Here is a 56,625-nt window from a genome sequence, read left to right as displayed (position 1 = left end):
AGCTACCTGGCCGTCGATAACCGCTTCGTCGCCGTGACGGTCTATACCGTCGGCATGGCGCTGCTGACCATGGTAATGGGCAACGCTTTTGCCGCTTTCCCCATTATTACCGCTGGCGTCGGCATTCCCATTCTGGTGCTGCAACATCACGGCGATCCCGCCATTATGGCGGCGATCGGCATGTTTTCAGGCTACTGCGGCACGCTGATGACGCCAATGGCGGCCAACTTCAATATCGTGCCCGCCGCGCTGCTGGAGCTGCCGGATCGCAACGCGGTGATCAAGGCTCAGGTACCAACCGGTGTGCTACTGTTAATCGTTAACGTGTTCCTGCTCTATTTCTTAATGTTCCGATGAGGTCGGTATGAAGACAGTATTGGTGACGGCATTTGAACCTTTCGGCGGCGAAAGTCTTAACCCTTCCTGGGAGGCGGTACACGCGCTTGACGGCAAAACGCTCGGCGGCGCCCGTATTGTGGCGCGACAGCTGCCGGTCGTCTTCAGCGATGTGCTGGGGGTGCTTTACGCCGCGATGGATGAGGTACAGCCCGATTTGATCCTGTCGGTCGGACAGGCGGGCGGGCGCAGCGATATTACTCTGGAGCGCATCGGCATTAACGTCGATGACGCGCGCATTCCCGATAACGCAGGGCAGCAGCCAGTGGACGAGCCGATTGTGGCGGACGGACCGGCGGGCTATTTCTCCACGCTGCCGATCAAGGCGATTGTTGCGGCGCTGCGCGAGGTGGGCATTCCCGCGTCGGTTTCGCAAACTGCCGGAACCTTTACCTGCAATCGCGTGATGTACGGTCTGCTGCACCGACTGCATACTCAGGGCAACCGCGTGCGCGGCGGCTTTGTGCATATTCCCTATCTGCCGGAGCAGGCGGCGCGGCATCCAGGCGCGCCCAGCATGGCGCGGGATAACGTTATGCAGGCGCTGGAGATCGCTATTCGCGTCTCGCTGGAGACGGAAACCGACCTGAAAGTCGTCGGCGGCGCAACGCACTAAGAGGACGAACATGCCAGAAGGACCGGAGATCCGCCGCGCGGCGGATCAGCTAGAAGAAGCGATTGTCGGCAAGCCATTGACGGAGGTCTGGTTTGCCTTTCCTGAACTCAAGACTTACGAGCCTGCGCTGCTGGGCGAACAGGTCAACGCCATCGAGACGCGCGGCAAAGCGCTGCTGACGCACTTTTCCAACGGCCTGACGCTTTACAGCCATAATCAGCTGTATGGCGTCTGGCGCGTAGTAGAGAGCGGCCAAGTGCCAGAAACGAAACGCCAGCTGCGCGTGCGGCTGGCGGTCGCCGATCGCGCCATTCTGCTTTACAGCGCTTCCGATATTGAGCTGCTTAATGCCGAGTCGCTGGCGGCGCATCCGTTTCTCAATCGCGTCGGGCCAGATGTGCTCGATCCGCAGCTTGATGTGGCGACGGTGCGTGAAAGGCTGCTGTCGCCGCGCTTTCGCCGTCGTCAGTTTAGTGGGCTGCTGCTCGATCAGGCGTTTCTGGCGGGTCTGGGCAACTATCTGCGGGTGGAGATCCTCTGGCAGGCGGGCCTGCTGGCGCAGCATCGCGCGCAGGAGCTAACGGATGAGCAGCTTGATACGCTCAGCGAGGCGCTGCTGGCGATACCGCGTCACTCTTACCGTATGCGCGGCACAATGAAGAAGTATCATCACGGCGCGGCGTTTCGCTTTGAAGTGTTCCATCGTCAGGGGAAGAAATGTCGTCGCTGCGGTGAGATTATTCAGAAGGGGACGCTCTCTTCGCGGCCTTTTTACTGGTGTCCCGGTTGCCAACACTAAGCGAAAAATGAGCAGTACAGGTGGCGCGATAGTTCGGGAAGCGGGTGACTGGGCTCGAAGAGCAAAGCGTCCCGCGCCAGGGAAGTCGCGGGCCGAGCGAGCAGGGATGCGAAAAGCGACTTTGCGATCGAGCCCAGTTACCCGCGTTGGCACAGAGCCAAAAAGCAAAAGCGGAGATTTCTCTCCGCTTTTTATACTGCCTTAATCTTCTTTTTTCAGCGCAGAGGTAAATTCGCGCTCGGTATAGCCGGTATAGAGCTGACGTGGACGGGCAATTTTCATGCCTTCGTCGTGCATCTCTTTCCAGTGCGCAATCCAGCCGACGGTACGCGCCATGGCGAAGATCACAGTAAACATTGATGACGGAATGCCCATCGCTTTCAGAATAATGCCAGAGTAGAAGTCGACGTTCGGGTAGAGTTTGCGCTCGATAAAGTAAGGGTCGTTCAGCGCAATATGCTCCAGCTCCATCGCCACTTCCAGCAGGTCATCCTTCATGCCCAGTTCGTTCAGTACTTCATGGCAGGTTTCGCGCATAACGGTCGCGCGCGGATCGTAGTTTTTGTACACGCGGTGACCGAAGCCCATCAGGCGGAAAGAGTCGTTTTTATCTTTCGCGCGGCGCACAAATTCCGGAATATGCTCAACGGTGCTGATCTCTTCCAGCATGCGCAGCGTGGCTTCATTCGCGCCGCCGTGTGCCGGTCCCCACAGCGAGGCGATGCCTGCCGCGATACAGGCGAACGGGTTAGCGCCGGAAGAGCCAGCGGTACGCACAGTAGAGGTAGAGGCGTTCTGCTCATGGTCAGCATGCAGGATCAGAATACGGTCCATGGCGCGCTCCAGCACCGGATTCACCTTGTACTCTTCGCAAGGCGTAGCGAACATCATATGCAGGAAGTTACCCGCGTAGGAGAGATCGTTGCGCGGATAAACAAAAGGCTGGCCGATAGAATATTTGTAGCACATTGCCGCCATGGTCGGCATTTTGGAGAGCAGACGGAACGCGGCGATTTCACGGTGACGCTCGTTATTCACATCCAGCGAATCGTGGTAGAAGGCTGCCAGCGCGCCGGTGACGCCGCACATTACCGCCATCGGGTGAGAGTCGCGACGGAAGCCGTGGAACAGACGGGTAATCTGCTCATGGATCATGGTGTGGCGGGTCACGGTCTCGCGGAATTCTTCAAACTGCTGCTGCGTTGGCGCTTCGCCGTTCAGCAGGATATAGCACACTTCCAGATAGTTGGAGTGGGTCGCTAGCTGATCGATAGGGAAGCCACGATGCAGCAGGATACCTTCATCGCCGTCGATAAAGGTGATTTTGGATTCGCAGGACGCTGTAGAAGTGAAACCCGGATCGAAGGTGAAAAGGCCGTTTGAACCCAGAGCGCGGACATCAACCACATCCTGGCCCAGCGTGCCTTTCAGTACGTCCAGCTCAAGTACCGATTCATCTTGTAGGGTTAGCGTCACTTTTTTATCTGTCATTTTCGTCTCCATAGCGCCTTATGTAAGTATGGATCTTAGACACCTGAAAAGCGGTCATGTTGCGGTCGCCATTAACTTCACAATAACACTCTGCGGTAACAACGCGGGTGCAGGGTACAGAGTGAGAGGCGTGTCCCGACAGGGAACGAGGCAGTCATGAAAATCTGCATATCGCGGTTGTTAAAGATCCGGTCTGGACATAACTTCCTGGTAATCAACAACCTGTTGTTTTAGGGTGCTCACAATCAGAATGTTACATAACTTGTGCTTAGGGGAAAGTGTATCCCCATAACTTTTGTGCATCACTGGGGTTTGATGCCCTAGTTTGTAACTGAATTGTTGAACTTTTGTCAAATCAGATAATTAAATTTGTATTAAATGTGAAATTCGTGAGTCAGATCACTGTTTCACTCAAATGTACCCAAAGAGATTGTAGGGTAATTGTAATAAGAATGTGATCGTCCTATACTGCCGCCAGGTCTCCGGAAACCCCCTGACACCAGGAGCCACCCAGCGTTTCTACCGCGTCAATTAACACTGGATGTTGCTGATTTGGTGACGGTTAAAGTCTGAACACACCTGTGATTCGACTCCGCCTCAGGGACCGGAGGAAGCAAAATAAAAAAGAGCTGTGTGGGCAAAACCGTGAAAAAACAAAGACCTGTCAACTTGGATCTCTCGACGATCCGGTTTCCCGTTACTGCAATATCGTCCATTCTCCACCGCGTTTCCGGCGTCATTACCTTTGTGGCTCTCGGTATCCTGCTCTGGTTGCTGGGCACTTCTCTCTCTTCCCCGGAAGGTTTCCAGCACGCTGCCGCCATTATGGATAGCTTCTTCGTGAAGTTTATTATCTGGGGCATTCTTACGGCGCTGGCATTCCACACGGTGGGCGGGATTCGTCATATGTTGATGGATTTTGGTTACCTGGCTGAGACGCTGGCTATTGGCCGTCAATCTGCCTGGGTTTCCTTTGGCATTACTGTCGTGCTTTCAATTTTGGCTGGAGTTCTCGTATGGTAAGCAATGCATCCGCGTTGGGCCGTAGCGGCATTCAAGACTGGCTGCTGCTGCGCGCTTCGGCAATCCTCATTACGCTCTATATCATTTACCTTGTCGGCTTTATCGCCCTGACCGATACGCTGACTTATGACGTCTGGCGCGGTTTCTTCGCCTCGTCATTCACTAAAGTCTTCACCCTGCTGACGCTGTTCTCCATTCTGATCCACGGCTGGATTGGAATGTGGCAAGTGCTGACTGATTACGTCAAGCATCTGGCCGTCCGTCTGATTCTGCAAATGGCGATCGTGGTCGCGCTGCTGTGGTATGCAATCTATGGAACTGTTGTGGTGTGGGGTGTGTAAATGAATTTGCCAGTCAGAGAATTTGATGCCGTGGTGATCGGCGCAGGCGGCGCAGGTATGCGTGCCGCACTGCAAATCTCCCAGTCGGGCCAGACCTGCGCCCTGTTATCAAAAGTTTTTCCTACCCGTTCCCACACCGTGTCTGCGCAGGGCGGTATTACCGTTGCGCTCGGCAATACCCATGAAGATAACTGGGAATGGCACATGTATGACACCGTTAAAGGTTCCGACTATATCGGCGACCAGGACGCGATCGAATATATGTGTAAAACCGGCCCGGAAGCGATTCTGGAGCTGGAGCATATGGGCCTGCCGTTCTCCCGTCTGGAGGATGGTCGCGTCTATCAGCGTCCGTTCGGCGGCCAGTCGAAAAATTTCGGCGGCGAACAGGCTGCGCGTACCGCGGCGGCGGCGGACCGTACCGGCCACGCCCTGCTGCATACGCTCTATCAGCAGAATCTGAAGAACAAAACCACCATCTTCTCCGAATGGTATGCGCTCGATCTGGTAAAAAACCAGGATGGCGCCATCGTCGGCTGTACGGCGATCTGCATTGAAACTGGCGAAACCGTCTACTTCAAAGCGAAAGCGACTATTCTGGCGACCGGCGGCGCAGGCCGTATCTACCAGTCAACCACCAACGCGCATATCAATACCGGTGACGGCGTCGGCATGGCGCTGCGCGCAGGCGTGCCGGTGCAGGATATGGAGATGTGGCAGTTCCACCCGACCGGCATCGCTGGCGCGGGCGTACTGGTGACCGAAGGCTGCCGCGGCGAAGGCGGCTACCTGCTGAACAAACACGGCGAGCGCTTTATGGAGCGTTATGCCCCGAACGCCAAAGATCTGGCAGGCCGCGATGTGGTTGCCCGTTCTATGATGATCGAAATCCGCGAAGGACGCGGCTGCGACGGCCCGTGGGGCCCGCATATCAAGCTGAAGCTCGATCACCTGGGCGCAGACGTGCTGGAATCGCGTCTGCCGGGCATTCTGGAGCTGTCGCGCACCTTCGCGCATGCCGATCCGGTTAAAGAGCCGATTCCGGTTATCCCGACCTGCCACTATATGATGGGCGGCATTCCGACCAAAGTTACCGGCCAGGCGCTGCGCGTTAATGCGCAGGGCGAAGATGAAGTCATTCCTGGCCTGTTCGCCGTCGGTGAAATCGCCTGCGTATCGGTTCACGGCGCCAACCGTCTCGGGGGCAACTCGCTGCTGGACCTGGTGGTGTTCGGCCGCGCGGCCGGCGTACACCTGATGGAGTGCATTGAACAGCAGGGGCCGCTGCGCGACGCCACGACGGAAGAGATCGACGCCGCTATGGCGCGCTTCAACCGCTGGGAAAACAATACCACTGGCGAAGATCCGGTCGAAATCCGTAAAGCGCTGCAGCGCTGCATGCAGAACAACTTCTCAGTATTCCGTGAAGGCGATGCGATGAAGCAGGGTCTGGAAGAGCTGAAACAGATTCGCGAACGTCTGAAATCAGCCCGTCTGGATGACCGTTCACCGGACTTCAATACCCAGCGTATTGAGTGCCTGGAGCTGGATAACCTGATGGAAACGGCTTACGCCACGGCGGTTGCGGCGAACTTCCGCACCGAGAGCCGCGGCGCGCACAGTCGATTCGACTACCCGGATCGCGATGATGAAAACTGGTTGTGCCACAGTCTCTACGTCCCCGAAACCGAAAGCATGACGCGCCGCGAGGTGAACATGCAGCCGAAACTGCGCGCGGCCTTCCCGCCGAAAGTGCGTACATACTAATTGCGGAGACGATCATGAGACTCGAGTTTTCTATTTATCGCTACAATCCTGAGGTCGACGCTGCGCCGCGCATGCAGGATTACACTCTGGAATCGGAAGACGGGCGCGACATGATGCTGCTGGACGCGCTCATCCGTCTGAAAGAGAAAGATCCGACGCTGGCGTTTCGTCGCTCCTGCCGTGAAGGCGTGTGCGGCTCCGACGGCCTCAATATGAACGGTAAAAATGGCCTGGCGTGCATCACGCCGGTCTCGGCGCTGGGCAACGGCAAGCAGAAGATTGTGATCCGTCCGCTGCCGGGCCTGCCGGTTATCCGCGACCTGGTTGTGGATATGGGGCAATTCTATGCGCAATATGAGAAGATTAAGCCTTACCTCTTGAATAATGGAGAGAATCCGCCGGCGCGCGAGCATCTGCAGACGCCTGCCGAGCGTGAGCATCTGGATGGTCTGTATGAGTGTATTCTCTGCGCCTGCTGCTCAACCTCCTGTCCGTCGTTCTGGTGGAACCCGGATAAGTTCGTTGGTCCTGCTGGTCTGCTCGCCGCGTATCGCTTCCTGATCGACAGCCGCGACACGGAAACCAATGCGCGCCTGGACAATCTGAGCGACGCTTTCAGCGTTTTCCGCTGTCACAGCATCATGAACTGTGTGAGCGTGTGTCCGAAAGGGCTTAACCCGACGCGCGCCATCGGCCATATCAAGTCGATGCTGCTGCAACGGAATGCATAAAACCTTATCCGTCCGGGAACCTCAGGTTCCCGGCGTTTTACGGAAGCCTTGCTAAGCGCGGCGGCGCCACGCTTAGCAAGGTTCCCTTACGGGCAGGGCGCGTGTGAGCGCACAGGCTCGTATCGCTGAACTCACTACGGCAAACCGCGAAAGCGGCAACAAATGAAACCTCAAAAAAGCATAGTAATGCTTAAGGGATCACAATGCAGAACAGCGCGATGAAGCCCTGGCTGGACTCCTCCTGGCTGGCCGGCGCGAACCAGTCTTACATAGAGCAACTCTATGAGGATTTCCTGACCGATCCGGACTCTGTCGATGCAGTGTGGCGCACGATGTTCCAACAGCTGCCGGGCACCGGCGTGAAACCTGAACAGTTTCACTCCACCACGCGCGAATACTTTCGTCGCCTGGCGAAAGATGCATCTCGTTACACCTCCACCGTTTCCGATCCGGCCGCCAATTCAAAGCAGGTTAAAGTCCTGCAGCTGATTAACGCCTTCCGTTTCCGCGGCCATCAGCATGCGAATCTCGACCCGCTTGGCCTGTGGAAGCAGGATCGCGTCGCTGACCTCGATCCCGCCTTTCACGATCTGACCGAGGCCGATTTTCAGGAAAGCTTTAACGTAGGCTCTTTCGCCATCGGCAAAGAGACCATGAAGCTGGCCGATCTCTATGAAGCGCTGCAGCAGACCTATTGCGGCTCCATCGGTGCAGAGTACATGCACATCAACAACACCGAAGAGAAGCGCTGGATCCAGCAGCGCCTGGAATCGGTGGCGGGCCGCGCTGCCTTTAGCAGCGAAGAGAAAAAAGGTTTCCTGAAAGAGCTGACCGCGGCAGAAGGGCTGGAAAAATACCTCGGCGCGAAATTCCCGGGCGCGAAACGCTTCTCGCTGGAAGGCGGCGATGCGCTTATCCCGATGCTGCGCGAAATGATCCGCCATGCGGGCAAGAGCGGCACGCGTGAAGTCGTGCTGGGCATGGCGCACCGCGGTCGTCTTAACGTGTTGATCAACGTGCTGGGCAAAAAGCCGCAGGATCTCTTCGACGAGTTCGCTGGCAAGCATAAAGATCACCTCGGCACCGGCGACGTAAAATACCATATGGGCTTCTCGTCAGACGTGGAGACCGAAGGCGGTCTGGTGCATCTGGCGCTGGCGTTCAACCCGTCGCATCTGGAAATCGTCAGCCCGGTAGTCATGGGTTCGGTGCGCGCGCGTCTGGATCGTCTCGATTCGCCGGGCAGCAACCAGGTATTGCCGATCACTATCCACGGCGACGCCGCGGTTATCGGCCAGGGCGTGGTGCAGGAAACCCTGAACATGTCTCAGGCGCGCGGCTACGAAGTCGGCGGCACCGTTCGTATCGTTATCAACAACCAGGTGGGCTTCACCACCTCCAACCCGCGCGACGCGCGCTCGACGCCATACTGTACCGATATCGGTAAGATGGTGCTGGCGCCGATTTTCCACGTCAACGCGGACGATCCGGAAGCGGTGGCGTTTGTGACTCGCCTGGCGCTCGATTATCGCAATACCTTCAAGCGCGACGTCTTTATCGACCTGGTTTGCTACCGCCGTCACGGCCATAACGAAGCCGACGAGCCGAGTGCAACCCAGCCGCTGATGTATCAGAAAATCAAAAAGCATCCGACGCCGCGTAAGCTCTACGCCGATCGTCTGGAAGCGGAAGGCTCCGCCAGCCCGGAAGACGCGACCGAGATGGTGAATCTTTATCGCGATGCGCTGGACGCGGGCGAGTGCGTGGTAGCCGAATGGCGCCCAATGAGCCTGCACTCCTTTACCTGGTCGCCGTATCTCAACCATGAGTGGGATGAAAGCTACCCGTCAACCGTCGAACCGAAACGTCTGCAGGAGCTGGCGCGTCGTATCAGCCAGATCCCGGAAGCGGTCGAGGTGCAGGCGCGCGTGGCGAAAATTTACAATGACCGTAAAGAGATGGCCGAAGGCAACAAGCCTTTCGACTGGGGCGGCGCGGAGAACCTGGCCTACGCCACGCTGGTGGATGAGGGCATTCCGGTGCGCCTTTCCGGCGAAGATTCCGGCCGCGGCACCTTCTTCCATCGCCATGCGGTGATCCATAACCAGTCCAACGGCTCCACTTACACGCCGCTGCACCATATCCATAATGGACAGGGGCAGTTCAAGGTGTGGGACTCCGTCCTGTCGGAAGAGGCGGTGCTGGCGTTCGAATATGGCTACGCCACCGCTGAGCCGCGCACCCTGACGATCTGGGAAGCGCAGTTCGGCGACTTCGCCAACGGTGCGCAGGTGGTAATCGACCAGTTCATCAGCTCCGGCGAGCAGAAATGGGGCCGTATGTGCGGTCTGGTCATGCTGCTGCCACACGGCTACGAAGGCCAGGGCCCGGAACACTCTTCAGCGCGTCTGGAGCGTTATCTGCAGCTCTGCGCAGAGCAGAACATGCAGGTGTGCGTGCCGTCTACCCCGGCGCAGGTCTACCATATGCTGCGTCGCCAGGCGCTGCGCGGTATGCGCCGTCCGCTGATCGTTATGTCGCCGAAATCGCTGCTGCGTCATCCGCTGGCGGTCTCTACGCTGGACGAACTGGCTAACGGCAGCTTCCAGCCCGCAATTGGCGAAATCGACGCGCTCGATCCGCAGCAGGTGAAACGCGTGGTGCTCTGTTCAGGCAAGGTTTACTACGATCTGCTTGAACAGCGCCGTAAAAACGAGCAGACCGATGTCGCCATCGTGCGTATCGAGCAGCTCTATCCGTTCCCGCATAAAGCGGTGCAGGATGCGTTAAAAGATTATGCCCATGTGCAAGATTTCGTCTGGTGTCAGGAAGAGCCGCTGAATCAGGGCGCATGGTATTGCAGCCAGCATCACTTCCGCGAAGTGGTTCCGTTCGGCGCTTCGCTGCGCTATGCGGGCCGTCCGGCTTCCGCTTCACCGGCTGTGGGCTATATGTCCGTACATCAACAACAGCAGCAAGACCTGGTTAATGACGCGCTGAACCTTGGTTAATTTAAAAGGAAAGATAATGAGTAGCGTAGATATTCTCGTTCCCGACCTGCCTGAATCCGTTGCCGATGCCACCGTGGCAACCTGGCACAAAAAACCAGGCGATGCGGTAAGCCGCGACGAAGTGCTGGTAGAGATCGAAACTGACAAAGTGGTACTGGAAGTGCCGGCCCAGGCTGACGGCGTGCTGGAAGCCGTACTGGAAGATGAAGGCGCGACCGTCACCTCGCGCCAGATCCTGGGTCGCCTGAAAGAAGGCAACAGCGCAGGCAAAGAGACCAGCGCTAAAGCGGACACCAACGAGTCAACTCCGGCGCAGCGTCAGACGGCGTCGCTGGAAGAAGAGAGCAACGATACGCTGAGCCCGGCGATCCGTCGTCTGATTGCCGAGCACAACCTGGACGCATCGCAGATTAAAGGCACCGGTGTAGGCGGTCGTATCACTCGCGAAGATGTGGAAAAACATCTGGCGAAGAAACCGGAAGCGGCTAAAGCTGCTCCTGCCGCCGCTGAGGCTGCGCCGCAGACCGCTGTCGCTAACCGCAGCGAAAAACGCGTGCCGATGACGCGCCTGCGCAAGCGTGTGGCCGAGCGTCTGCTGGAAGCGAAAAACAGCACCGCCATGCTGACCACCTTCAACGAAGTGAACATGAAGCCGATTATGGATCTGCGTAAGCAGTACGGCGAATCCTTCGAGAAGCGTCACGGCGTGCGTCTGGGCTTTATGTCCTTCTATCTGAAGGCGGTAGTGGAAGCGCTGAAGCGTTTCCCGGAAGTTAACGCTTCAATCGACGGCGAAGACGTGGTTTACCACAACTACTTCGACGTCAGCATCGCAGTCTCCACGCCGCGCGGCCTGGTGACGCCGGTGCTGAAAGATGTTGACGCGCTGAGCATGGCGGACATCGAGAAGAAAATTAAAGAGCTGGCAGTGAAAGGCCGCGACGGCAAGCTGACGGTTGAAGAGCTGACCGGCGGTAACTTCACCATCACCAACGGCGGCGTCTTCGGCTCACTGATGTCGACGCCGATCATCAACCCGCCGCAGAGCGCCATCCTGGGCATGCATGCCATCAAGGATCGTCCGATGGCGGTGAATGGTCAGGTTGTGGTGCTGCCGATGATGTATCTGGCGCTCTCATACGATCACCGTCTGATCGACGGCCGCGAATCAGTCGGCTATCTGGTGGCGGTGAAAGAGCTGCTGGAAGATCCGGCGCGTCTGCTGCTGGACGTCTGATTTTCGCCGGGCGCGCCGGTTGAACGCGCGCCCAACTTTATTACTCTTTTCAGACCTGAATGGATAGAACATCATGAACTTACACGAATACCAGGCGAAACAGCTGTTTGCACGGTATGGTATGCCGGCACCAACGGGCTACGCCTGTACTACGCCACGCGAAGCGGAAGAAGCGGCCTCTAAAATTGGTGCAGGCCCGTGGGTAGTTAAATGTCAGGTTCATGCCGGCGGACGCGGTAAAGCGGGCGGCGTGAAAGTGGTCAACAGCAAGGAAGATATCCGTACTTTCGCTGAAAACTGGCTGGGCAAACGCCTGGTGACCTATCAGACTGACGCAGAAGGCCAGCCGGTAAACCAGATCCTGGTTGAAGCGGCGACCGATATCGATCAGGAACTCTATCTGGGCGCGGTAGTCGATCGCGCTACCCGTCGCGTGGTCTTTATGGCCTCGACCGAAGGCGGCGTTGAGATTGAGAAAGTAGCGGAAGAAACGCCGCACCTGATCCACAAAATGGCGCTCGATCCGCTGACCGGTCCGCAGCCTTATCAGGGCCGCGAGCTGGCGTTCAAACTGGGCCTGACCGGCAAGCAGGTCAGCCAGTTCACTAAAATCTTTATGGGCCTGGCTACCATGTTCCTGGAGCGCGACCTGGCGCTGGTTGAGATCAACCCGCTGGTGATCACTAAGCAGGGCGATCTGGTCTGCCTCGACGGCAAACTGGGCGTGGACGGCAATGCGCTGTTCCGTCAGCCGGAGCTGCGCGAAATGCGCGATCCGAGCCAGGAAGATCCGCGCGAAGCGCACGCAACGCAGTGGGAACTGAACTACGTCGCGCTGGAAGGCAACATCGGCTGTATGGTTAACGGCGCAGGTCTGGCGATGGGCACCATGGACATCGTGAAGCACCACGGCGGCCAGCCGGCTAACTTCCTTGACGTGGGCGGCGGCGCGACCAAAGAGCGCGTAACTGAAGCCTTTAAAATTATCCTCTCCGACGACGCGGTAAAAGCGGTCTTCGTTAACATCTTCGGCGGCATCGTGCGCTGCGACCTGATCGCTGACGGCATCATCGGCGCCGTCGCTGAAGTAGGCGTCAACGTACCGGTTGTGGTACGTCTGGAAGGAAACAACGCCGAGCTGGGCGCGCAGAAACTGGCGGACAGCGGACTGAACATCATTGCAGCAACCAGCCTGACTGACGCGGCACAGCGCGTTGTTGCGGCTGCGGAGGGGAAATAATGTCTATTCTGATCGACAAAAACACTAAAGTGATTTGCCAGGGTTTCACTGGCGGTCAGGGGACTTTCCACTCTGAGCAGGCGCTGGCTTATGGCACGCAGCTGGTCGGCGGCGTAACGCCGGGCAAAGGCGGCACCACGCATCTGGGTCTGCCGGTGTTCAACACCGTACGTGAAGCGGTAGAAGCGACCGGCGCGACTGCAACGGTAATCTATGTTCCCGCGCCGTTCTGTAAAGACGGCATCCTGGAAGCGATCGACGCAGGCATCAAGCTGATCATTACCATTACCGAAGGCATCCCGACGCTGGATATGCTGACGGTGAAAATGAAGCTGGACGAAGCGGGTGTGCGCATGATCGGACCAAACTGTCCGGGCGTGATCACCCCAGGCGAATGCAAAATCGGCATCATGCCGGGCCACATTCACCAGCCAGGCCGCGTCGGCATCGTGTCGCGTTCCGGTACCCTGACCTATGAAGCGGTGAAGCAGACCACAGACATCGGCTACGGCCAGTCTACCTGTGTCGGCATCGGCGGCGACCCGATCCCAGGCTCTAACTTCATCGACATCCTGAAAATGTTCCAGGATGACCCGCAGACCGAAGCGATCGTTATGATCGGCGAGATCGGCGGCAGCGCGGAAGAAGAGGCGGCGGCGTTTATTAAAGAACACGTCACCAAGCCGGTTGTCGGCTATATCGCAGGCGTGACCGCGCCGAAAGGCAAACGTATGGGCCACGCAGGCGCCATCATTGCCGGTGGCAAAGGTACGGCGGACGAGAAGTTCGCTGCGCTGGAAGCGGCAGGCGTGAAAACCGTTCGCAGCCTGGCGGATATCGGCGACGCGGTAAAAGCGGTGCTGCCAGCGAAATAAGCGGGCTATGCATCAGCAATCAGGCCACCCTTCGGGGTGGCTTTTTTTTGCCGGAAAAAAACAGCGCGGCGGAACGTTCTTTACAGAGTGGTTCAAAAGAGGCTGATGGGGTGGGAAAAAGGAGTGTCTTTTAGGGAGTGGGGTTAAAAAGTAAAATTAAAAGTAATGCTTTTCTAAATTATGCCATTTCTCTGTGACAACTAATTAACATTAATCTTCAGACTACATATCTGGAAATTAAAAGCGTTAATCCAGATCAAAACTTCTCTATATTTAACAAACTTTACCGCTGGCAAAGCGTAAGCCAACCGGTTTTAATTGCGCTGCATCAATTCAGTCATTTCCAGAAACATCCAGGAGATTGCGCCAGACATCAATTAATGGATGGCGGCAGTTGTTCTCTCGCCTGCCCGGAACGGACTGACGATGCTTTTAGGGGAAGTTTCACTACCGTTACTCGCTCACGTCGGGCCGCGGTTCACTGTGAGCCGTCGGTAACAAAAAAACTGGAATCAATAATCAGTCGTTCCTGAATCTTATTCTCTGCGTCTATACCTGCTGTTCGCCGTTGTTATTCGCAGAATAAGGTCATGCGAGGAGCAAGGAGTCATTATGTTAGATATCGTCGAGCTGTCGCGTTTACAGTTTGCCTTAACGGCGATGTACCATTTCCTGTTTGTCCCGTTAACGCTCGGTATGGCGTTTTTGCTGGCAATTATGGAAACGGTTTACGTCCTCAGCGGTAAACAAATCTATAAAGATATGACCAAATTCTGGGGCAAGTTATTTGGAATTAACTTTGCGCTGGGCGTGGCCACCGGCCTGACCATGGAGTTTCAGTTCGGAACCAACTGGTCTTATTACTCTCACTACGTCGGCGACATTTTCGGTGCGCCGCTCGCCATCGAAGGGTTAATGGCGTTCTTCCTGGAATCCACCTTTGTCGGCCTGTTTTTCTTCGGCTGGGATCGTCTGGGTAAAACTCAGCATCTGGCGGTCACCTGGCTGGTGGCGTTGGGATCTAACCTCTCGGCGCTCTGGATCCTGGTGGCGAACGGCTGGATGCAGAATCCCATCGCCTCTGAATTCAACTATGAAACCATGCGCATGGAGATGCTGAGCTTCTCCGACCTGGTGCTTAACCCGGTAGCGCAGGTGAAATTCGTGCATACCGTCGCGGCGGGCTACACCACCGGCGCCATTTTTATCCTCGGCATCAGCGCCTGGTATCTGCTTAAAGGACGCGATGTCGCCTTCGCGAAACGCTCTTTCGCTATCGCCGCCAGCTTCGGCATGGCTGCGGTGCTCTCGGTAATTGTGCTGGGCGATGAGTCGGGCTACGAAATGGGCGACGTGCAGAAAACCAAGCTCGCCGCCATTGAGGCAGAATGGGAAACCCAGCCTGCACCAGCGGCCTTTACGCTGTTCGGCCTGCCAAATCAGGAAAAACATGAAAACGCCGATGCGGTGCAAATCCCCTGGCTGCTCGGCCTGATTGCGACGCGATCTATCGATACGCCGGTAACCGGCCTGAAAGATTTGATGGCGCAGCATGAGGTGCGTATCCGCAACGGCATGAAAGCCTATGCGCTGCTGAATCAGCTGCGCAGCGGCAGCGAAGATCCGGCGGTGCGCGAAGCGTTTAACCAGAGCAAACAGGATCTGGGCTACGGCATGCTGCTGAAACGCTACACGCCGAACGTGGCGGATGCGACTGAAGCGCAGATCCAGCAGGCGGTCAAAGATTCTATTCCGCGCGTAGCGCCGCTCTATTTCGCCTTCCGCATTATGGTGCTGGCGGGCGTGCTGCTGCTGGGCATCATCACCTTCTCGTTCTGGAGCGTGATCCGCAACCGTATCGGCAAGCATCGCTGGCTGCTGAAGGCGGCGCTGTACGGCATTCCGCTGCCGTGGATCGCGGTGGAGGCGGGCTGGTTTGTCGCCGAATATGGCCGTCAACCCTGGGCGATCGGCGAAGTGCTGCCGACCTCGGTGGCCAACTCCTCACTGACCGTAGGCGATTTGCTCTTTTCCATGCTGCTGATTTGCGGTCTCTATACGCTGTTCCTCGTGGCGGAAATGTATCTGATGTTTAAATTCGCACGCCTCGGTCCGAGCAGCCTGAAAACCGGACGATATCACCATGAGCAGGTCCCGACGGCGGCTGAGCCGGTACGCGGTTAAGGAGAGCAACCATGTTTGATTATGAAGTTCTGCGCTTTGTCTGGTGGCTGCTGGTCGGCATCTTGCTGGTGGGCTTCGCCGTGGCAGACGGTTTTGATATGGGCGTCGGCATGCTGACGCGCCTGATGGGACGCGACGATACCGAACGCCGCATTATGGTCAACAGCATCGCGCCGCACTGGGATGGTAACCAGGTCTGGCTGATCACCGCAGGCGGCGCGCTGTTCGCTGCCTGGCCGATGGTCTATGCCGCCGCCTTCTCTGGTTTCTACGTGGCGATGATTCTGGTGCTGGCGTCCCTCTTTTTTCGTCCGGTAGGTTTCGATTATCGTTCTAAAATTGAAGATATGCGCTGGCGCGGCATGTGGGACTGGGGCATCTTTCTTGGCAGCTTCGTTCCGCCGCTGGTGATTGGCGTGGCGTTCGGCAATCTGTTGCAGGGCGTGCCGTTCCATGCGGATGAATATTTACGCCTCGACTACACCGGCAACTTTTTCCAGCTGCTCAATCCGTTCGGGCTGCTGGCGGGCGTAATCAGCGTAGCGATGATTCTGACGCAGGGCGCGACCTATTTGCAGATGCGCACCACCGGCGAACTGCATCTGCGTTCGCGCGCCGTGTCACAGGTCGCCGCGCTGGTGATGATGGTCTGCTTCGTGCTGGCGGGCGTCTGGGTGAAATATGGCATCGATGGTTATGTCATCACCAGCGCTATCGATCACCACGCGGCGTCGAACCCGCTGGGAAAAACCGTTGTACGCGAGGCGGGCGCCTGGCTGGCGAACTTTAACGATATGCCGGCGCTGTGGCTCTTTCCGCTGCTCGGCGTGGTGCTGCCGTTGCTGACGGTGATGTTCTCGCGCAGCGAGAAGGGCGGCTGGGCGTTTGTCAGCTCATCGCTGACGCTGGCGTGCGTCATTATGACCGCAGGTATCGCGCTGTTTCCGTTTGTCATGCCGTCGAGCATCGAACCCGGCATGAGCCTGACGATGTGGGATTCCACCTCGAGCCAGCGCACGCTGACGGTTATGACCGTTGCCGCCATCATCTTCGTGCCCATTATTCTGGCCTATACCAGCTGGTGCTACTACAAGATGTACGGGCGTATCACGAAAGAACATATTGAGCGCAATACGCACTCTCTCTACTGATTAAGGAGACGACGCATGTGGTATTTTGCCTGGATTCTCGGCACCCTGCTGGCCTGCGCTTTTGGCGTGATCACCGCGCTGGCGCTTGAGCATGTTGAAGAGAGCGCCGCACAGGACGAGCGTGCCTGATGCGCAAGCTGATTCGGACGGCATATCGTCTGATGAACAAAGGGCCCCTGCGGGCCCTTTCGCTCATTCTGGCGCTGATTGTGGCGGGCTGTTTGTTCTGGGATCCCTCGCGCTATGCTGCGAGCACCAGCACCCTGTCGGTATGGCAAGGCATTCTGGTGATCTGGGCGGTATGCGCCGGCGTGATCCACGGCGTAGGCTTTCACCCGCGCCGCACGCGCTGGCAGGCGCTCTTCTCGCCGCCGGTGGCCCTGATCGTCCTGCTGCTGGCTCTCTACTGGTTCTGGCGCTAACGCGTAACAGCCGCCGCTGGCTGTGGAGTATTGTCAGCGGCAGGTCAAGAAATCTACTGAAAATCCTTCCGTTTGTTTCCGTCCGATAATTATTTTCTCCTGGCTCTGGCATCCCATTCCCAACCCCAAATCTCTTGCGTATAGTAGCAACGTTTAAAAACGAGACCGGGATGTAGAGTGAGTACAACGCTGTTTCGCTGGCCGGTTCGGGTCTATTACGAAGATACCGACGCCGGTGGCGTGGTTTACCATGCCAGCTATATCGCTTTTTATGAACGAGCACGTACCGAGATGTTGCGTCAGCACCATTTCAATCAGCAAACTCTGCTGGAAGAGCAGGTTGCTTTTGTGGTGCGGCGCATAACGGTGGACTATGTTTCGGCGGCACGTCTTGATGACCTTCTGGAAATCCAGAGCGAAGTCACCGCGATGACGCGCGCGACCATGACATTTTCCCAGCGTATCGTGAATGCAGAAGGCAAAGTCCTGAATGAAGCAGAAGTCCTGATTGCCTGCATTAACCCACATCTTATGAAGCCGATTGCGCTTCCCAAGTCTATTGTCGCGGAGTTCAAGCAGTGACTGACATGAACATTCTTGATTTGTTCCTGAAGGCGAGCCTTCTGGTCAAACTTATCATGTTGATTTTGATCGGCTTTTCCATTGCCTCCTGGGCCATCATTATTCAGCGCACCCGTATTTTGAATGCGGCGGGACGCGAGGCGGAAGCGTTCGAAGACAAATTCTGGTCTGGCATTGAGCTTTCCCGTCTCTACCAGGAGAGCCAGGGACGTCGCGAAGAGCTGAGCGGTTCAGAACAGATTTTCTACGCCGGCTTCAAAGAGTTCGCCCGTCTGCATCGAGCTAACAGCCACGCGCCTGAAGCGGTGGTCGAAGGCGCCAGCCGCGCCATGCGCATCTCAATGAACCGCGAGCTGGAAACTCTGGAGAACCATATTCCTTTCCTCGGTACCGTCGGCTCTATCAGCCCCTATATCGGCCTGTTCGGCACCGTCTGGGGCATCATGCACGCCTTTATCGCGCTGGGCGCAGTAAAACAGGCGACGCTGCAGATGGTTGCGCCAGGCATCGCCGAAGCGCTGATCGCTACCGCGATCGGTCTGTTCGCCGCGATCCCGGCAGTCATGGCCTATAACCGACTGAACCAGCGCGTCAATAAGCTGGAGCAGGGCTACGACAACTTTATGGAAGAGTTCACGGCCATCCTACACCGTCAGGCTTTCTCCAGCGATAACGCTAAGTAAGCGGAGGTAACTCATGGCCAGAGTACGTGGTCGCGGCCGCCGCGACCTGAAATCGGAAATCAATATCGTTCCGCTGCTCGACGTCCTGCTGGTGCTGCTGCTGATCTTTATGGCGACAGCGCCGATTATCACCCAGAGCGTAGAAGTGGATCTGCCGGACGCCACTGATTCGAAAACGGTCTCCAGCGACGATAATCCGCCGGTGATTGTAGAAGTTTCGGGCGTTGGCCAGTACAGCCTGGTGGTGGATCACGATCGTATGGAGCAGCTGCCGCCGGAACAGGTGGTAAGCGAGGCGCAGCGTCGCATTGAGGCGAATCCAAAAACCGTCTTTTTAATTGGCGGCGCAAAGGATGTGCCTTACGACGAAATTATTAAAGCGCTTAACCTGCTGCATCAGGCAGGCGTTAAATCTGTCGGTTTGATGACGCAGCCGATTTAAAGTCGAACCGTTTTTTGGGAACCGAGTGTGTCGAAGGCAACCGAGCAAAACGAGAAGTTAAAGCGCGCGATAATTATATCGGTAGCTCTGCACGTCGTGCTGATCGCGCTGCTGGTCTGGAGCTCGTTCAACGAGAATATTGAGGCGAGCGGCGGTGGCGGCGGCAGCGATATCGACGCGGTAATGGTCGATCCCGGCGCTGTAGTGGAACAGTACAATCGTCAGCAGAACCAGAAAAGCGACAGCCAGCGCGCCGAGCAGCAGCGTCAGAAGCAGGCGCAGCAGCAGGCTGAAGAGCTGCAGCAGAAGCAGGCCGCCGAACAGCAACGCCTGAAGGAGCTGGAAAAAGAGCGTCTTCAGGCGCAGGAAGCGGCCAAAGAGCAGGCTGAGCAGCAGAAACAGGCGGAAGCGGCTGCTAAAGCGGCGCAGGAGCAGCAGAAAGCAGCTGAAGCGGCCGCCGCGCAAGCCAAAGCTGATGCGAAAGCTGAAGCGCAGGCGCAGGCGAAAGCCGCCGCTGAAGCGAAGCAGAAAGCAGAAGAGCAGGCGAAACAGGCTGCCGCCGACGCGAAGAAAAAGGCGGAAGAGCAGGCGAAAGCCGCAGCCGCGGCCGCCGCGAAAGAGAAAGCGGTTGCGGACGCCAAAGCGGCTGCCGACGCGAAGGCGAAATCTGAGGCGCAGGCGAAAGCAAAAGCGGCGGCGGATGCCAAAGCGAAAGCCGCGCAGGAAGCGAAAGAAAAAGCCGAGGCGGCGAAAGAGAAGGCCGCTGAGGAAGCGAAAGAGAAAGCCGAAGCGGCGAAAGAGAAGGCCGCTCAGGAAGCGAAAGAGAAAGCTGAAGCGGCGAAAGAGAAGGCCGCGCAGGAAGCCAAAGAAAAAGCGGAAGCTGCGAAAGAGAAAGCAGCAGCCGAGGCGAAGGCCAAAGCGGAAGCAGCGGCTAAAGCGAAAGCCGATGCGAAGAAAAAAGCAGCGGCGGAAGCGGCGAAAAACAGCAGCGACGTCGACGATCTGCTTGGCGGCCTTACCTCCGGCAAAAATGCACCGAAGAGCGGCAACGCCAGCGGCGGCGCGCCGGCAGGACAGGGCAACCAGAAAAAATCGGGCGCGTCCGGTGCGGATATCAGCAACTATGCGGGCCAGATCCAGGCAGCGATCCAGAGTAAGTTTTACGATTGGGAAAACTACAAGGGTCGTACCTGTACGCTGCGCATCAAGCTGGCGCCGGATGGTTTGCTGATTGACGCCAAAGCGGAAGGGGGCGATCCCGCGCTCTGTCAGGCGGCGTTAGCGGCCGCGCGTCAGGCGCGTATTCCTAAACCGCCGACGCAGGACGTTTATCAGGTCTTTAAGAACGCGCCGCTGGATTTCAAGCCGCAATAATGCAGTATCTTACGTCAGCTTGATCTATGGTTAAGCCGTAAACAAACAGAAGTCATGTTTTTCAGGAACTGTGCCAGTTATCGTGGACTGAGGTTCAGATAAGGGAGATAAGATGAAGCAAGCTCTTCGTGTCACGTTAGGCTTTTTTATACTGTTGTGGGCGGCCATGCTGCATGCAGAAGTCCGCATCGAAATTACACAGGGCGTCAACACGGCCCGTCCAATTGGCGTTGTGCCTTTTAAATGGGCAGGTTCCGGCGCGGCGCCGGAAGATGTCGGCGGCATCGTCGGCGCTGACCTGCGCAACAGCGGCAAGTTTAATCCGCTGGATGTCTCTCGTCTGCCGCAGCAGCCGACCAGCGCCCAGGAAGTTCAGCCTGCGGCATGGACCGCGCTGGGCATCGACGCGGTAGTCGTCGGTCAGGTTCAGTCGAACCCGGACGGCAGCTATCAGGTCTCTTACCAGCTGGTCGATACCGCCGGTTCGCCGGGCAATGTTATCGCCCAGAACTCCTTCAAGGTCACGAAACAGTGGCTGCGCTATGCGGCACACACTGCCAGCGACGAAGTGTTTGAAAAGCTGACGGGCATCAAGGGCGCGTTTCGCACCCGTATCGCCTACGTCGTGCAGACCAACGGCGGCCAGTTCCCGTATGAGCTGCGCGTAGCGGATTACGATGGTTACAACCAGTTTGTGGTGCATCGCTCGCCGCAGCCGCTGATGTCGCCTGCATGGTCGCCGGACGGTTCCAAAGTTGCTTACGTTACCTTTGAAAGCGGCAAATCGGCGCTGGTGGTGCAGACGCTCTCTAACGGCGCTATCCGTCAGGTCGCTTCTTATCCGCGTCACAACGGCGCGCCGGCGTTCTCTCCGGACGGCTCCAAACTGGCGTTCGCCCTGTCGAAAACCGGCAGTCTTAACCTTTACGTAATGGATTTGGGCTCTGGCCAGACGCGTCAGGTAACCGACGGACGCTATAACAGCACCGAACCGACCTGGTTCCCGGACAGCCAGACGCTGGCCTATACCTCGGACCAGGCTGGCGCGCCGCAAATCTACAAAATTGGCATCAACGGTGGCACGCCGCAGCGTATTACCTGGGAAGGAGCACAGAACCAGGATGCGGACGTCTCAACCGATGGTAAGTCTATGGTGATGATCAGCACCAGCGGTGGTGCGCAGCACGTCGCCAAACAAGATCTGGAAACGGGTGCCGTCCAAACGTTGACGAACACGTTCCTGGATGAAACGCCAAGCCTGGCACCGAACGGCACGATGGTAATCTATAGCTCTACTCAGGGGATGGGTTCCGTGTTGCAGTTGGTCTCAACCGATGGGCGTTTCAAAGCGCGTCTTCCGGCAACCGATGGACAGGTTAAATTCCCTGCCTGGTCGCCGTATCTGTGATATCCGCTTCTGCGGGTTAAGCAAACATCTAACAATAATGGGATTTTGAAATGCAACTGAACAAAGTGCTGAAAGGGTTGATGCTGGCTCTGCCGGTTCTGGCTGTAGCCGCTTGTAGCTCACACAAAAACAACAATAACGACCAGACTGGCATGGGCGCTGATGGCGCTTACGGCAACGGTTCTGGCATGAACGGCAGCGGCAACATGTCTTCTGACGAGCAGGCGCGTCTGCAGATGCAGCAGCTGCAGCAGAACAACATCGTTTACTTCGGTCTGGATAAATATGACGTGCAGTCTGATTACGCTCAGATGCTGGACCAGCACGCAGCCTTCCTGCGCGGCAACCCGTCATATAAAGTGACCATCGAAGGTCACGCGGATGAGCGCGGTACGCCGGAATACAACATCGCACTGGGCGAGCGTCGTGCTAACGCCGTGAAGATGTACCTGCAGGGCAAAGGCGTGTCAGCTGACCAGATGTCTATCGTCTCTTACGGTAAAGAGAAACCGGCTGTTCTGGGTCATGACGAAGCGGCTTACTCTAAAAACCGTCGTGCCGTTCTGGTCTACTAAGAGAATCACATGATTAGTAACTTCAGACTTCATCTGTTGGGTCTGTCGTTACTGGTTGGCGTAGCGGCCCCCTGGGCCGCTAATGCCCAGGCGTCAATCAGTAGCGTCGGCTCTGGCTCGGTCGAAGACCGTGTCACCAATCTTGAACGAATTTCCAATGCCCAGGCTCAGCTTCTGCAGCAACTGCAGCAGCAGATGAGCGATAACCAAAGCGATATCGATTCTCTGCGCGGGCAAATCCAGCAAAACAGCTACCAGCTTAATCAGGTCATCGAGCGGCAAAAGCAGCTCTATCAGCAGATCGACAGCCTGAGCAGCAGCGGCGCGAATAATGGGGCGCAAAGCGGCGCTGCCGCACCGGCGGCAGGCGCTGATGCAGATGCGGGTGCGGCGGCCAGTGCGGGCGCAGGCGCCGCAGCGGCCTCATCAGGCGCGCCGGTGCAGAGCGGCGACGCTAACAGCGACTATAACGCTGCGGTAGCGCTGATTCTGGAAAAGAAACATTATGACCAGGCGATCGCGGCGCTGCAGGCGTGGGTGAAGCGCTATCCTGATTCAACCTACCAGCCGAACGCCAATTACTGGCTGGGTCAGTTGAATTACAACAAAGGTAAAAAAGACGACGCGGCTTATTATTACGCCACCGTGGTGAAAAATTACCCGAAGTCGCCGAAAGCCTCTGAAGCGTTGCTAAAGGTTGGCGTCATCATGCAGGAGAAAAACGACACGGCGAAAGCCAAAGCGGTTTACCAGCAGGTGATCAAACTTTACCCCAATACCGATTCAGCAAAGCAGGCGCAAAAACGTCTCGACGGGCTGTAATTTGTGCAGCCAGCACCGGATTTTGCCTGATTTCTGGTCTGGCAGCATGAAAGGTAAGCAGTTGACGCCGCTGGTGGAAAATAAGGGTTGCGCTACCTCGGTAAATCAGTAATATATGCCGCCGTTGCCGGGACAGATTGCAAATGTGTCTGGCAAGCCTGAAGATGGGTCGTTAGCTCAGTCGGTAGAGCAGTTGACTTTTAATCAATTGGTCGCAGGTTCGAATCCTGCACGACCCACCATCTTCTCAGCGAACAGGTTCTTTTCTCTGTTGCTGAGAAACTTCAGCATCGCTTCACAACCTAAAGATGGGTCGTTAGCTCAGTCGGTAGAGCAGTTGACTTTTAATCAATTGGTCGCAGGTTCGAATCCTGCACGACCCACCATCTTTTCGCAGGCTTCATGTTTGCGGGTTGTAAGCCCCAAGCGGGTCGTTAGCTCAGTCGGTAGAGCAGTTGACTTTTAATCAATTGGTCGCAGGTTCGAATCCTGCACGACCCACCAATTCAGAGAAAAGCGCCCAACGGGCGCTTTTTTCGTTTCTGCGCACACAAGGTTAACGTGCAGGATGAGAAACTGCGCAGGTTCGACTGAATCGCCGGAGCGATTCAGGCTGATGCGAAGCATCACCCGCAGGGCGAGGCCCCGGACGGGCCGAGGCAAATCCTGCACGACCCACCAATTCAGGAAAAAGCGCCTTATAGGCGCTTTTTTCGTTTCTGCGCACCTGAGCTTAACGTGCAGGATGAGAGCCTGCGCAGGGCAAATTCTGTTTCTGCATCCTCTTCCCCGTTACGACGTCTTCTTCGTCTTCGCAGCCGTAAGGCTCTCCCAGATATGCATCACCGCATAGCTGCGCCACGGACGCCACTGTTGGGAGCGCGCCTCCGCCTCGGACGGCTTCAGGCCGCCAAGATTATTGCGGATGGCAATATCCTCTTTGGGGAAAGCGTCCGGCCAGCGCAGCGCGCGCATGGCAATATAGTGCGCTGTCCAGGGGCCAATGCCCGGCAGCGCCACCAGCTGCTTCATTACCGTCTCGGGCGACTGAGTGGCGTTAAAACGCAGCGTTCCTGATGCGCACGCCTGCGCGAAGGCGATAATGGCGCGTGAGCGCGCGCTGACGATACCCAGCGGTGCAACATCGTCTACCGTCAGGCTGGCAATGCGCTCTGGCTGGGCTGTGTAACGTGTCAGATCGGGGAAGGGCGTCTCGCAGGGTTCGCCAAAAGCGGCGGCAAAGCGGCTGCTGACGGTGGTAGCGGCCTTAACCGTCACCTGCTGGCCGATGATAGCGCGCACGCCAAGCTCAAACGCGTCGAATGCGCCCGGCACGCGTAAGCCGGGATGCGCCAGCAGGCTGGGCGCCAGCAGCGCATCCTGAGCCAGACAGGCGGCGATTATCTGCGGCTGGGCGTTGAGGTCAAAAAGATCGCGCAGTCTTCGAAGCAGCAGCGGCAACACCGGCGTCAGCGAAGTGGAAAAGGTGACCTGCAGCGCGCTCTTTTCAGGTAAATGCGACACGCTGACCCAGCCGCGACAGCGGCCCAGCGCCACGGTTCGCCGGTAGGTGCCATCCTGCACCGCCTCGACCTCTTTCATGACGTGCGTCTGCAAAAAGGCCAGCATCGCCTCCCAGTCATAGGGCGGGCGATACACCAGGCGCAGCGTGGCGCTGTCGCCCGGCTGCGCGCGCGTCGCGGCGCTGATGCCTTTTCGCAGCGCGCTCGGCGTCATGCGATAGCGCGCCTGAAACACGTCGTTAAAGCGACGCAGGCTGCTGAAACCACTGGCGTAGGCCACTTCCGTCACCGGCAGCTGCGTCTCCGTCAGCAGCTGCTTCGCCAGCAGCATACGGCGCGTCTGCTTCAGCTCCAGCGGCGATACGCCAAGTTCCTGCTGCACGATACGGCGCAGCTGACGCAGGCTAACGCCAAACTCGGCGGCGATCGCCTCCAGCCCCTCGCGCTCCTCCAGCATGCCCTCTTCAATACGCTGAATCAGCCGATCCGCCACGCGGTGAGGCTGGTCAACCGGCGCATTGCCCGGCGCGAGTTCGGGCCGACAGCGCAAACAGGGGCGAAAATGGGCCTTCTCCGCCGCTTCAGCGCTGGCGAAAAACAGGCAGTTCTTCTGCTGCGGCGCTTTAACCGGACAGATGGGGCGGCAGTAAATGCCGGTCGACGTGACGCCAACGAAAAAAACGCCGTCGAAACGGGTATCGCGTGAGGTTAACGCCTGATAAGCAATCTCAGAATCGAACATGATGACTCCTGCAAATAAACAGAGCCTATACCCGGTTTCTGATGCAGACTCGCTGTTTTCGGACAGCAAAGCAGTTTAGCCTGATGACCGAAAACGGCCAGCGCGCCATGGATAAAATGCGACAATAGAGACTGTCTCAAACCGGGAGAACGGCATCATGTATCACTTCAAACTTGTCTCCACGCCGGTGGGCGAACTGAAACTGGTGGCGAGCGAGCGCGGGCTTGCAGCCATCCTGTGGAAAAACGACGACCCGCATGGCTCGCGCTTTCTGCCGCAAACGCGCGATGAGGCGCATCCAGTCCTTATTGAAGCCGAGCGTCAGCTGCGGGAATATTTTGCCGGCGAACGCCGCTGCTTTACGCTGCCGCTCGACTTCGTCGGCACCGAGTTTCAGAAAAAAGTGTGGAACGCGCTGGTGGCGATCCCCTTTGGGGAAACGCGCAGCTACAGCGAAATCGCCCGCCAGATCGGCCACCCGCAGGCGGTGCGCGCGGTGGGGGCGGCGAACGGCAGAAATCCTCTCTCCATCGTCGCGCCCTGTCATCGCGTTATCGGCGCCAACGGCAAACTCACCGGCTTTGCCGGTGGGCTGGAGGTCAAAGCCTTTCTGCTGGATCTGGAAATGCCGCAAAAGGCGGGCGTGCTGCCGCTGTTCACAGAGGAGCCGCGCTAAGCTTCCGCTTAAAAAAGAGCACGACACCGCTGAGCGTTTCCGCTATCGTGTTTAGCATATAAAACACGATGGCGGGATGAGCGCTCATATCCGCCGTTTTAAATGATTTTCGTTCATTTGATAAAACGAGAGCGGTGTGATGAGTGCTTTATTCGATACAGAAAACGCAGCCTGGCCCTTTCCGGCGAAACCCGCGCGGCTCAGTGCTCATGAAAAAGAATTTTACCTCAGAAAAATCAAGCGGCTGTTAAAAGAACGCAATGCGGTGATAGTGGCTCACTACTACACCGATCCGGAAATCCAGGCGCTGGCGGAAGAGACCGGCGGCTGCGTAGCGGACTCGCTGGAGATGGCGCGCTTCGGCAGCACCCATCCCGCCTCAACGCTGCTGGTGGCGGGCGTGCGTTTTATGGGCGAAACCGCCAAAATCCTCAGCCCGGAAAAAACGGTGCTGATGCCGACGCTGCAGGCGGAATGTTCCCTCGATCTCGGCTGCCCTATTGAAGAGTTCACCGCTTTTTGCGACGCCCATCCCGACCGTACCGTGGTGGTCTACGCCAACACCTCGGCGGCGGTCAAAGCGCGCGCTGACTGGGTTGTGACCTCCAGCATTGCGGTTGAGCTGATCGACCATCTCGACAGCCTGGGCGAAAAGATCATCTGGGCGCCGGATCGCCATCTCGGCCGCTACGTTACGCAAAAAACCGGCGCGGACGTGCTCTGCTGGCAGGGCGCCTGCATTGTGCATGACGAATTCAAAACCCAGGCGCTGCTGCGCATGAAAGCGCTCTATCCCGACGCGGCGGTGCTGGTGCATCCGGAATCGCCGCAGGCGGTGGTCGATCTGGCCGACGCGGTCGGCTCGACCAGCCAGCTGATTCAGGCGGCGCAGCGGCTGCCGCATCCGCAAATGATCGTGGCGACCGATCGCGGCATCTTCTACAAAATGCAGCAGGCGGTGCCGGAAAAAACGCTGCTGGAAGCACCTACCGCAGGCGAGGGCGCCACCTGCCGCAGCTGCGCGCACTGCCCCTGGATGGCGATGAACGGCCTAAAAGCGATTGCCGAAGGGCTGGAGCAGGGCGGCGCGCAGCATGAAATAGAGGTTGATGCCGCGCTGCGCGAGGCGGCATTATTGCCGCTCGACCGCATGCTATCCTTTGCTGCGGAACTCAAACTTAAGGTAAAAGGGAACGCCTGAGGAACAGATGATGGATTTTTTCAGTACAAGCAATATCCTGGTTCATATTCCGCTCGGCGCGGGCGGCTACGATCTTTCCTGGATTGAAGCCATCGGCACGCTGGCGGGACTGCTCTGCATCTGGCTCGCCAGCCTGGAGAAAGTCATCAACTATCCGTTCGGCCTGATCAACGTCACGCTGTTCGCCGCAATCTTCTTTCAGATTCAGCTCTACGCCAGCCTGCTGCTGCAGCTTTTCTTCTTCGTCGCGAATGTTTATGGCTGGTACGCATGGAGCCGGCAAACCGACGATCGCCAGGCTGCGCTGAAAATCCGCTGGCTGCCGCTGCCGAAAGCGCTGGGCTGGGGAGCGGTCTGCGTTATCGCCATTGCGCTGATGACGCGCTATATCGATCCGGTCTTCGCCTTCCTGAGCCAGATCGCCGTATCGCTGATGAACGCGCTTGGCCTGCAGGTCACGATGCCGACGCTGCAGCCCGATGCCTTTCCGTTCTGGGATGCCAGCATGATGGTGCTCTCCATCGTGGCGATGATCCTGATGACGCGCAAATATGTCGAAAACTGGCTGCTGTGGGTGGTTATCGACATTATCAGCGTAATGATTTTCGCGCGTCAGGGCGTCTACGCCATGGCGCTGGAGTATGTGATCCTGACGCTGATTGCGGTTAACGGTTCGCGCATGTGGATAGCGAGCGCGCGCCAGCATGGCTCGCGCGCGCTGGCGCGTCAGTGAGAATGCGCATGTTCGCCGTGATGATGGTGATGCTCCGGCGCTGAGCCACCGCTAAAGCCAAGATCGCAGTCGGGCGTGGCGCAAGGCTGATACTCCATCTGCACCGTAGCGTGTTCAATTTGATACTTCTGGTGCAGATAGTGATGGATACGCTGCAGCAGCGCATCGTGATCGTAAGGCGGGATCACATGCACGTGCAGCGTTACCACGGGTTTCTCGCCCACCTGCCAGACGTGTACATGGTGCACGTTGCGCACTTCGGGAATATTCAGCGTTAAATCGCGCGTCAGCTTTTCCGCATCGATCACTTCCGGCGCGCCCTCCAGCAGTTCGTGCAGGCTTTCGCGCAGCAGCGCCCAGGCGCTGCGCAGCACCAGTAGCGACACCAGCAGCGACAGAATCGGATCGATGGGCGTCCAGCCGGTATAAAGAATAATCAACGCCGCTACAATCGCGCCGACCGAGCCAAGTAGATCGCCCATTACGTGCAGGGCAGCGGCGCGCACATTAAGGTTCTTCTCCTCGCTGCCATGATGCAGCAGCCAGAAAGAGAGCATATTCGCCAGCAGGCCTGCAACGGCGATGCCGAGCATCAGGCCGCCAGTCACCGGCTGCGGCTCATAAAAGCGACGCAGCGCCTCCCAGACGATAAGCGCGGTGATCACCAGCAGGGCGATTGCGTTAACGAACGCCGCCAGCGTGGTAAGACGCAGCAGGCCAAAGGTGTGACGGGCGTTGGGTTTGCGCTGGGCGAAATGCACCGCCAGCAGCGCCATCAGCAGCGCAGCGGCGTCGGTAAGCATATGACCGGCATCGGCCAGCAGCGCCAGCGAGTCGGAGATCCATCCGCCAACCGCCTCCGCCACCATAAAGAGTGCCGTGACGGCGAAGGCGGCCGCGAGGCGTTTACGATTGCCTGCCGGCGCGCTATGAGAATGATTATGAGCCATAAGAGTCCAGTTTTTTCAGTAGCCTGTTGGTGAGTAATAGTAGCAAATCCCAGTCGTCCGGCGCGTCCTGCTGCTGTTTAGCGCAATCGGCAAGCTGCTGACAGAGCCCGGCGCCCTCTTGCATACCGATCAGCAGCCAGCTTCCCTTCATGCGATGCGCCGCTTCCGCCAGCTGGGTCCAGTCGTTTGCCGCGCGCGCCGCCGTAATGCGCGCCACATCGTTGTTCAACGCGTCGCGCAGGGTCTGGCTGAGACGCGCCAGAAATTTCTCGTTCTGCTGCGCCAGCTGGCGCAGATTATCATCCAGCGCCGCCAGCGGGTCCCGATCGAAATGCGCCAGCAGCGTGGCGAGATCGCTGAGCTGCACCGGCTTGATCAGCACACGTTCGTTCTCCTGCAGCGGCAGGCTGAGCAGCTGCGCATCGGCGGAGCAGAGCACCCGCATCGGCCGCGTCTGACGCTGGCGGTCGCGGCGACGCAGCAGCCGCAGCAGCAGCTGGCCGTCCGGGCGCGGCATCATCTGGTCGATAAACAGCAGATCGTAGGGCTGAGCGGCGTCGGCGCGCAGCAGGGCGCGCCCCTCGGCGAAACAGTCCGCTTCAACCGCGAACCGCGCCAGCTGCTGCTGCAACACCAGCAGATTCGCCGGATGATCGTCGACGATGGCGACGCGCAGCGCGGCGTAGCGGGGCAGAATGGTGCTCTCCTGCGGCACGACCTCGCAGCGCTGCAGCGGCAGCGTCACCGTCACGTCAGTGCCTCTGCCGGGCTGCGAGCGCAGCGCGATGTCGCCGCCCATGCGCTGCACAATCTCCCGGCAGATAAACAACCCCAGCCCGCTGCCCTGCACCGATACCTTTTTGCCGGACGGTGCCTGATACCAGGGATCGAACAGCTTCGCCTGCTCCTCGGGCGGAATGCCGCTGCCGCTGTCGCGCAGGGTAAATACCAGCCGTTCGTCGGCGGCAAGCGACAGGCGTATCTCGCCCTGGGTGGTAAATTTCAGCGCATTGGTCATCAGGTTGTTGATCACCTGCTGGAGCCGATCCGCATCGATCATCACGCAATCCGGCAGCGGCGTCAGTGCCTCTACGCTCAGCGTCGGGCCGCCCGCACGCATCAGCGGATGATAAAAGCGCTGCTGCTGCGCCAGCCATTCGCCCAGCGCCAGCGGACGCGGTGCAAGGGCAAAGCTGTTGCTCTCAATACGCGCGTGATCCTGCAGATCGTTCAGCAGCGTCAGCAGCGAACGGGCGCTGCTGTAGACCAGCGCCAGGTTCGCGGAGCGCGCTTTTTCCAGCTCCAGCAGCCCCAGAATCGCCTGCATCGGCGTGCGTAACTCATGGCTGACGGTGGCAAGAAACTGGCTTTTCATCGCGTTGGCGCGCTCGGCCTGTTGACGCTGTAGCCGTTCGCGACGCTGCTGCCAGTAACGGCGCGCCAGCAGCAGCAGCAAAATGAGGATAGCCGCGCCCGCTGCGGCGAGCACCAGCCGCGGCAGCGCGCGCATCGCCATCACATTGCCCGGCTGCGGCGGCGTCAGCCAGCCGTCGCGCATCTGACGCTGCGTGTCGACGGGAATTTGCTGCAGCGCGCGGTTGATCAGCGGACGCAGCAGCGGCTGGTCAGCGGTTACGCCCAGCGCGATCGGCCAGGCGATATCGCTGGCGGCGAAGGCGAGATGTAGCCGATCGCCGTAGCGTCCGGCGATGCGCCAGCGCGCCGATAATACGTTATCGGCCAGCGCATCGATCTGCCCATTCGCCAGCGCGTCGTACAGGCTGGCGCGATCGGTAAAGACCTGCGGCGTCACGTCCGGCGGCAACAGCTGCGTCGCCACGTCGTCGCGCAACAGGCCGATGCGTTTGCCCGACAGATCGTGCCAGCGGCTAAAGCTGGCGTCGCGCCGGCTGTAAATGCCCCATAGGGCGCGCCAGACCGGCAGCGTGGCGTTTTGCGTCGCTTCGCCGTTGAGCGGCTGCGTCAGCCGCAGCATCACCTGACGCTGCGCCAGCAGTTCATCAGCCTGTTGCGGGCCTGCGACCCAGCGCGGCGCGAAGCGAACGCCGCTGCTCTGCGCGATAGCGTTCAGCAGATCGACGCTGTAGCCACGGGCCGCGCCGTTGCTGTCACGGTAGCTCCAGGGCGCGTTATCGCTCTCCGCCGCGTAGTAGATCACCGGATGCGCGCGCAGCCACGCGCGCTCCGCCGCGCTCAGCATCAGGGTTTGCGTATCCTGATAGCGCGGCAGCGGCGCGCCCCAGCGCGACTGCAGATTGGTCACCAGCTCGGCAGGCAGCTGGCGCAGGCTCTGATTCAGCCAGTCGATCAGTCCGGCATCGCGGGCGAAAGCGCGTAGCGTCAGCTGGCCGACATCCAGCTGCGAGGCGATCTGATAGATCTCGCCCTGCTGCAGCTGACTGAGCAGAAAACTGGCGCTGATCTCATCCGCCACCACATAGTCGTTCTGCTGATTCAGCAGCGTGGAGAGCGCCTGGAGATCGTTGCTGTAGGTGCGCCAGCGATGCTTTTCCGCAACCGCCGCGGGCAGCTGCGCCAGCGTCACGCCGCTAATAGCGAGTTGCGCGTTCTGGCTATTGAACATCACGGCGCGCGCGTTGCGCTGGCTGCGATAGATACGCAGCGGGCTGCTGAACCAGCTTTCGCTGTGCAGTACGCCCGCCGGCAGCGGGTTCGGCAGCGCGCCCAGCGCAAAATCGATCTGGCCGCTCTGCAGCGCCGCCATCAGCTGCGCGCGATCGGCGAACAGCTTTAGCGTGAAGCGGGCGCCGGTGAGCTGGTGCAGCGCGGCCAGCGCGTCGGCGTCAAGTCCGTAAAGCTCGTCGCCGACGCGCATCGTCCAGGGCGCGTTACTCTCCTCCAGCAGCCCGACGCGCAGCGTTTTTCCCTGCATCGTATCGGCGCCGCTGACAGGCATCATCATCGGCAGATCCAGGCTGCTGACCGGCCGTACTTCTGCCCAGGTTAGGGTAGCGGCCAGAGAGAGCAGTAGCAGCAGCCATCTCACTGCTGTGCTTTCCACAGGTCGGCCAGCTCCACCACTGAGCGCGCGCCGGTTTTTTCCAGAATATTTTTTTTATGGGTGCTGACGGTTTTATTGCTGATATGCAGCTGTTCGGCGATTTGCAGATTAGAGAGGCCGCTCGCCAGCAGCGCCAGCACCTGCTGTTCTTTACTGGTAAGCGGCAGGGCAGGTGCGTCAGCGGCGGGCGGGAAAGCGAGCTGGCCGCCCAGCACCGCGAGAATAGCGCTCAGCAGCTGTTCCATACGCTGGCTTTTGACGATATAGCCCGCCGCGCCCAGCGCCTGCGCGCTGCGCAAATAGTGACTGCTCTGTTGAGCCGAGTAGATCAACACGGGGATATGCGGGAAGTGGATCTTCAGACGACGCAGAATTTCCAGCCCGTCGCCGTCCGGCAGCCCGATATCCAGCACGATAATGTCGGTGGGCTGCGTCAGCAGCTGGCGCGCCTGCTGTTCGCTGGCGGCGGAGCGTAAAAGGATGGGAAAGGGCGCTCGTTCAAGCGCGGCTTCCAGCGCTACTTCAACCAGCGGATGGTCATCTATCAACAACAGCGAGGCCATGAACATTTCCTGACAGGATTCATTGCCCCAGCATAGCGGAAGTTAGCGTAGAGAAAAATAATGGAGAGCCGAAGCTCTCCAGAATATATTACTGCGTGGTGCCGTCGGTTTTACGGTCGACTTTACCGCCGCCCTCTTTGGTCTGAACCTTGCTGTTAATATCCGGGCACTTGCCATCTTTACACTGGCTGTTTTGATCCATTTCGTTAGCAGACATATTGCTGCCGCTCGTGCTGCCGCCATTAGCCGCAGGATTAGTATTGGTGTCAGTGTTATTAATCTTGCTGTTATCAACATTATTCGGCGGCAGATTCTGTTTTGCGCCGCCTGCTGCCGCGCCTGCTTCAGCCGCCTGGTTAGCGGTGCCGTTATTGTCGGCCATTGCCGCGCCGCTGCCTAATGTCATTGCCGCCGTCAGAAAAATCATTGCAAATTTATTCATCATTATGCTCCTGTAATCAATGAAAGCTGCTGTTTGAAACCCGATGCTGCAGTTTGACGCAAAGATGTTCCGGCGAAATTTAATTTCACCCAAAGGTCGTCCGGAAGGCATAAATAATGTAAGCGAACCATTCCTCAGTGCTTACAATTAAAAGCCTAGTTGAGAACCCTATAAATGCAAATTTCACTCGTGCATTTAAGATGCGTCCTGAATTTACACTCCGGGCGCAACGGGATAAATTGGACGGGTTGTGCCCGACGCGCGTTGGGCCAGAAATAAATGGAATGATTAATGAATTACCAGAACGATGATTTACGCATTCGGGATATCAAAGAGCTGCTGCCTCCCGTTGCGCTGCTGGAAAAGTTTCCCGCAACCGATAATGCCGCTCGCACCGTTGCCAGCGCCCGCGACGCTATCCATCAGATTTTGCAGGGCCAGGACGATCGTCTGCTGGTGGTGATCGGCCCCTGTTCGATTCACGATCCGCAGGCGGCGAAAGAGTACGCCTCGCGTCTGCTGAAGCTGCGTGACGAGCTGAAAGGCGAGCTGGAAGTGGTGATGCGCGTCTATTTTGAAAAACCGCGCACCACCGTGGGCTGGAAAGGGCTAATTAACGATCCCTATATGGACGGCAGCTTTCAGCTGAACGACGGCCTGCGTCTGGCGCGCCAGCTGCTGCTGGAAATTAATGACAGCGGACTGCCGGCGGCGGGCGAGTTTCTCGATATGATTACGCCGCAGTACGTGGCGGACCTGATGAGCTGGGGCGCCATCGGCGCACGCACTACCGAGTCGCAGGTGCATCGCGAACTCGCGTCGGGGCTCTCCTGTCCGGTTGGCTTTAAAAACGGCACCGACGGCACCATCAAAGTGGCTATCGACGCGATTAACGCTGCCGGTTCGCCGCACTGTTTCCTTTCTGTGACCAAATACGGCCACTCGGCGATTGTGGAAACCAGCGGTAATGCGGACTGCCATATCATTCTGCGCGGCGGCAAAGAGCCGAACTACAGCGCGCAGCACGTCAGCGCGGTAAAAGCCGGGCTGGAGAAGGCCGGTCTGCCTCAGCAGGTGATGATCGACTTCAGCCACGCCAACAGCAGCAAGCAGTATCAGAAGCAGATGGAAGTGGCCGATGACGTAGCGGCGCAAATTTCAGGCGGCGAGCATGGCATTATCGGCGTGATGATTGAAAGCCATCTGGTCGAAGGCAATCAGAGCCTGGAGAGCGGCGAGCCGCTGGTCTATGGCAAGAGCGTTACCGACGCCTGTATCGGCTGGAATGACACGGATAAAGTGCTGCGCCAGCTGGCGGCGGCCGTTAAGCAGCGCCGCGGCTGATTAACGCCGACTGAGATGCCGTTTATGCCAGCATCCGAGCGGCAGCAATAAAAAAGGCCAGACATCTGTCTGGCCTTTTTGCATTCAGCTCACGCTTACTTTGCTTTACCCTGGTTAGCGACGGCTGCAGCTTTCGCTGCGATCTCGTCGGCATCGCCCAGATAGTAGTGTTTGATCGCTTTGAAATTCTCGTCGAACTCATAAACCAGCGGAACGCCGGTCGGGATGTTCAGCTCAAGGATCTCATCTTCGCTCATATTGTCGAGGTATTTCACCAGCGCGCGCAGCGAGTTACCATGCGCAGCGATGATCACTTTCTCACCGCTCTTGATGCGCGGCAGAATGCTCTCGTTCCAGTAAGGAATAACGCGATCGATGGTCAGCGCCAGGCTCTCAGTAGTCGGCAGCTGCTCAGCGCTCAGTTTCGCATAGCGCGGGTCATGGCCAGGGAAACGTTCGTCGCTGCGATCCAGCTCCGGCGGCGTAACCGCGAAGCCGCGACGCCACTGTTTAACCTGGTCGTCACCATATTTGGCAGCCGTTTCCGCTTTGTCCAGACCCTGCAGCGCGCCATAGTGGCGCTCGTTCAGACGCCAGGATTTCTCAACCGGCAGCCAGGCCTGATCCAGCTCATCAAGAACGTTCCACAGAGTGTGAATGGCGCGTTTCAGCACGGAGGTGTAAGCAAAATCGAAGACGAAACCTTCTTTTTTCAGCAGCTGACCGGCTGCTTTGGCTTCGGTGCGACCTTTATCAGAAAGGTCCACGTCATACCATCCGGTAAAGCGGTTTTCCTGGTTCCACTGACTTTCGCCGTGGCGGACCAGAACCAGCTTAGTTACGGCCATAGTTAACTCCTTAACTCTTTGATGTTTCTACGATAATGGAAACCTTGCTGCAACCAACCCGACGCGCGCGCCCGGCGGCACATGGATAGCGCCATACCATAGCGGAAAACGGCGCAGGGCGTAAGCCTGTCGGCGACGCACTGCGCGTTTTTCATCCGGCGGCTCAGCGCGGCGTAAAGCGGTAGCGCGTCACGGACTCCCAGCGCTCGCCCGGCTGCAGCCAGCATGAGGGCTGGGGCCACTCAGGATGATTCGGCGAATCGGGTAAAAATTCGCTCTCAAGCGCAATACCCTGGAAAGCAGTATAGCTTTCCTGCTCACGCGCGCGCGTTCCCGCCAGATAGTTGCCGGTATAGAACTGCAGCGCGGGCGCGGCGGTCATCACGGTCAGCTGCAATTCGCCGTCGGCGGACCAGAGCTGCGCGGCAGGCTGGCTGACGTCGCCAGCGCTGTCGAGCAAAAAGGCGTGATCGTAGCCTTTAACCGCCTGCTGATCCGCATCGGCGAGGAAATCCTGCGCCACGATCTTCGCCTCGCGAAAATCGAAGCTGGTGCCTGTCACCGCTTTCAGCGGCGCGTTGGGAATCCCGGCGCTGTCGACAGGCAGATAATGTTCGGCCAGCAGTTGTAAGCGATGCTGGCGCGCGTCGCCATGATGCGCGTCAAGATTAAAGTAGGCATGGTTCGTCAGGTTGACCGGGCAGGGCTTATCGACTTCGGCCTGATAGCTGATCGACAGACAATTGTCGTCATCCAGCTCATAGCGCACCTGCGCCAGCAGATTGCCCGGAAAACCCTGATCGCCGTCCGGCGAGTCAAGCCGGTAAACCACGCTGTTTTCGCTCTGGCTGACGATCTGCCAGCGGCGCTTGTCGAAACCCTGCTGCCCGCCGTGTAGCTGATGCTCGCCCTGATTCGCCGACAGCTGAATATGATGCTGCGTCAGCGTCGCGTTGGCGATGCGGTTGGCATAGCGCCCGATAGTCGCGCCGAGATAGGCGTCCTGATGCAGATAGTCGGAAGGCGTGGCGCAGCCGAGCAGGGTTTCACGCACGCTGCCGTCGCGCATCGGCACGCGCGCCGATAGCCAGGTCGCGCCCCAGTCCATAAACGTCGCCACCATGCCGTTGGCGTTGCGTAAAACGGTAATGCGCCACGGCTGGCCGTCTGGCGCGTGTGAATTGACGTCGCTTAACATTGGCCGGCTCCTTCTGAGGCGGTGCAGACGTAGAACGTCTCTTTGATGCCGGTTTTCGCTTCGTACTGCTCCGCGACCGCCGATTTCACCTGATCGACCAGATCGAACGGCATCAGGGCCACAACGCAGCCGCCGAAGCCGCCGCCGGTCATACGCACGCCGCCGCGCTCGCCGATCTCCGCCTTGACGATCTCGACCAGCGTATCGATCGGCGGAACGGTGATCTCAAAATCATCGCGCATAGAGGCGTGAGATTCCGCCATCAGCTCGCCCATGCGTTTCAGGTCGCCTCTGCTCAGCGCGTCGGCGGCCTCCAGCGTACGGGCATTTTCGGTCAGAACGTGACGCACGCGTTTTGCTACCTGCGGATCCAGCTCGTGCTCTACCGCTTTGAACTGTTCAATATCTACGTCGCGCAGCGCAGGCTGGGCAAAGAAGCGCGCGCCGGTTTCGCACTGCTCGCGGCGCGTATTGTATTCGCTGCCGACCAGATTGCGGCGGAAGTTAGAGTTGATGATCACCACCGCGATATCTTTCGGCATAGAGACCGGACGCGTGCCGAGCGTGCGGCAGTCGAGCAGCATGGCATGGTCTTTCTTGCCCAGCGCGGAGATCAGCTGGTCCATAATGCCGCAGTTGCAGCCGACGAACTGGTTCTCCGCTTCCTGACCGTTGACGGCGATAGCCGCGCCGTCGAGCTTCAGGTGATAAAGCTGCTGAAATACGGTGCCGACCGCCACTTCCAGCGACGCTGACGAACTCAGGCCAGCGCCCTGCGGGACGTCGCCGCTGATCACCATATCAACGCCGCCGAAGCTGGGGTCGCGCTTCTGCAGATGTTTCACCACGCCGCGCACGTAATTAGCCCACATCGGCTCTTTCACGCTCATAATCGGCGCGTCGAGCGAGAAGCTGTCCTGCTGATTATCGTAATCCACTGCGACGACGCGCACCTGACGATCGTCGCGCTTCGCGCAGGCAATTACCGTCTGATAGTCGATGGCGCACGGCAGCACGAAGCCGTCGTTGTAGTCAGTGTGTTCGCCAATCAGGTTAACGCGGCCCGGCGCCTGGATCGTGTGGGTCGGCGCATAGCCAAAGGTGTCGGTGAAAATCTGCTGCGTGGTGCTTTTTAAGCTCATTGTTTTGCCTCGCGGAAATGAATATCGCTAACGGCGCGCAGGCGTTCCGCCGCCTGTTCCGCCGTTAAATCGCGTTGGGTTTCAGCCAGCATTTCGTAGCCGACCATAAATTTGCGAACCGTAGCCGAGCGCAGCAGCGGCGGGTAAAAGTGCGCGTGCAGCTGCCAGTGATCGTTCTCTTCGCCGTTGAACGGCGCGCCGTGCCAGCCCATGGAGTAGGGGAAAGAGCACTGGAACAGGTTGTCGTAGCGGCTGGTCAGCTGCTTGAGCGCCTTCGCCAGATCTGCGCTCTGCTCAGGCGAGAGATCGTTCAGGCGTTTAACCTGCGCTTTCTTCGGCAGCAGCAGCGTCTCGAACGGCCAGGCCGCCCACCAGGGCACCACCGCCAGCCAGTGTTCGGTTTCGACTACGGTGCGGCTTCCGTCGCTGAGTTCGCGCGCGGCGTAGTCCACCAGCATCGGCGAGCGGTGCGCGGCGTAATAGGCGCGCTGATTAGTGTCTTCGCGCTGCGCTTCGTTGGGTAAAAAGCTGTTGGCCCACACCTGCCCATGTGGATGAGGATTGGAGCAGCCCATCGCCGCGCCTTTGTTTTCAAAAACCTGCACCCAGGGATAGCGCTGGCCGAGATCGGCGGTCTGCTCCTGCCAGGTTTTTATCACCTCTTCCAGCGCGGGCAGCGACATCTCCGGCAGCGTTTTGCTGTGGTCCGGCGAAAAGCAGATCACCCGGCTGGTGCCGCGTGCGCTTTCGCAGCGCATCAGCACGTCGCTGCTTTCCGGCGCCTCTGGCGTATCGGTCATCAGCGCGGCGAAGTCGTTAGTGAAGACGTAAGTGCCTTTATAGTCAGGGTTCTTGTCGCCGGTGACGCGCGTATTGCCCGCGCAGAGGAAGCAGTCCGGATCGTGCGCCGGGAGCCTCTCTTGCGATGGGGTTTCCTGCGCGCCTTGCCAGGGACGTTTGGCACGGTGTGGCGAAACGAGGATCCACTGATCGATCAGCGGATTGTAACGGCGATGCGGATGATCGACCGGGTTAAATTTTTCCATGTTGAGTCCTGGTTAACGTCAAAAAGCCAGACAGGCATTGTTAAAAAATAGCACATCAGCGCCCGGTAAAGCGTGATCAAGTCTGGATAAATGGAATCGTTTACACAAGCTGAAAATTCTTATTCAAAGCCTTTTGCAGCGGGACAGGCAGGTTAAAAAGGCTAAGCAATGGTAGCGGTTACATAAGACGGGTCAGGGAAAATAAGCGGACGCCGCCGGGCGGCGTCGCGCTGATTAACGCAGGCTCTCCTGCTGGTAGGTGTAGCCCTCTGCGGCAGGGATAAAGCTCAGGCGGTGGGTAATGCAGCGTGGGGCGTCTTCGGCATGGTGCGAAACGAACAGCAGCTGCGTACGGCCTTCGCCAATCAGAATATCGACGAAACGGCGCACCAGCTGGCGGTTAATAGGATCCAGCCCCTGAAGCGGCTCATCAAGGATCAGCAGCGCCGGATGCTTCACCAGCGCGCGCGCGATCAGCACCAGCCGCTGCTGACCCCAGGAGAGGCTGTGGAACGGCGCGTCGGCCAGCGCGTTGTCCATGCCGAGCAGCGCCAGCCACTGCCGCGCCAGCGCCTTTTGCCTTTCCGATACCGCCTGATAGAGGCCGATCGAATCGAAAAAGCCGGAGAGGATTACGGTGCGCACGTTCACGCTGACGCGATAGTCGAGATGCAGGCTGCTGCTGACGTAGCCGATATGCTGTTTGATATCCCAGATGGTTTCGCCGCTGCCGCGCCTGATGCCGAACAGCGTGAGATCGTTACTGTAGCCCTGGGGATGATCGCCGGTGACCAGGCTCAGCAGCGTTGATTTGCCCGCGCCGTTAGGTCCGACGATCTGCCAGTGCTCACCGGCGTTAACCTGCCAGCTCAGCCCGTTAATTACCGCTTTATCATTGTAAGAGACCACGCCGTTGCGCAGTATGACGCGCGGCGCATCCGCTGCCAGCTGCGGAAGCTGGTCGGGGGCGTCCGGCTCAGGCAGGGCCATGCCCTCCAGCTGTTCGCTGTGCGCCAGCTGCGCCACCAGCGCCTCCGCCAGGATCGCATCGCGCGCGCCGACGTGGGTAAGGGTGCACTCCGCCAGCACGCCTACCTGCTGAATAAAATCGGGAATATCGTCAAAACGGTTGAGCACCAGCACCAGCGCGACATCGGGCTGCTGCAGGTTCGCCAGCGTCTCCGTCAGGCTGGCGCGCGAGGCGACATCAAGGCCGTCAAAAGGCTCGTCGAGGATCAGCAGATCGGGCTGTTTCATCAGCGCCTGACAGAGCAGGACTTTGCGCGTTTCGCCGGTGGAAAGATATTTAAAGCGCCGGTCGAGCAGATAGCTAATCCTGAACCGTTCCGCCAGCGCCTGCGCGCGCGCGTTATCTTTTATCTCGTCCTGAATAATCTCCAGCGCGGTGCGGCCGGTATCATCTTCGCCTTCGCTCAGCAGATCGGTGTTGTTGCGCTGCCATTCATCGGTGACCAGCTTTTGCAGCTGCTCCAGCGACAGACGCGTCGGACGCGCAAACTGGCTGATAAAGTCGCCTTTTTCCGGTGTCAGCTCGCCCGCCAGCGCGCGCGCCAGCGACGATTTGCCGCTGCCGTTGGCGCCGACGAAGGCCCAGCTCTGGCCGCCTGCCAGCCGCAAATCGTTAAGGTTGAGTAATCGGGTGTCGCTAAGACGAAACGTGCCTTGCGAAATTTGCAATGAAGCCATGATTTATCCCATTTTATGCACTGTATTACCGAGTTGTAACCACAGCTGCCGGGGAAGTCAAATCATGGCGCATCGATCAGAGCAGCGTAGCGATAATCGCGTGTTCGGCATTAAAACTCGCCGTCACGCTCTCGCCGGGCTGCAGGTTCTGCTGCTGCACCTGGTGATTAGGCAGCGTCGCGCAGAGGGTTTCGCCGCTCGGCAGCGTCATCAGCACTTCGCTCATCTGCTCGCCTGGCTCAATCTGACTCACCTGCGCGCTGAGCTGATTATCCGCCTGCGACGCCTCACGGCTGACCTGAATCCACGGCGCTTTAATCAGCACCAGCACCTCTTTGCCCGCTTCGAGCTGCAAGCGCTCGACGCTGCGCTGGGTCAGCGCGACGTTAAGCTGGGTTGCGCCGTCCGCCAGCCGCACCTGAAGGTGCTGCACCACATGCTGTTCGTCATGGGCCACCACGGTGCCGAACAGCTGGTTGCGGGCGCTGGTCTGCAACGAAAAGCGTGCGATGGTCGCCAGCAGGCTGTCGAGCGGTACCGAGTCGTTTTGCAGAGCGTCGAACGCCTTTTGCTGAATCTGCTCCAGCAGCTGAAACAGCTGAATAAGACGCTCGCCGTAGCGCGTCAGCTGCGCGCCGCCGCCGCCTTTGCCGCCGGTGGCGCGATCCACCAGGGTTTCGTCAGCCAGCTGGTTCATCTCGTTGATCGCATCCCAGGCGCTTTTATAGCTAATGCCCGCCAGCTTCGCGCCCTGGCTGATAGAGCCGGTTTCGCGGATGCGTTTCAGTAATGTCATCCGGCGCGGATCGGCAAACAGCTTCTGCTGCAGCCGGATGGTAAGGGAAAGTTCAGCCTGCATAGGGGCGTCTCCAGAAGATATGAATGCAACGATCATAGCGGTGTCGGGCGTAAAAAGTAAAAGCACGAAAAGGGCAGTGCGTTTTTTTCCTCAGACGTTACAATCACTTTTTTGCTTTGCTGAGTGAGACTTCCATGCTGGAACTGATTAAAAGCCTTGCTGTGGCGGTGATTATGGTGCCGGTGGTAATGGCGATTATGCTGGGCCTGATTTATGGTCTGGGCGAGGTGTTTAACGTCATCTCGAAATTTGGCCGCCGCGAGCACTCTTCACGCTCCACCCATTGATTTCCCGACGCCCGCTCTTGCGGGCGTTTTTATTGCGCCCGCTCAACCTTCTCCTTTTCCTGCCGATAATTTTGTAACGCTCCCCATATCTGCGTTGTATCATCGCTTACACAACGCATAACAGGAGAAAACGCATGACAATTCGTTCGTACCGCTGGGGTCTTGCCGCTGCGCTGAGCATCACGCTGGCCGGGCAGGCTGTTGCCGCTGAAAAAGTGACCGTCTTCGCCGCCGCGTCGCTGACCAACGCGCTGCAGGAAATTGCGACGCAGTATAAAAAGAAAACCGATGTGGAAGTGGTATCCTCTTTTGCCTCCTCCTCCACGCTGGCGCGCCAGATTGAACAGGGCGCGCCCGCCGATCTCTTTATTTCAGCCGATCAGCAGTGGATGGATGACGCCGTAGCGAAAAAGAGCATGGATGACGCCACGCGCGTGACCCTGCTCGGCAACGAGCTGGTGCTGGTCGCGCCGCGCAGCGACAGCGCGAAGCCCGTTACGCTGAACGAACAAACCGACTGGAAAAGCCTGCTGAAAGGCGAACGTCTGGCGGTAGGCGATCCTGACCATGTTCCGGCCGGCATCTATGCACAGGAAGCGCTGCAAAAGCTGGGTGCCTGGCAGACGGTATCGCCGTCGCTGGCGCGCGCCAATAACGTCCGCGCTGCGTTGGCACTGGTGGAGCGCAATGAGACGCCTTACGGCATCGTCTACGGTTCGGACGCGGTCGCCAGCGATAAAGTGCAGGTGGTCGGTACTTTCCCGGCCTCCAGCCATAAGCCGGTTGAATATCCTATGGCGATAGTAAAAGCGCATAATAACGCCGCCGTTAAGGCGTTTTATGATTATCTGAAAGGCCCGGAAGCGGCCGCGGTGTTTAAACAGTATGGATTCTCCCCGAAAGCATGATACTCAGCGATCCCGAATGGCAGGCGGTAATGCTCAGCCTGAAAGTCTCCAGCATTGCGGTGCTGTTTAGCCTGCCGTTTGGCATCCTTGTGGCCTGGATTCTGGTGCGATGCCGGTTTCCAGGCAAATCTGTGCTCGACAGCATTATTCATCTGCCGCTGGTGCTGCCGCCGGTGGTGGTCGGCTATCTGCTGCTGATCGGCCTGGGGCGTCGCGGCGTGATCGGCCAGTATCTGTATGACTGGTTCGGCTTTAGCTTCGCCTTTAGCTGGCGCGGCGCGGCGCTCGCCTCTGCGGTGATCGCCTTTCCGCTGATGGTGCGCGCTATCCGGCTGGCGCTGGAAGCGGTAGATATGCGGCTGGAGCAGGCGGCGCGCACGCTCGGCGCCGGACGCTGGCGCGTCTTTTTCACTATCACGCTGCCGCTGACGTTGCCCGGCATTATCGTCGGCACCGTGCTGGCTTTTGCCCGTTCGCTGGGCGAGTTCGGCGCGACCATTACCTTTGTCTCCAATATCCCGCAGGAGACGCGTACGCTGCCGCTGGCGATGTTTACCCTGATCGAAACCCCTGGCGCTGAGGGCGCGGCGGCGCGTCTCTGCGTCATTGCTATCGCGCTGGCGCTGCTCTCTCTGTTGATTTCGGAGTGGCTGGCGCGCTGGGGCCGCAAAAGGATGGGTGCCTGATGCTGACGCTGAATTTTTCACAACGGCTGGGGGATCACCAGCTCGATATCGACGCGCAGATCCCGGCGAAGGGCATTACCGCGGTATTCGGCGTCTCCGGCGCGGGGAAGACGTCGCTGATCAACGCCATCAGCGGCCTGACGCAGCCGCAGCGCGGCACTATCGCGCTAAATGACCGTGTGCTGCTCGACGTCGAGAAAGGCGTGATGCTGCCGCCGGAAAAACGCCGCGTCGGCTATGTCTTTCAGGATGCACGACTGTTTCCGCACTATCGCGTGCGCGGTAATTTACATTACGGCATGTCGTCCGCGATGAAAGGGCAGTTCGACGCGCTGGTCACGCTGCTGGGGCTGGAAAAGCTGCTGGATCGCTTTCCGCTGTCGCTTTCGGGCGGTGAAAAACAGCGCGTCGCTATTGGCCGCGCGCTGCTGAGCGCCCCCGATATTTTGCTGATGGACGAGCCGCTCGCCTCGCTCGATCTGCCGCGCAAGCGCGAGCTGATGCCCTATCTGCAGAAGCTGGCGAAGCAGGTCGAAATCCCGGTGCTCTATGTTACGCACAGCCTTGATGAGATTTTACAGCTGGCAGAGAACGTGCTGGTGCTCGATCGCGGCGGCGTGAAGGCTTTCGGCCCGCTGGAAAAGGTCTGGAGCAGCAGCGCGATGCGGCCCTGGCTGCCGGTGAATGAGCTGACCAGCGTGCTGCGCGTGCAGGTGCTGGAACACCATCCCGACTATCCGATGAGCGCGCTGTCGCTCGGCGACCAGCATATCTGGGTGAGCCGGGTCAACCATCCGGTAAAAACGCCGCTGCGTATTCGTATCGCCTCGGCGGACGTCTCGCTGGCGCTGCAGCCGCCGCAGCACAGCTCGATTCGCAATATATTGCCGGCGCAGGTGGTAGAGCTGCTTGAGGTGGGCGATCAGATTGAGGTTCGCTTGCGTATCGGCGTCAGCGAACTCTGGGCGCGCATTTCACCCTGGGCGCGGGATGAGCTGGGCATTCGGCCAGATCAGTGGCTCTATGCCCAGATTAAAAGCGTTTCGGTCACCGCCTGATTACAGCAGCTGCTGCTGGATAACCTCAGCGATGCCTGGTTCAAGGTTGGTGCCGATCACCTGTTTTGCACGCGCCTTAATCGCCTCGTCGGCGTTGCCCATCGCCACGCCCAGTCCGACCGCTTCCAGCATGCTGAGATCGTTATAGTTGTCGCCGAAGGCGATAACGTCCTGCATGCTGAGACCCAGCGAGGCGACCCACTCCGCCAGCCGCCGGCCTTTGCTATTGCCGCGCTGCGCGATATCAACCTGATCGTGCCACGACCATTCGCATGCCAGCCCCAGCTCCGCCTCCACCTGATTCGCGAACCGCTGCAGTTCAGCGGTGTTTTCATGGGAAAGGGCGAACTTCCAGATTGACTGCGCGTCGCGCGCCGCCGTCGCCAGATCAGGTACCTGAACAAACAGCGGTCGCTGATGCGGCGGCAGCGATTCCGCCCACTTCAGCGTGCGCGTTACATGCCCCGTTGGCGTCTGGTAGAGCATCGCATCGTCGACGTAGAGCAAGCCATGAATGCCATTCTCATCCAGCATCTCAATCACGCGCAGCGCCTGCTCCTTATCCAGCGGATCGGCAGCCAGCACCTTTTTTGCCTGATAATCATACAAATAGGTGCCGTTACAGCAAATTGCGGGTGTATCGAGTTCCAGCGCCTGATAAAAAGGGTGGATAGCGCAGTGGTGACGACCGGTGACAATAGCCACCTTGACGCCAGCCTGACGCGCGCGCTTCAGCGCCTCGATCGACTGGGGCAGAATGGTTTTAGCGGGCGTCAGCAGGGTGCCGTCGAGGTCGAGGGCAATTACGCGATAGCTCATGGCTTATTCCGTCAGAAGGGATGAAAGAGGCATCGAGTCTACACCGGGGCGCGGCCCTGAGACAAAAAGCAGGGCACAAATGATCCCGGCGCACCGTAGAAAAAGAGACTACAGTGAGCCACAGACACAATACTGACAGGCTGCGAACAAGGAGAATGCATGAAACAAGTCGTTTATACCGCCAGTCCCGAGAGCCAGCAGATCCACGCGTGGCGGTTAGATGAAGATGGCGCACTTTCGCTGTTGCAGGTGACGGATGTCTCCGGCCAGGTTCAGCCGATGGTGGTCAGCCCGAAGAAAGATTTCCTGTACGTTGGCGTGCGTCCGAACTTCCGCGTCGTGGCGTTTCGTATTGCCGCCGACGGCACCCTGAGCGAGGCGGGCGAAGCGCCGCTGCCGGGCAGCCCGACCCATATTTCCACCGATCGTACAGGCAACTATCTGTTTTGCGGCTCCTATAACGACGCCTGCGTCAGCATCAGTCCAATTGGCGAAGATGGCTTGCCGCAGGCGCCGTCTCAGGTGATCCGCGAGCTGGACGGCTGTCACTCCGCCAATATCGATAACGCCAACCAGACGCTGTTCGTCCCGGCGCTGAAGCAGGATCGCATTTGCCTCTACTCCCTGAGCGCCGACGGCAAGCTGGCGCCAAGCGCGCAGGCGCAGGTGACCACGGTAGAGGGCGCAGGTCCGCGCCATATGGCGTTTCATCCCAACGGCAGCTACGCCTACTGCGTAAACGAGCTGGACAGTACCGTTGACGTCTGGTCGCTGAGTAATGCGCGCGGTGAAGTCGAGCGCGTGCAGTCGCTGGATATGATGCCGCCGGGCTTTAACGAGACCCGCTGGGCAGCGGATATTCATCTGACGCCTGACGGTCGCTTCCTCTACGCCTGCGATCGCACCAGCAGCACTATTACGATATTCAGCGTCAGCGAAGATGGCGGCCTGCTCTCAATCGAAGGCTATCAGCCAACGGAAACGCAGCCGCGCGGCTTTAATATCGATAACAGCGGCCGTTATCTGGTGGCGTCAGGACAGAAGTCACACCATATCGAAGTTTACCGTATCAGCGAGCCGCAAGGTTTGCTGACGCCGCTGGCGCGTTACGCGGTGGGGCAGGGCCCGATGTGGGTGGTGATTCATCAGCTGGATTAAGCTTGCCAGCTCAGGCGTGCGGGGTAGCGGCTCCGCACGCTTTTTCTAAATTGCTCCATGCCGCTGCAAGATCAATATTGCGCTTTTCTGGCTGTGACAGGATACGCGGATTGTTTTTTTCGGAATCAGGAAAGATGAAGAAGAGCAACCGTACGCCTACTCCGCATGACGCCGCGTTCCGGCAGTTTCTCGGCCAGCCGGAAATCGCCCGCGATTTTATGCTTATCCACCTTCCGCCCGAATTGCGCGCCGTCTGCGATCTCTCCACTCTGAAGCTGGAGTCCGGCTCTTTTGTCGAAGACGATCTGCGTCAGTACTTCAGCGATGTGCTCTATAGCCTGAAAACCACTACCGGCGATGACGGCTATGTTCATGTTCTGATTGAGCACCAGTCTACGCCAGACAAGCATATGGCGTTCAGGCTGTTACGCTATGCGGTCGCCGCCATGCAGCGCCACCTGGATGCAGGCCATAAAAAACTGCCGCTGGTGATACCGGTACTGTTCTATGCCGGTAAACGCAGCCCCTATCCCTGGTCTACCTGCTGGCTTGATGAATTCAGCGATCCGGGGCTGGCATTCCGGCTTTACGGCACGTCTTTTCCGCTGGTGGACGTAACCGTTATTCCCGACGAAGAGATTGCTGGTCATCGCACCATGGCCGCGCTGACGCTGCTGCAAAAGCATATTCATCAGCGCGATCTGAGCGAGATGCTGGACAAGCTGGCCTCTATTCTACTGGCCGGTTATCTCTCTTCATCGCAGATAATATCGCTGGTACACTATATTATTCAGGCTGGCGAAAGCTCAGACGCCGAAGCCTTTGTTCGCAAACTGGCACAACGGATGCCGCAGCAGGGGGAGCTATTGATGACCATTGCAGAACAGCTTGAACAGAAAGGCATCGAAAAGGGAATTGAAAAAGGCATTCAGCTAGGCCGTCAGGAAGGCCGTAACGAAGGCAAACTTGAAGTTGCCCGCCGTCTGCTGGAGATGGGCATGTCGAGCGACGCTGTGCAGCAGGCGACTGGCCTGAGCGAGGCGGAGCTGGCGCAGATCCGTCACTAACCTTTTCGAAAGCGGCGCCGCTGTCGCGGGCCGCATCTACCTTCCCGTTACGAGTACTTCACCGTTATGGAAGCGCTCGCCAGCGCATGAAAATGTACGTTAAAGCCGACCATCGCGCCGCTCGCCTCAGCATCCACCTCGATTTTCTCTACGTCCAGCGCATGCACCGTAAAAATATAGCGATGGCTTTCGCCCTGCGGCGGTGCCGCGCCGCCGTAGCCCGCTTTGCCGAAATCGGTACGCGTCTGCAATGCGCCCGGCGGCAGCATCGACTGGCCTGAGCCAGCGCCTTGCTCCAGCAGACGGGTGCTGGCGGGAATATTCACCACCACCCAGTGCCACCAGCCGGAACCGGTCGGCGCATCGGGATCGTAACAGGTGACGACGAAGCTTTTTGTACCTTCCGGCACCTCGTCCCACGCCAGATGCGGGGAGATATTATCCCCCTGGTAGCCCATACCGTTAAATACCTGGCGCTCCGGCATCTTGTCGCCGTCTTTAAAATCATTGCTGAAAACGCGCATCTTCTCTCCTCGATTGTCAGGACCTGTTCACTGCGAACGTTCTCCATCTTATCCAAAAAAGCAGGCGGTTCCAGTGGTTAGCCGCTAAAGTGCGCCTCCTGCGTCAGCGCCTCGGCAACCGCCTGCGTCAGGGCGCCTAGCGCCTCTGGCGTAATGATATAGGGCGGCATCAGGTAGATCAGGCGGCCAAACGGACGTATCCAGACGCCGCGCTCGACGAAAAAGCGCTGCAGTCGGGCCATATTGACAGGACGATGCGTCTCGACAACGCCGATCGCCCCCAGCACGCGCACGTCCGCCACCTGCGGCGCAGCGCGCAGCGGCAGCAGCTCGTCGCGCAGCTGCTGTTCAATACGCGCTACCTGTTGCGGCCAGTGGCCTTCGTTAAGCAGCGACAGGCTTTCTACCGCCACGGCGCACGCCAGCGGATTGCCCATAAAGGTCGGCCCGTGCATAAAGCAGCCCGCCGGACTGTTGCTGATGGTATCAGCAACATGGCGCGTAGCGAGCGTCGCCGCCAGCGTCATCATCCCGCCGGTCAGCGCCTTGCCGACGCAGAGGATATCGGGCGTCACCTCTGCATGTTCACAGGCGAAAAGTTTGCCGGTACGGCCGAAACCGGTCGCGATCTCATCGGCAATCAACAGCACGTTATAGCGATCGCAGCACTCGCGTACCCGTTGCAGATAGCGTGGATGGTAGAAACGCATGCCGCCCGCGCCCTGCACAATGGGTTCGAGGATCACCGCCGCCAGTCGGGAATGGTGCTGCTCAATCAGGCGCACAAAGTCATCCGCGTCGCGCTCGTCCCAGGGATCGTCAAAGCCGCACTGCGGCGCGGCGGCAAAATGGTGCTCCGGCAGGTAGCCGCGCCACAGGCTGTGCATCGAGTTATCTGGATCGCAAACCGACATCGCCGCAAAGGTGTCGCCGTGGTAGCCGCGTTGTAGCGTCAGGAACTGCTGCCGCGTTTCGCCGCGCCCCAGCCAGTACTGCATCGCCATTTTCATCGCCACTTCAACCGCGACTGAACCGGAATCGGCAAGAAACACGCACTCCAGCGCGGCGGGCGTCAGCGCAACCAGCTGACGGCAGAGCGCGACTGCCGCTGGATGCGTAATGCCGCCGAACATCACATGCGACATCTGCGCCATTTGCTCCTGCATCGCCTGGTTCAGACGGGGATGGTTATAGCCATGGATCGCCGCCCACCAGGAGGACATGCCGTCCACCAGCTGGCGGCCGTTGGCCAGTTGCAGATGCATACCCTGCGCCGCGACCACCGGGTAGCAGGGCAGCGGATCGCGCATCGATGTATAGGGGTGCCAGATATGCTGGCGGTCGAATTCGGCGTCCTGAGAGGTGAACATGGTAGTTGTAAACCAAAATAAAAAGATTTAGTTTACAAGTATAACCACGTTAACTGTCGGGATGACACCCTTTTTTGGAGTAAGCAATGGCACAACACTGGACTCTGGCGCAGGCGCAGGCGCTGTTTGACAAACCTTTTCTTGAGCTGATGTTCGAGGCGCAGCAGGTTCACCGCCAGCATTTCGACCCGCGTCAGGTTCAGGTCAGCACCCTGCTGTCGATCAAAACCGGCGCCTGTCCGGAAGACTGCAAATACTGCCCGCAAAGCGCCCGTTATAAAACTGGTCTGGAATCAGAGCGGCTGATGGAAGTGGAAGAGGTGCTAGCTTCGGCGCGTAAAGCGAAAGCGGCGGGATCGAGCCGCTTCTGCATGGGCGCGGCGTGGAAAAACCCCAGCGATCGCGACATGCCTTACCTGGAGCAGATGGTGCAGGGCGTGAAGGCGCTGGGAATGGAAACCTGCATGACGCTCGGCACGCTAAGCGACAATCAGGCGCAGCGCCTGGCAGGGGCGGGGCTGGATTTTTATAACCACAACCTCGACACCTCGCCGGAATTTTACGGCAGCATCATTACCACGCGCAGCTATCAGGAGCGTCTGGATACGCTCGGCAAAGTGCGTGACGCGGGGATCAAAGTCTGCTCTGGTGGCATCGTCGGGCTGGGTGAAACCGTGAACGATCGCGCCGGTTTGCTGGTGCAGCTGGCGAACCTGCCAACGCCGCCGGAGAGCGTGCCCATCAATATGCTGGTAAAGGTCAAAGGCACGCCGCTGGCGGACAATGACGACGTAGAGCCGTTCGATTTTATTCGCACCATCGCCGTGGCGCGCATCATGATGCCGACCTCCCATGTGCGTCTCTCGGCGGGCCGCGAGCAGATGAGCGAGCAGACCCAGGCGATGTGCTTTATGGCGGGCGCCAACTCAATTTTCTACGGCTGCAAGCTGCTCACCACGCCGAACCCGGAAGAGGATAAGGATCTGCTGCTGTTCCGCAAGCTGGGCCTTAACCCGGAACATACCCATACCGCTCACGGCGATAATGAACAGCAGCAGCAGCTGAGCGATCAGCTGTTCCACGCCGACACCGAACAGTTCTACAACGCGGCGGTGTAATGAGTTTCTCCACCCGTATGGCGCAGGCGCTGGAAACGCGCCGCGCCGCTGACGGCTGGCGGCAGCGCCGCCTCGTCACGCGCAACGACACCCGCACGCTGCAGGTCGAGGGTAAAACCTACCGTCACTTCTCCAGCAACGACTATCTCGGCCTGAGTCAGCATCCGGCCGTGATGGAGGGCTGGCGTCAGGGTACGCCGGGCGCAGGCGCGTCGGGCCACGTTACGGGCTACAGCCGCTGGCACGCCGAGCTGGAGACGCAGCTTGCCGACTGGCTGGGCTATTCGCGCGCGCTGCTGTTTATCTCCGGCTTCGCCGCCAATCAGGCTATCGTGCACCTGCTGGCGCAGAAAGAGGATCGCCTGATCGCCGACAAACTGGCACATGCGTCGCTGCTGGATGCGGCGGGCCACACGCCCGCTGCGCTGCGTCGCTTTCACCATAACGATGTAGCAAGCCTGGCGCAGCGGCTGGCGTCGCCGTGTGATGGCGCAACCCTGGTGATCACCGAGGGAATTTTCAGCATGGACGGCGACAGCGCGCCGCTGGCGGATATCGCCGCCGCCGCCCGGCGCGCCAGCGGCTGGCTGCTGGTGGATGACGCCCACGGCATCGGCGTAGTGGGCGAGCAGGGGCGCGGCAGCTGCTGGCAGCAGGGCGTAAAGCCGGAGCTGCTGGTGGTGACCTTTGGTAAAGCTTTTGGCGTCAGCGGCGCCGCGCTGCTGTGCGACGACGCCACCGCCGACTATTTCCTGCAGTTTTCTCGTCACCTTATCTATTCAACGGCGATGCCGCCCGCGCAGGCGAGCGCGCTGCTGGCGGCACTGCATCAGATTCAGCGCGGCGACGCGCTGCGTCAGCGTCTGAATGAGAACATTCAGCGCTTCCGTACCGGCGCGGCCGGCTTGCCCTGGTCGCTGATGCCGTCTGAAAGCGCGATACAGCCGCTGATCGTCGGCGAAAACGGCGCCGCGCTGGCGCTGTCGCAGCGGCTGGCGCAGGCGGGCTGCTGGGTCAGCGCTATCCGCCCGCCGACTGTGCCGCCCGGCACCGCGCGACTGCGCATTACCCTGACCGCCGCGCATCGGGCGGACGATATCGACACGCTGCTGGAGGCGCTGCATGACGCTGCTGGTTAACAAAGGTGCCGTGGCGCGCGCGTTCGGTCGCGCGGCGGGCCATTATGAACAGCACGCCGAGCTGCAGCGCCGCTGCGGCGACGCACTGCTGGCGCTGGCGCCGCCTGTTGCTTCCGGCGGCGATCTGCTGGACGCGGGCTGCGGCACCGGCTGGTACAGCCGCCTCTGGCAGCAACGCGGGCAGCGCGTCGTGGCGCTCGATCTCTCGCCGCAGATGCTGCAGCAGGCGCGCAGCCTCGACGCGGCGAGCAGCTACCTGGCGGGCGACATTGACGCCCTGCCGCTGGCGAACCAGAGCGTTGACTGCGTATGGAGCAACCTGGCGGTGCAGTGGAGCAGCGATTTGCGTACGGCCTTGCAGCAGTTTGCTCGCGTGCTGCGCGCCGAGGGCGTGATGCTCTTTTCGACGCTGCTGGCTGGCTCGCTGCAGGAGGTGCACGACGCCTGGCGGCCGCTGGGCGCTGGCGAGCACGCCAACCGCTTTTTAACCGAGGCGCAGGTGCGCGCGGCGGGCGCCGGACTGAATCTGCGCTTTATACGGCAGACGCAGGTCATGCATTTTCCCAGCGCGCTGAGCGCGATGCGATCGCTGAAAGGTATTGGCGCCACCCATCTGCACCAGGGACGGGACGGCACGCCGCTGACGCGGCAGCGGCTGACGCAGCTTGAAGCGCTATGGCCGCGCGATGCGCAGGGCTACCGTCTGACCTATCAACTGCTTTTTGGAGTCACACAACGATGAAATGGTTTATTACCGGCACCGATACTGAGGTCGGCAAAACCGTCGCCAGCGGCGCGCTGCTGCAGGCGGCAGGCGCGGCGGGCTATCGCACCGCCGGGTATAAGCCGGTCGCTTCCGGCTGCGACGTTACGCCGGAGGGCGTGCGCAACAGCGACGCGCTAGCGCTGCAGCGCTACAGCACCCTTGCGCTGAGCTATGAGCAGGTTAACCCGCTGGCGTTTATCGAGCCAACCTCGCCGCATATCGTCAGCGCGGAAGAGGGGAGGCCGATCGCTTTCGATACGCTCTCTGAAGGACTGCGCGCGCTGGAAGCGCAGGCGGAATGGGTGCTGGTTGAGGGCGCTGGCGGCTGGTACACGCCGCTGTCGGAGACGCAGACCTACGCCGACTGGGTTGAGCAGGAACAGCTGCCGGTAATACTGGTGGTCGGAGTCAAACTGGGCTGCATCAATCACGCGATGCTCACCGCCGATGCGGTGCAGGCGCGCGGCCTGCGGCTGGCGGGCTGGATCGCCAACGATATCGAGCCGCCGGGCAAGCGCCATCAGGCCTATATGACAACGCTAAAACAGCGCATTCCCGCGCCGTTTCTCGGCGAAATCCCCTGGCTGCCGGATGCGGCGGCGCAGGCGGAGTGCGGCCGCTTCCTGACGCTGCCGCAGTAGCGATCAGCTTACCGTCAGCCACTTGTTGACGGTAAGATCGTCCAACTGCGCCACGCGTCCCTGCGCAACGTTGCGGCCGCGGTGGAGCAGCAGAAAGTAGTCAGCGACGCGGCGGATCAGCGAAATTCGCTGCTCCAGCAGCAGAATGGTCAGACCGTAATCGAGATTCAGACGGCGGATCAGATTGCCCATCTCCTCTTCCAGCCAGGGCGACATGCCGTCCGTCGGCTCGTCGAGGATCAGCAGTCTGGGACGCAGCACCAGCGCGCGCGCCAGCGCCAGCTGCTGCTGCTGGTCGACAGGCAGCTCGCCGCTGCGCTGTTGTCGCAGCGAATAGAGCGCCGGAAAAAGGTCGAACACCATTTCAGGGATAACGTGCGGTTTATCGCCCGGCGCGCTGCCCGCCAGCAGGGCGATGAGCAGGTTATCCTCAACGCTCATCTGCGAGAAGATATGACGGCCCTGCGGCACATAGCCAATACCCATGCGCGCGCGCTGTTCGGCAGGCTGCCGCAGCAGATCGCGCGGCGGCGAGCCATCCTCCTGCCAGGTCATTGAGCCGCTGTTAATCGGCAGACGCCCCATAATGCAGTTCACCAGCGTGGTTTTGCCCATACCCGGACGGCCTAACACGCCGGTGCAGGTGCCTGGCGGCAGGTCGAGATCAACATCCCACAGAATATGGTTCTGCCCGTAAAACTGATTCACCGAACGTAAACTCAGCATCTGACTCTCCTCTTACAGATTTTGCCTGAATGCTTCCGCTCTTTGACGTCTGGCAAACAAGTCTTCAACGGCGGCGCAAATATCGCTTTGCTCCCTTGTTACTGCATCCTGCAATTACCGGGCCAGAACGCTTCGGCGTCCGGGGAAGCGGCAGCCAGACAGCTTTTAACCATTAAAGATGAAAATTGCTTAACAATTGCAAGGGGTAATCAGAACACTGCACTTTCACGGTGCTGATGACTTAACGTTATGGTGCAACAGCTCACAATAAGAGAGCTTGTTGAATTTCTGCTGGTCTTAATACCGGGCGCGGCTGGGCAAAAAAGCAGCGGTGGGCTGAAAAAGCATAGCTAACGCCAGCGTTTGTGACAGGAATTTAGGCGCAAAAAAATTTTTTTCACTCGGGCGGCTTAACAACAAAAAATTATGCACAGCCGATGGCAAAAGGGCTGCCTTTAGTTATCCACCATTCCTGTGGATAACCTTGTGCATTAGACAGTGAAAACAGAGCGCAAGCGAGGAAATACGCGGCCTGGTTACATTATGATGAGAAACTGGGCTTTTCACATATTTATTTAAAAAACAGATAGTTATTAAAAAACAAGCCTGAGATTTTTCCGCTGCGTAACAGAGCTGAAATTTAACGAGGCTCTCTTGACAAATGTTATAAATCTTCTCTGGCTGGGGATAACCTTGCGCAACGGAAAAAATGTTGTCGCGATGTTACAGCCTTTTAGCCGCGACGAGGCGCCAGCGCTTCACTGTGCCGCGTTACTGGTAATTTATCCAGTATTAATTTCTGGCAAAATCGCCACGGCAGAGTAAAATGACTCCGCTACCCGCCGCATTCTTCAGCAGGAACCGCAAGTCATGAGTAAAGTCTTTAAACTAAATTCCGCTTTCCAGCCCTCCGGCGACCAGCCCGAGGCGATTCGTCGTCTCAAAGAGGGACTGGAGGATGGACTGGCCCATCAGACGCTGCTCGGCGTAACCGGATCCGGCAAGACGTTTACCGTCGCCAACGTTATCGCCGACCTCAACCGGCCTGCGATGGTGCTGGCACCCAACAAAACTCTGGCGGCGCAGCTCTATGGTGAGATGAAAGAGTTCTTCCCCGATAACGCGGTGGAGTTCTTTGTCTCCTATTACGATTACTACCAGCCTGAAGCCTATGTGCCCAGCTCCGATACCTTTATCGAAAAAGACGCCTCGGTAAACGAACATATCGAGCAGATGCGTCTTTCAGCGACCAAGGCGCTGCTGGAGCGGCGTGACGTTATCGTCGTGGCGTCGGTCTCCGCCATTTACGGTCTGGGCGATCCCGATCTCTATCTGAAAATGATGCTGCACCTGACGCGCGGCATGATCATCGACCAGCGCAGCATTTTGCGTCGCCTGGCGGAGCTACAGTATGCGCGCAACGATCAGGCGTTCCAGCGCGGCACCTTCCGCGTCCGCGGCGAAGTGATCGATATCTTTCCGGCGGAGTCGGAAGATATTGCGCTGCGCGTCGAGCTGTTCGACGAAGAGGTCGAGCGGCTGTCGCTATTCGATCCGCTCACCGGGCAGATCGTCTCTACCGTACCGCGCTACACCATCTATCCAAAAACGCACTACGTGACGCCGCGTGAACGTATCCTGCAGGCGATGGAAGAGATCAAAGATGAGCTGGTGGATCGTCGCCGGGTGCTGCTGGAGAACAATAAGCTGCTGGAAGAGCAGCGCCTGACGCAGCGCACCCAGTTCGATCTGGAGATGATGAACGAGCTGGGATACTGCTCGGGCATTGAAAACTACTCGCGCTACCTTTCCGGGCGCGGGCCAGGCCAGCCGCCGCCGACGCTGTTCGACTATTTGCCCGCCGACGGCCTGCTGATCGTCGACGAATCGCACGTCACCATTCCACAAATCGGCGGGATGTATAAAGGTGACCGCGCGCGTAAAGAGACGCTGGTGGAGTATGGCTTTCGCCTGCCTTCGGCGCTGGATAACCGACCGCTCAGGTTTGAAGAGTTCGAGGCGCTGGCGCCGCAGACCATTTACGTCTCGGCGACGCCGGGCAACTACGAGCTGGAGAAATCGGGCGGCGAGGTGATCGATCAGGTAGTGCGTCCTACCGGGCTGCTCGATCCGCTGCTGGAGGTACGACCGGTGGCGACTCAGGTGGACGATCTGCTGTCGGAGATCCGCAAGCGCGTCACCATCAACGAGCGCGTGCTGGTCACAACGCTGACCAAGCGCATGGCGGAGGATCTGACCGAGTATCTCGAAGAGCATGGCGAGAAGGTGCGCTATCTGCACTCAGATATCGATACCGTCGAGCGTATGGAGATCATCCGCGATCTGCGTCTCGGCGAGTTTGACGTGCTGGTCGGGATCAACCTGCTGCGCGAAGGTCTGGATATGCCGGAGGTGTCGCTGGTAGCGATCCTTGATGCGGATAAAGAGGGCTTCCTGCGCTCCGAACGCTCGCTGATCCAGACCATCGGTCGCGCCGCGCGTAACGTTAACGGCAAGGCGATCCTTTACGCCGACAGGATCACCAACTCGATGGCGCGCGCCATCGAAGAGACCGAGCGCCGCCGCGAGAAGCAGCAGAAGTACAACGAGGAAAAAGGGATTGTGCCGCAGGGCCTCAACAAGAAGATCACCGATATCCTCGAGCTGGGCCAGAACGTTATCAAGACGCGCGGCAAAGCCAAAGCCAGCAGCCGCAGCGCCGCCGAGGCGGACGCCAGCTATCTGGCGCTGACGCCGCAGGCGCTGCAGAAAAAAATCCATGAGCTGGAGTCGCAGATGCAGCAGCACGCGCAAAACCTGGAGTTCGAAGAGGCGGCGAACGTGCGCGACAAGCTGCATGAGCTGCGCGAACTCTTTATCGCCGCCTCGTAGCGGCTTTAGCTAAAACGCTGAATGGCGTGTTCCAGCGCCACGCGCAGCAGCTGGCGGTCGTGACGATAGGGAATATCGGCGGCCTCCAGCGGCTCGCGCACGATAAGGCGGTTCTCGACGCCGGAGGTATCGGCGGCCGGGCTCACCACCACGGCGTCAATTACCCGCTTGCCGATATATTTCTCCATCATCGCCAGTTTGTCCGCCACCGTCAGGCTGGCGGCGGCCGGGCTGAGCTCGCGCCCAAGGTTACCGATAAATACCATGGTGGCAGGCGTC

At 58.8% G+C, this 56,625-nt stretch carries 53 protein-coding genes, 3 tRNA genes, 1 other RNA gene and 1 pseudogene (1 of these 58 only partly in view); 41 read left to right on the top strand and 17 right to left on the bottom strand.

Going from position 1 to position 56,625, the window contains the following annotated elements:
* The 3 genes in view from B3797_RS02880 to nei are tightly spaced (at most 10 nt apart) and all read left to right on the top strand, a layout consistent with a single transcriptional unit that may run on beyond the window.
* Positions 1–357: the 3' end of a DUF979 domain-containing protein gene (locus B3797_RS02880; RefSeq protein WP_311790324.1), read on the top strand. Its footprint begins 660 nt before the window's first position; only the last 357 of its 1,017 coding nucleotides appear in the window; its start codon lies beyond the left edge, outside the window; it ends in the stop codon at positions 355–357.
* Between the two features lie 7 nt (positions 358–364).
* Complete coding sequence (gene pcp / locus B3797_RS02875; protein WP_311790323.1) at positions 365–1,012, top strand: pyroglutamyl-peptidase I; 648 nt, start codon at positions 365–367, stop codon at positions 1,010–1,012.
* A 10-nt stretch (positions 1,013–1,022) separates the two neighbouring features.
* Complete coding sequence (gene nei / locus B3797_RS02870) at positions 1,023–1,811, top strand: endonuclease VIII (protein ID WP_311781985.1); 789 nt, start codon at positions 1,023–1,025, stop codon at positions 1,809–1,811.
* 201 nt (positions 1,812–2,012) lie between these two features.
* On the opposite strand, the gene B3797_RS02865 is transcribed toward nei, so the two are convergent.
* Positions 2,013–3,302, bottom strand: coding sequence for a citrate synthase (locus tag B3797_RS02865; protein ID WP_126688556.1), 1,290 nt, complete (start codon positions 3,300–3,302; stop codon positions 2,013–2,015).
* 633 nt (positions 3,303–3,935) lie between these two features.
* Here B3797_RS02865 and sdhC point away from each other — a divergent pair.
* The 23 genes from sdhC (at position 3,936) to B3797_RS02750 (ending at position 23,851) form a co-directional block, all read left to right on the top strand.
* Positions 3,936–4,325, top strand: a complete 390-nt coding sequence (sdhC, locus tag B3797_RS02860; RefSeq protein WP_311781984.1) for a succinate dehydrogenase cytochrome b556 subunit — start codon at positions 3,936–3,938, stop codon at positions 4,323–4,325.
* Positions 4,319–4,666 carry a succinate dehydrogenase membrane anchor subunit gene (gene sdhD, locus B3797_RS02855; protein ID WP_311781983.1) on the top strand — a complete coding sequence of 116 codons (348 nt, stop codon included), beginning with the start codon at positions 4,319–4,321 and terminating at the stop codon, positions 4,664–4,666. The genes sdhC and sdhD overlap by 7 nt, the downstream gene beginning before the upstream one ends.
* Entirely contained in the window at positions 4,667–6,433 is a 1,767-nt protein-coding gene (sdhA, locus tag B3797_RS02850; protein ID WP_311781982.1) for a succinate dehydrogenase flavoprotein subunit, read from the top strand. It begins immediately after the preceding gene.
* A gap of 14 nt (positions 6,434–6,447) precedes the next feature.
* Positions 6,448–7,164 carry a succinate dehydrogenase iron-sulfur subunit gene (locus B3797_RS02845; RefSeq protein WP_120451469.1) on the top strand — a complete coding sequence of 239 codons (717 nt, stop codon included), beginning with the start codon at positions 6,448–6,450 and terminating at the stop codon, positions 7,162–7,164.
* A gap of 203 nt (positions 7,165–7,367) precedes the next feature.
* On the top strand, positions 7,368–10,175 hold the full coding sequence (gene sucA, locus B3797_RS02840; protein ID WP_311790322.1) for a 2-oxoglutarate dehydrogenase E1 component: 2,808 nt from the start codon (positions 7,368–7,370) through the stop codon (positions 10,173–10,175).
* A gap of 16 nt (positions 10,176–10,191) precedes the next feature.
* Positions 10,192–11,412: a 2-oxoglutarate dehydrogenase complex dihydrolipoyllysine-residue succinyltransferase gene (gene odhB / locus B3797_RS02835; RefSeq protein ID WP_120451473.1), complete on the top strand. Its 1,221-nt coding sequence runs from the start codon at positions 10,192–10,194 to the stop codon at positions 11,410–11,412.
* Positions 11,413–11,485: 73 nt separating this feature from the next.
* Positions 11,486–12,652, top strand: coding sequence for an ADP-forming succinate--CoA ligase subunit beta (gene sucC, locus B3797_RS02830; protein ID WP_311781980.1), 1,167 nt, complete (start codon positions 11,486–11,488; stop codon positions 12,650–12,652).
* A complete protein-coding gene (gene sucD / locus B3797_RS02825; protein ID WP_013025067.1) occupies positions 12,652–13,527 on the top strand; it encodes a succinate--CoA ligase subunit alpha in 876 nt (291 codons plus the stop codon). The genes sucC and sucD overlap by 1 nt, the downstream gene beginning before the upstream one ends.
* Before the next feature lie 612 nt (positions 13,528–14,139).
* The gene (gene cydA, locus B3797_RS02820; RefSeq protein ID WP_311790321.1) at positions 14,140–15,711 is read left to right on the top strand and encodes a cytochrome ubiquinol oxidase subunit I; all 1,572 of its coding nucleotides are present in this window, start codon (positions 14,140–14,142) and stop codon (positions 15,709–15,711) included.
* Between the two features lie 11 nt (positions 15,712–15,722).
* A complete protein-coding gene (gene cydB / locus B3797_RS02815) occupies positions 15,723–16,862 on the top strand; it encodes a cytochrome d ubiquinol oxidase subunit II (RefSeq protein ID WP_311790320.1) in 1,140 nt (379 codons plus the stop codon).
* A 15-nt stretch (positions 16,863–16,877) separates the two neighbouring features.
* A complete protein-coding gene (cydX, locus tag B3797_RS02810; RefSeq protein WP_120451481.1) occupies positions 16,878–16,991 on the top strand; it encodes a cytochrome bd-I oxidase subunit CydX in 114 nt (37 codons plus the stop codon).
* The gene (gene ybgE / locus B3797_RS02805; RefSeq protein ID WP_311790319.1) at positions 16,991–17,284 is read left to right on the top strand and encodes a cyd operon protein YbgE; all 294 of its coding nucleotides are present in this window, start codon (positions 16,991–16,993) and stop codon (positions 17,282–17,284) included. Before cydX ends, ybgE begins: the two co-directional genes overlap by 1 nt.
* 177 nt (positions 17,285–17,461) lie before the next feature.
* The gene (gene ybgC / locus B3797_RS02800; protein WP_311781976.1) at positions 17,462–17,866 is read left to right on the top strand and encodes a tol-pal system-associated acyl-CoA thioesterase; all 405 of its coding nucleotides are present in this window, start codon (positions 17,462–17,464) and stop codon (positions 17,864–17,866) included.
* Positions 17,863–18,549 carry a Tol-Pal system protein TolQ gene (gene tolQ, locus B3797_RS02795; protein ID WP_120451487.1) on the top strand — a complete coding sequence of 229 codons (687 nt, stop codon included), beginning with the start codon at positions 17,863–17,865 and terminating at the stop codon, positions 18,547–18,549. The genes ybgC and tolQ overlap by 4 nt, the downstream gene beginning before the upstream one ends.
* A gap of 13 nt (positions 18,550–18,562) precedes the next feature.
* Positions 18,563–18,991, top strand: a complete 429-nt coding sequence (tolR, locus tag B3797_RS02790; RefSeq protein ID WP_033751683.1) for a colicin uptake protein TolR — start codon at positions 18,563–18,565, stop codon at positions 18,989–18,991.
* Between the two features lie 27 nt (positions 18,992–19,018).
* Positions 19,019–20,365, top strand: a complete 1,347-nt coding sequence (gene tolA, locus B3797_RS02785) for a cell envelope integrity protein TolA (RefSeq protein ID WP_311790318.1) — start codon at positions 19,019–19,021, stop codon at positions 20,363–20,365.
* Positions 20,366–20,477: 112 nt separating this feature from the next.
* Entirely contained in the window at positions 20,478–21,773 is a 1,296-nt protein-coding gene (gene tolB / locus B3797_RS02780) for a Tol-Pal system beta propeller repeat protein TolB (RefSeq protein WP_311781974.1), read from the top strand.
* A gap of 50 nt (positions 21,774–21,823) precedes the next feature.
* A complete protein-coding gene (gene pal / locus B3797_RS02775) occupies positions 21,824–22,348 on the top strand; it encodes a peptidoglycan-associated lipoprotein Pal (RefSeq protein WP_120451493.1) in 525 nt (174 codons plus the stop codon).
* A 9-nt stretch (positions 22,349–22,357) separates the two neighbouring features.
* Positions 22,358–23,170 carry a cell division protein CpoB gene (gene cpoB, locus B3797_RS02770; RefSeq protein ID WP_311790317.1) on the top strand — a complete coding sequence of 271 codons (813 nt, stop codon included), beginning with the start codon at positions 22,358–22,360 and terminating at the stop codon, positions 23,168–23,170.
* Between the two features lie 166 nt (positions 23,171–23,336).
* Positions 23,337–23,412, top strand: a tRNA-Lys gene (locus B3797_RS02765).
* Between the two features lie 68 nt (positions 23,413–23,480).
* Positions 23,481–23,556, top strand: a tRNA-Lys gene (locus B3797_RS02760).
* A gap of 42 nt (positions 23,557–23,598) precedes the next feature.
* A tRNA-Lys gene (locus B3797_RS02755) sits at positions 23,599–23,674 on the top strand.
* A 43-nt stretch (positions 23,675–23,717) separates the two neighbouring features.
* A non-coding RNA gene (locus B3797_RS02750) (RtT sRNA) lies at positions 23,718–23,851 on the top strand.
* Positions 23,852–23,962: 111 nt separating this feature from the next.
* On the opposite strand, the gene B3797_RS02745 is transcribed toward B3797_RS02750, so the two are convergent.
* Positions 23,963–25,435, bottom strand: coding sequence for an AlkA N-terminal domain-containing protein (locus B3797_RS02745; RefSeq protein ID WP_311790316.1), 1,473 nt, complete (start codon positions 25,433–25,435; stop codon positions 23,963–23,965).
* Between the two features lie 157 nt (positions 25,436–25,592).
* Between B3797_RS02745 and B3797_RS02740 the strand changes: the two genes are divergently transcribed.
* The 3 genes from B3797_RS02740 (at position 25,593) to pnuC (ending at position 28,045) form a co-directional block, all read left to right on the top strand.
* Positions 25,593–26,111 (top strand): methylated-DNA--[protein]-cysteine S-methyltransferase, encoded by a 519-nt coding sequence (locus B3797_RS02740; RefSeq protein WP_311781971.1) that lies wholly within the window; start codon positions 25,593–25,595, stop codon positions 26,109–26,111.
* Between the two features lie 139 nt (positions 26,112–26,250).
* Positions 26,251–27,312 carry a quinolinate synthase NadA gene (gene nadA, locus B3797_RS02735; RefSeq protein ID WP_311790336.1) on the top strand — a complete coding sequence of 354 codons (1,062 nt, stop codon included), beginning with the start codon at positions 26,251–26,253 and terminating at the stop codon, positions 27,310–27,312.
* Between the two features lie 10 nt (positions 27,313–27,322).
* Positions 27,323–28,045: a nicotinamide riboside transporter PnuC gene (gene pnuC, locus B3797_RS02730; protein ID WP_311782256.1), complete on the top strand. Its 723-nt coding sequence runs from the start codon at positions 27,323–27,325 to the stop codon at positions 28,043–28,045.
* On the opposite strand, the gene zitB is transcribed toward pnuC, so the two are convergent.
* The 4 genes from zitB to B3797_RS02710 all read right to left on the bottom strand — a co-directional run bounded on the left by zitB (position 28,039) and on the right by B3797_RS02710 (position 33,046).
* A complete protein-coding gene (gene zitB / locus B3797_RS02725) occupies positions 28,039–28,995 on the bottom strand; it encodes a CDF family zinc transporter ZitB (protein ID WP_311790315.1) in 957 nt (318 codons plus the stop codon). The genes pnuC and zitB overlap by 7 nt on opposite strands.
* Positions 28,985–32,038, bottom strand: coding sequence for a hybrid sensor histidine kinase/response regulator (locus tag B3797_RS02720; protein WP_311790314.1), 3,054 nt, complete (start codon positions 32,036–32,038; stop codon positions 28,985–28,987). The genes zitB and B3797_RS02720 overlap by 11 nt, the downstream gene beginning before the upstream one ends.
* Positions 32,020–32,601, bottom strand: a complete 582-nt coding sequence (locus B3797_RS02715; RefSeq protein WP_311781968.1) for a response regulator transcription factor — start codon at positions 32,599–32,601, stop codon at positions 32,020–32,022. The genes B3797_RS02720 and B3797_RS02715 overlap by 19 nt, the downstream gene beginning before the upstream one ends.
* A gap of 88 nt (positions 32,602–32,689) precedes the next feature.
* Positions 32,690–33,046, bottom strand: a complete 357-nt coding sequence (locus tag B3797_RS02710) for a YbgS-like family protein (protein WP_311781967.1) — start codon at positions 33,044–33,046, stop codon at positions 32,690–32,692.
* A 288-nt stretch (positions 33,047–33,334) separates the two neighbouring features.
* On the opposite strand from B3797_RS02710, the gene aroG reads away from it, so the two are divergent.
* The gene (gene aroG / locus B3797_RS02705; protein WP_311781966.1) at positions 33,335–34,387 is read left to right on the top strand and encodes a 3-deoxy-7-phosphoheptulonate synthase AroG; all 1,053 of its coding nucleotides are present in this window, start codon (positions 33,335–33,337) and stop codon (positions 34,385–34,387) included.
* A gap of 95 nt (positions 34,388–34,482) precedes the next feature.
* Here the strand turns inward: aroG and gpmA are convergent, their stop codons facing one another.
* The 6 genes from gpmA to modE all read right to left on the bottom strand — a co-directional run bounded on the left by gpmA (position 34,483) and on the right by modE (position 41,187).
* Positions 34,483–35,235 carry a 2,3-diphosphoglycerate-dependent phosphoglycerate mutase gene (gpmA, locus tag B3797_RS02700; protein WP_311790313.1) on the bottom strand — a complete coding sequence of 251 codons (753 nt, stop codon included), beginning with the start codon at positions 35,233–35,235 and terminating at the stop codon, positions 34,483–34,485.
* A gap of 163 nt (positions 35,236–35,398) precedes the next feature.
* Positions 35,399–36,433 (bottom strand): galactose-1-epimerase, encoded by a 1,035-nt coding sequence (gene galM, locus B3797_RS02695; RefSeq protein ID WP_311790312.1) that lies wholly within the window; start codon positions 36,431–36,433, stop codon positions 35,399–35,401.
* Positions 36,427–37,575: a galactokinase gene (gene galK / locus B3797_RS02690; RefSeq protein ID WP_311790311.1), complete on the bottom strand. Its 1,149-nt coding sequence runs from the start codon at positions 37,573–37,575 to the stop codon at positions 36,427–36,429. The genes galM and galK overlap by 7 nt, the downstream gene beginning before the upstream one ends.
* Complete coding sequence (gene galT / locus B3797_RS02685) at positions 37,572–38,621, bottom strand: galactose-1-phosphate uridylyltransferase (RefSeq protein WP_311790310.1); 1,050 nt, start codon at positions 38,619–38,621, stop codon at positions 37,572–37,574. Before galT ends, galK begins: the two co-directional genes overlap by 4 nt.
* Before the next feature lie 234 nt (positions 38,622–38,855).
* Positions 38,856–40,328 carry a molybdate ABC transporter ATP-binding protein ModF gene (modF, locus tag B3797_RS02680; protein WP_311790309.1) on the bottom strand — a complete coding sequence of 491 codons (1,473 nt, stop codon included), beginning with the start codon at positions 40,326–40,328 and terminating at the stop codon, positions 38,856–38,858.
* A gap of 76 nt (positions 40,329–40,404) precedes the next feature.
* The gene (gene modE / locus B3797_RS02675; RefSeq protein ID WP_311790308.1) at positions 40,405–41,187 is read right to left on the bottom strand and encodes a molybdenum-dependent transcriptional regulator; all 783 of its coding nucleotides are present in this window, start codon (positions 41,185–41,187) and stop codon (positions 40,405–40,407) included.
* Positions 41,188–41,321: 134 nt separating this feature from the next.
* On the opposite strand from modE, the gene B3797_RS02670 reads away from it, so the two are divergent.
* The 4 genes from B3797_RS02670 to modC all read left to right on the top strand — a co-directional run bounded on the left by B3797_RS02670 (position 41,322) and on the right by modC (position 44,126).
* Complete coding sequence (locus B3797_RS02670; protein ID WP_120451527.1) at positions 41,322–41,474, top strand: AcrZ family multidrug efflux pump-associated protein; 153 nt, start codon at positions 41,322–41,324, stop codon at positions 41,472–41,474.
* 134 nt (positions 41,475–41,608) lie between these two features.
* Positions 41,609–42,382 carry a molybdate ABC transporter substrate-binding protein gene (modA, locus tag B3797_RS02665; RefSeq protein WP_311790307.1) on the top strand — a complete coding sequence of 258 codons (774 nt, stop codon included), beginning with the start codon at positions 41,609–41,611 and terminating at the stop codon, positions 42,380–42,382.
* Entirely contained in the window at positions 42,379–43,068 is a 690-nt protein-coding gene (gene modB, locus B3797_RS02660; protein ID WP_311781959.1) for a molybdate ABC transporter permease subunit, read from the top strand. The genes modA and modB overlap by 4 nt, the downstream gene beginning before the upstream one ends.
* The gene (gene modC / locus B3797_RS02655) at positions 43,068–44,126 is read left to right on the top strand and encodes a molybdenum ABC transporter ATP-binding protein ModC (RefSeq protein WP_311790306.1); all 1,059 of its coding nucleotides are present in this window, start codon (positions 43,068–43,070) and stop codon (positions 44,124–44,126) included. The genes modB and modC overlap by 1 nt, the downstream gene beginning before the upstream one ends.
* Here modC and B3797_RS02650 read toward each other — a convergent pair whose 3' ends face one another.
* The gene (locus tag B3797_RS02650; RefSeq protein WP_311790305.1) at positions 44,127–44,945 is read right to left on the bottom strand and encodes a pyridoxal phosphatase; all 819 of its coding nucleotides are present in this window, start codon (positions 44,943–44,945) and stop codon (positions 44,127–44,129) included.
* A 159-nt stretch (positions 44,946–45,104) separates the two neighbouring features.
* Between B3797_RS02650 and pgl the strand changes: the two genes are divergently transcribed.
* Both pgl and B3797_RS02640 read left to right on the top strand, forming a co-directional pair.
* Positions 45,105–46,103 (top strand): 6-phosphogluconolactonase, encoded by a 999-nt coding sequence (pgl, locus tag B3797_RS02645; RefSeq protein WP_311790304.1) that lies wholly within the window; start codon positions 45,105–45,107, stop codon positions 46,101–46,103.
* 134 nt (positions 46,104–46,237) lie between these two features.
* Entirely contained in the window at positions 46,238–47,170 is a 933-nt protein-coding gene (locus B3797_RS02640; RefSeq protein WP_311790303.1) for an Rpn family recombination-promoting nuclease/putative transposase, read from the top strand.
* Between the two features lie 47 nt (positions 47,171–47,217).
* On the opposite strand, the gene B3797_RS02635 is transcribed toward B3797_RS02640, so the two are convergent.
* Together B3797_RS02635 and bioA are read right to left on the bottom strand one after the other, a co-directional pair.
* Positions 47,218–47,694, bottom strand: coding sequence for a kinase inhibitor (locus tag B3797_RS02635; RefSeq protein ID WP_120451541.1), 477 nt, complete (start codon positions 47,692–47,694; stop codon positions 47,218–47,220).
* 77 nt (positions 47,695–47,771) lie between these two features.
* Positions 47,772–49,064, bottom strand: coding sequence for an adenosylmethionine--8-amino-7-oxononanoate transaminase (gene bioA / locus B3797_RS02630; RefSeq protein ID WP_311790302.1), 1,293 nt, complete (start codon positions 49,062–49,064; stop codon positions 47,772–47,774).
* Positions 49,065–49,150: 86 nt separating this feature from the next.
* Here bioA and bioB point away from each other — a divergent pair, with 86 nt between their 5' ends.
* From bioB to bioD, 4 genes are read left to right on the top strand one after another with little or no spacing between them, the layout of a single operon-like run.
* The gene (gene bioB, locus B3797_RS02625; RefSeq protein ID WP_311781953.1) at positions 49,151–50,182 is read left to right on the top strand and encodes a biotin synthase BioB; all 1,032 of its coding nucleotides are present in this window, start codon (positions 49,151–49,153) and stop codon (positions 50,180–50,182) included.
* A complete protein-coding gene (gene bioF / locus B3797_RS02620) occupies positions 50,182–51,321 on the top strand; it encodes an 8-amino-7-oxononanoate synthase (protein WP_311790301.1) in 1,140 nt (379 codons plus the stop codon). The genes bioB and bioF overlap by 1 nt, the downstream gene beginning before the upstream one ends.
* A complete protein-coding gene (gene bioC, locus B3797_RS02615; RefSeq protein ID WP_311781951.1) occupies positions 51,305–52,063 on the top strand; it encodes a malonyl-ACP O-methyltransferase BioC in 759 nt (252 codons plus the stop codon). The genes bioF and bioC overlap by 17 nt, the downstream gene beginning before the upstream one ends.
* Positions 52,060–52,728 carry a dethiobiotin synthase gene (gene bioD, locus B3797_RS02610; RefSeq protein WP_311781950.1) on the top strand — a complete coding sequence of 223 codons (669 nt, stop codon included), beginning with the start codon at positions 52,060–52,062 and terminating at the stop codon, positions 52,726–52,728. Before bioC ends, bioD begins: the two co-directional genes overlap by 4 nt.
* 3 nt (positions 52,729–52,731) lie before the next feature.
* Here bioD and B3797_RS02605 read toward each other — a convergent pair whose 3' ends face one another.
* Positions 52,732–53,454, bottom strand: coding sequence for an ABC transporter ATP-binding protein (locus B3797_RS02605; RefSeq protein WP_311790300.1), 723 nt, complete (start codon positions 53,452–53,454; stop codon positions 52,732–52,734).
* An 870-nt stretch (positions 53,455–54,324) separates the two neighbouring features.
* On the opposite strand from B3797_RS02605, the gene uvrB reads away from it, so the two are divergent.
* A complete protein-coding gene (uvrB, locus tag B3797_RS02600; RefSeq protein WP_120451555.1) occupies positions 54,325–56,346 on the top strand; it encodes an excinuclease ABC subunit UvrB in 2,022 nt (673 codons plus the stop codon).
* Positions 56,347–56,351: 5 nt separating this feature from the next.
* Here uvrB and B3797_RS02595 read toward each other — a convergent pair.
* A pseudogene (locus tag B3797_RS02595) lies at positions 56,352–56,625 on the bottom strand (hypothetical protein); the annotation flags it as partial.

This window comes from Pantoea sp. UBA5923 (assembly GCF_002431095.1).
Lineage (GTDB): Bacteria > Pseudomonadota > Gammaproteobacteria > Enterobacterales > Enterobacteriaceae > Pantoea > Pantoea piersonii.
The sequence above is the reverse complement of the archived record's forward strand: the minus strand, read 5'-3'. Positions and strand labels throughout refer to the sequence as shown.

Bases quoted from the DNA above. Each gene is read 5' to 3' on its own strand.
- modC (WP_311790306.1), top strand. From the start codon at position 43,068: ATGCTGACGCTGAATTTTTCACAACGGCTGGGGGATCACCAGCTCGAT.
- B3797_RS02670 (WP_120451527.1), top strand. From the start codon at position 41,322: ATGCTGGAACTGATTAAAAGCCTTGCTGTGGCGGTGATTATGGTGCCG.
- pgl (WP_311790304.1), top strand. From the start codon at position 45,105: ATGAAACAAGTCGTTTATACCGCCAGTCCCGAGAGCCAGCAGATCCAC.
- B3797_RS02865 (WP_126688556.1), bottom strand. From the start codon at position 3,302: ATGACAGATAAAAAAGTGACGCTAACCCTACAAGATGAATCGGTACTT.
- bioA (WP_311790302.1), bottom strand. From the start codon at position 49,064: ATGTTCACCTCTCAGGACGCCGAATTCGACCGCCAGCATATCTGGCAC.
- pal (WP_120451493.1), top strand. From the start codon at position 21,824: ATGCAACTGAACAAAGTGCTGAAAGGGTTGATGCTGGCTCTGCCGGTT.
- ybgE (WP_311790319.1), top strand. From the start codon at position 16,991: ATGCGCAAGCTGATTCGGACGGCATATCGTCTGATGAACAAAGGGCCC.
- modA (WP_311790307.1), top strand. From the start codon at position 41,609: ATGACAATTCGTTCGTACCGCTGGGGTCTTGCCGCTGCGCTGAGCATC.
- nei (WP_311781985.1), top strand. From the start codon at position 1,023: ATGCCAGAAGGACCGGAGATCCGCCGCGCGGCGGATCAGCTAGAAGAA.
- bioF (WP_311790301.1), top strand. From the start codon at position 50,182: ATGAGTTTCTCCACCCGTATGGCGCAGGCGCTGGAAACGCGCCGCGCC.
- galM (WP_311790312.1), bottom strand. From the start codon at position 36,433: ATGTTAAGCGACGTCAATTCACACGCGCCAGACGGCCAGCCGTGGCGC.
- B3797_RS02710 (WP_311781967.1), bottom strand. From the start codon at position 33,046: ATGATGAATAAATTTGCAATGATTTTTCTGACGGCGGCAATGACATTA.
- modB (WP_311781959.1), top strand. From the start codon at position 42,379: ATGATACTCAGCGATCCCGAATGGCAGGCGGTAATGCTCAGCCTGAAA.
- B3797_RS02715 (WP_311781968.1), bottom strand. From the start codon at position 32,601: ATGGCCTCGCTGTTGTTGATAGATGACCATCCGCTGGTTGAAGTAGCG.
- B3797_RS02745 (WP_311790316.1), bottom strand. From the start codon at position 25,435: ATGTTCGATTCTGAGATTGCTTATCAGGCGTTAACCTCACGCGATACC.
- sdhA (WP_311781982.1), top strand. From the start codon at position 4,667: ATGAATTTGCCAGTCAGAGAATTTGATGCCGTGGTGATCGGCGCAGGC.
- bioB (WP_311781953.1), top strand. From the start codon at position 49,151: ATGGCACAACACTGGACTCTGGCGCAGGCGCAGGCGCTGTTTGACAAA.
- odhB (WP_120451473.1), top strand. From the start codon at position 10,192: ATGAGTAGCGTAGATATTCTCGTTCCCGACCTGCCTGAATCCGTTGCC.
- B3797_RS02635 (WP_120451541.1), bottom strand. From the start codon at position 47,694: ATGCGCGTTTTCAGCAATGATTTTAAAGACGGCGACAAGATGCCGGAG.
- nadA (WP_311790336.1), top strand. From the start codon at position 26,251: ATGAGTGCTTTATTCGATACAGAAAACGCAGCCTGGCCCTTTCCGGCG.
- galT (WP_311790310.1), bottom strand. From the start codon at position 38,621: ATGGAAAAATTTAACCCGGTCGATCATCCGCATCGCCGTTACAATCCG.
- zitB (WP_311790315.1), bottom strand. From the start codon at position 28,995: ATGGCTCATAATCATTCTCATAGCGCGCCGGCAGGCAATCGTAAACGC.
- galK (WP_311790311.1), bottom strand. From the start codon at position 37,575: ATGAGCTTAAAAAGCACCACGCAGCAGATTTTCACCGACACCTTTGGC.
- aroG (WP_311781966.1), top strand. From the start codon at position 33,335: ATGAATTACCAGAACGATGATTTACGCATTCGGGATATCAAAGAGCTG.
- B3797_RS02740 (WP_311781971.1), top strand. From the start codon at position 25,593: ATGTATCACTTCAAACTTGTCTCCACGCCGGTGGGCGAACTGAAACTG.
- B3797_RS02845 (WP_120451469.1), top strand. From the start codon at position 6,448: ATGAGACTCGAGTTTTCTATTTATCGCTACAATCCTGAGGTCGACGCT.
- tolR (WP_033751683.1), top strand. From the start codon at position 18,563: ATGGCCAGAGTACGTGGTCGCGGCCGCCGCGACCTGAAATCGGAAATC.
- cydB (WP_311790320.1), top strand. From the start codon at position 15,723: ATGTTTGATTATGAAGTTCTGCGCTTTGTCTGGTGGCTGCTGGTCGGC.
- modE (WP_311790308.1), bottom strand. From the start codon at position 41,187: ATGCAGGCTGAACTTTCCCTTACCATCCGGCTGCAGCAGAAGCTGTTT.
- pnuC (WP_311782256.1), top strand. From the start codon at position 27,323: ATGGATTTTTTCAGTACAAGCAATATCCTGGTTCATATTCCGCTCGGC.
- cpoB (WP_311790317.1), top strand. From the start codon at position 22,358: ATGATTAGTAACTTCAGACTTCATCTGTTGGGTCTGTCGTTACTGGTT.
- modF (WP_311790309.1), bottom strand. From the start codon at position 40,328: ATGGCTTCATTGCAAATTTCGCAAGGCACGTTTCGTCTTAGCGACACC.
- bioD (WP_311781950.1), top strand. From the start codon at position 52,060: ATGAAATGGTTTATTACCGGCACCGATACTGAGGTCGGCAAAACCGTC.
- sucC (WP_311781980.1), top strand. From the start codon at position 11,486: ATGAACTTACACGAATACCAGGCGAAACAGCTGTTTGCACGGTATGGT.
- gpmA (WP_311790313.1), bottom strand. From the start codon at position 35,235: ATGGCCGTAACTAAGCTGGTTCTGGTCCGCCACGGCGAAAGTCAGTGG.
- sucA (WP_311790322.1), top strand. From the start codon at position 7,368: ATGCAGAACAGCGCGATGAAGCCCTGGCTGGACTCCTCCTGGCTGGCC.
- tolB (WP_311781974.1), top strand. From the start codon at position 20,478: ATGAAGCAAGCTCTTCGTGTCACGTTAGGCTTTTTTATACTGTTGTGG.
- cydA (WP_311790321.1), top strand. From the start codon at position 14,140: ATGTTAGATATCGTCGAGCTGTCGCGTTTACAGTTTGCCTTAACGGCG.
- cydX (WP_120451481.1), top strand. From the start codon at position 16,878: ATGTGGTATTTTGCCTGGATTCTCGGCACCCTGCTGGCCTGCGCTTTT.
- sucD (WP_013025067.1), top strand. From the start codon at position 12,652: ATGTCTATTCTGATCGACAAAAACACTAAAGTGATTTGCCAGGGTTTC.
- pcp (WP_311790323.1), top strand. From the start codon at position 365: ATGAAGACAGTATTGGTGACGGCATTTGAACCTTTCGGCGGCGAAAGT.
- bioC (WP_311781951.1), top strand. From the start codon at position 51,305: ATGACGCTGCTGGTTAACAAAGGTGCCGTGGCGCGCGCGTTCGGTCGC.
- uvrB (WP_120451555.1), top strand. From the start codon at position 54,325: ATGAGTAAAGTCTTTAAACTAAATTCCGCTTTCCAGCCCTCCGGCGAC.
- B3797_RS02650 (WP_311790305.1), bottom strand. From the start codon at position 44,945: ATGAGCTATCGCGTAATTGCCCTCGACCTCGACGGCACCCTGCTGACG.
- sdhD (WP_311781983.1), top strand. From the start codon at position 4,319: ATGGTAAGCAATGCATCCGCGTTGGGCCGTAGCGGCATTCAAGACTGG.
- B3797_RS02605 (WP_311790300.1), bottom strand. From the start codon at position 53,454: ATGCTGAGTTTACGTTCGGTGAATCAGTTTTACGGGCAGAACCATATT.
- B3797_RS02640 (WP_311790303.1), top strand. From the start codon at position 46,238: ATGAAGAAGAGCAACCGTACGCCTACTCCGCATGACGCCGCGTTCCGG.